Annotated in this window: 57 protein-coding genes (2 of these 57 only partly in view); 21 read left to right on the top strand and 36 right to left on the bottom strand. The window is 63.8% G+C overall.

Going from position 1 to position 56,016, the window contains the following annotated elements; all coding sequences use genetic code 11:
* Nucleotides 1–1,610, top strand: partial view of a gamma-glutamyltransferase gene (gene ggt, locus IFU00_13465; protein MBD8543288.1) — the 3' portion only. It extends 103 nt beyond the left edge of the window; only the last 1,610 of its 1,713 coding nucleotides appear in the window; its start codon lies beyond the left edge, outside the window; the stop codon is at nt 1,608–1,610.
* Between the two features lie 282 nt (nt 1,611–1,892).
* Here ggt and IFU00_13460 read toward each other — a convergent pair whose 3' ends face one another.
* From IFU00_13460 to IFU00_13440, 5 genes are all read right to left on the bottom strand, one after another.
* Nucleotides 1,893–4,739, bottom strand: coding sequence for a PAS domain-containing protein (locus IFU00_13460; protein ID MBD8543287.1), 2,847 nt, complete (start codon nt 4,737–4,739; stop codon nt 1,893–1,895).
* A gap of 94 nt (nt 4,740–4,833) precedes the next feature.
* The gene (locus IFU00_13455; GenBank protein MBD8543286.1) at nt 4,834–6,450 is read right to left on the bottom strand and encodes a Tar ligand binding domain-containing protein; all 1,617 of its coding nucleotides are present in this window, start codon (nt 6,448–6,450) and stop codon (nt 4,834–4,836) included.
* Between the two features lie 208 nt (nt 6,451–6,658).
* Nucleotides 6,659–8,026, bottom strand: a complete 1,368-nt coding sequence (locus IFU00_13450; protein MBD8543285.1) for a hypothetical protein — start codon at nt 8,024–8,026, stop codon at nt 6,659–6,661.
* A 23-nt stretch (nt 8,027–8,049) separates the two neighbouring features.
* Entirely contained in the window at nt 8,050–8,910 is an 861-nt protein-coding gene (locus IFU00_13445) for an ABC transporter ATP-binding protein (protein MBD8543284.1), read from the bottom strand.
* Nucleotides 8,907–9,311 (bottom strand): GntR family transcriptional regulator, encoded by a 405-nt coding sequence (locus IFU00_13440; protein MBD8543283.1) that lies wholly within the window; start codon nt 9,309–9,311, stop codon nt 8,907–8,909. The genes IFU00_13445 and IFU00_13440 overlap by 4 nt, the downstream gene beginning before the upstream one ends.
* A gap of 152 nt (nt 9,312–9,463) precedes the next feature.
* Here IFU00_13440 and IFU00_13435 point away from each other — a divergent pair, with 152 nt between their 5' ends.
* A complete protein-coding gene (locus IFU00_13435; protein MBD8543282.1) occupies nt 9,464–11,632 on the top strand; it encodes a TonB-dependent receptor in 2,169 nt (722 codons plus the stop codon).
* Between the two features lie 16 nt (nt 11,633–11,648).
* On the top strand, nt 11,649–11,939 hold the full coding sequence (locus IFU00_13430; GenBank protein ID MBD8543281.1) for a hypothetical protein: 291 nt from the start codon (nt 11,649–11,651) through the stop codon (nt 11,937–11,939).
* 48 nt (nt 11,940–11,987) lie between these two features.
* Here IFU00_13430 and IFU00_13425 read toward each other — a convergent pair whose 3' ends face one another.
* The 4 genes from IFU00_13425 to IFU00_13410 form a co-directional block, all read right to left on the bottom strand.
* Nucleotides 11,988–12,572: a TerD family protein gene (locus IFU00_13425; protein ID MBD8543280.1), complete on the bottom strand. Its 585-nt coding sequence runs from the start codon at nt 12,570–12,572 to the stop codon at nt 11,988–11,990.
* Between the two features lie 12 nt (nt 12,573–12,584).
* Nucleotides 12,585–13,280: a TIGR00266 family protein gene (locus IFU00_13420; protein MBD8543279.1), complete on the bottom strand. Its 696-nt coding sequence runs from the start codon at nt 13,278–13,280 to the stop codon at nt 12,585–12,587.
* Between the two features lie 63 nt (nt 13,281–13,343).
* Nucleotides 13,344–13,919, bottom strand: coding sequence for a TerD family protein (locus IFU00_13415; GenBank protein MBD8543278.1), 576 nt, complete (start codon nt 13,917–13,919; stop codon nt 13,344–13,346).
* A gap of 118 nt (nt 13,920–14,037) precedes the next feature.
* Complete coding sequence (locus IFU00_13410) at nt 14,038–15,084, bottom strand: DUF475 domain-containing protein (protein ID MBD8543277.1); 1,047 nt, start codon at nt 15,082–15,084, stop codon at nt 14,038–14,040.
* Between the two features lie 115 nt (nt 15,085–15,199).
* On the opposite strand from IFU00_13410, the gene nhaR reads away from it, so the two are divergent.
* The 5 genes from nhaR to IFU00_13385 all read left to right on the top strand — a co-directional run bounded on the left by nhaR (nt 15,200) and on the right by IFU00_13385 (nt 20,343).
* Complete coding sequence (gene nhaR, locus IFU00_13405) at nt 15,200–16,108, top strand: transcriptional activator NhaR (protein ID MBD8543276.1); 909 nt, start codon at nt 15,200–15,202, stop codon at nt 16,106–16,108.
* 59 nt (nt 16,109–16,167) lie between these two features.
* Complete coding sequence (locus tag IFU00_13400; GenBank protein MBD8543275.1) at nt 16,168–17,508, top strand: HlyC/CorC family transporter; 1,341 nt, start codon at nt 16,168–16,170, stop codon at nt 17,506–17,508.
* Nucleotides 17,509–17,594: 86 nt separating this feature from the next.
* Nucleotides 17,595–18,398 (top strand): alpha/beta hydrolase, encoded by an 804-nt coding sequence (locus IFU00_13395; GenBank protein MBD8543274.1) that lies wholly within the window; start codon nt 17,595–17,597, stop codon nt 18,396–18,398.
* A 6-nt stretch (nt 18,399–18,404) separates the two neighbouring features.
* On the top strand, nt 18,405–19,955 hold the full coding sequence (locus tag IFU00_13390; protein MBD8543273.1) for a response regulator: 1,551 nt from the start codon (nt 18,405–18,407) through the stop codon (nt 19,953–19,955).
* A gap of 28 nt (nt 19,956–19,983) precedes the next feature.
* Nucleotides 19,984–20,343 carry a hypothetical protein gene (locus tag IFU00_13385; GenBank protein ID MBD8543272.1) on the top strand — a complete coding sequence of 120 codons (360 nt, stop codon included), beginning with the start codon at nt 19,984–19,986 and terminating at the stop codon, nt 20,341–20,343.
* Between the two features lie 45 nt (nt 20,344–20,388).
* Here IFU00_13385 and IFU00_13380 read toward each other — a convergent pair whose 3' ends face one another.
* Nucleotides 20,389–22,071, bottom strand: a complete 1,683-nt coding sequence (locus IFU00_13380; GenBank protein MBD8543271.1) for an alkaline phosphatase D family protein — start codon at nt 22,069–22,071, stop codon at nt 20,389–20,391.
* A 151-nt stretch (nt 22,072–22,222) separates the two neighbouring features.
* Complete coding sequence (locus tag IFU00_13375) at nt 22,223–23,251, bottom strand: PEP-CTERM sorting domain-containing protein (protein ID MBD8543270.1); 1,029 nt, start codon at nt 23,249–23,251, stop codon at nt 22,223–22,225.
* Between the two features lie 257 nt (nt 23,252–23,508).
* Here IFU00_13375 and IFU00_13370 point away from each other — a divergent pair, with 257 nt between their 5' ends.
* The gene (locus IFU00_13370) at nt 23,509–24,789 is read left to right on the top strand and encodes an Nramp family divalent metal transporter (GenBank protein ID MBD8543269.1); all 1,281 of its coding nucleotides are present in this window, start codon (nt 23,509–23,511) and stop codon (nt 24,787–24,789) included.
* Nucleotides 24,790–24,802: 13 nt separating this feature from the next.
* On the opposite strand, the gene IFU00_13365 is transcribed toward IFU00_13370, so the two are convergent.
* On the bottom strand, nt 24,803–25,369 hold the full coding sequence (locus IFU00_13365; GenBank protein ID MBD8543268.1) for a DUF3617 domain-containing protein: 567 nt from the start codon (nt 25,367–25,369) through the stop codon (nt 24,803–24,805).
* A gap of 286 nt (nt 25,370–25,655) precedes the next feature.
* Between IFU00_13365 and IFU00_13360 the strand changes: the two genes are divergently transcribed.
* Nucleotides 25,656–25,871 (top strand): hypothetical protein, encoded by a 216-nt coding sequence (locus tag IFU00_13360; GenBank protein MBD8543267.1) that lies wholly within the window; start codon nt 25,656–25,658, stop codon nt 25,869–25,871.
* A gap of 37 nt (nt 25,872–25,908) precedes the next feature.
* On the opposite strand, the gene IFU00_13355 is transcribed toward IFU00_13360, so the two are convergent.
* The gene (locus IFU00_13355) at nt 25,909–26,208 is read right to left on the bottom strand and encodes an antibiotic biosynthesis monooxygenase (protein ID MBD8543266.1); all 300 of its coding nucleotides are present in this window, start codon (nt 26,206–26,208) and stop codon (nt 25,909–25,911) included.
* 201 nt (nt 26,209–26,409) lie between these two features.
* On the opposite strand from IFU00_13355, the gene IFU00_13350 reads away from it, so the two are divergent.
* Both IFU00_13350 and IFU00_13345 read left to right on the top strand, forming a co-directional pair.
* Entirely contained in the window at nt 26,410–27,510 is a 1,101-nt protein-coding gene (locus tag IFU00_13350) for an NADH:flavin oxidoreductase/NADH oxidase (GenBank protein MBD8543265.1), read from the top strand.
* Nucleotides 27,511–27,663: 153 nt separating this feature from the next.
* A complete protein-coding gene (locus IFU00_13345; GenBank protein ID MBD8543264.1) occupies nt 27,664–27,840 on the top strand; it encodes a hypothetical protein in 177 nt (58 codons plus the stop codon).
* A 99-nt stretch (nt 27,841–27,939) separates the two neighbouring features.
* Here the strand turns inward: IFU00_13345 and IFU00_13340 are convergent, their stop codons facing one another.
* The 8 genes from IFU00_13340 to IFU00_13305 form a co-directional block, all read right to left on the bottom strand.
* Complete coding sequence (locus IFU00_13340; protein MBD8543263.1) at nt 27,940–28,617, bottom strand: PEP-CTERM sorting domain-containing protein; 678 nt, start codon at nt 28,615–28,617, stop codon at nt 27,940–27,942.
* Between the two features lie 147 nt (nt 28,618–28,764).
* A complete protein-coding gene (locus IFU00_13335; protein ID MBD8543262.1) occupies nt 28,765–29,526 on the bottom strand; it encodes an SDR family oxidoreductase in 762 nt (253 codons plus the stop codon).
* Between the two features lie 153 nt (nt 29,527–29,679).
* Nucleotides 29,680–30,759: an AI-2E family transporter gene (locus IFU00_13330; GenBank protein ID MBD8543261.1), complete on the bottom strand. Its 1,080-nt coding sequence runs from the start codon at nt 30,757–30,759 to the stop codon at nt 29,680–29,682.
* A gap of 29 nt (nt 30,760–30,788) precedes the next feature.
* Entirely contained in the window at nt 30,789–31,379 is a 591-nt protein-coding gene (locus tag IFU00_13325; GenBank protein ID MBD8543260.1) for an SCO family protein, read from the bottom strand.
* A 27-nt stretch (nt 31,380–31,406) separates the two neighbouring features.
* Nucleotides 31,407–32,300 (bottom strand): protoheme IX farnesyltransferase, encoded by an 894-nt coding sequence (locus IFU00_13320; protein MBD8543259.1) that lies wholly within the window; start codon nt 32,298–32,300, stop codon nt 31,407–31,409.
* Nucleotides 32,300–33,457, bottom strand: a complete 1,158-nt coding sequence (locus tag IFU00_13315; protein MBD8543258.1) for a COX15/CtaA family protein — start codon at nt 33,455–33,457, stop codon at nt 32,300–32,302. The genes IFU00_13320 and IFU00_13315 overlap by 1 nt, the downstream gene beginning before the upstream one ends.
* A 24-nt stretch (nt 33,458–33,481) precedes the next feature.
* A complete protein-coding gene (locus IFU00_13310) occupies nt 33,482–34,090 on the bottom strand; it encodes an SCO family protein (GenBank protein ID MBD8543257.1) in 609 nt (202 codons plus the stop codon).
* Nucleotides 34,068–34,793 (bottom strand): SURF1 family protein, encoded by a 726-nt coding sequence (locus tag IFU00_13305; GenBank protein ID MBD8543256.1) that lies wholly within the window; start codon nt 34,791–34,793, stop codon nt 34,068–34,070. Before IFU00_13305 ends, IFU00_13310 begins: the two co-directional genes overlap by 23 nt.
* A gap of 33 nt (nt 34,794–34,826) precedes the next feature.
* On the opposite strand from IFU00_13305, the gene IFU00_13300 reads away from it, so the two are divergent.
* Nucleotides 34,827–35,027 (top strand): twin transmembrane helix small protein, encoded by a 201-nt coding sequence (locus IFU00_13300; protein ID MBD8543255.1) that lies wholly within the window; start codon nt 34,827–34,829, stop codon nt 35,025–35,027.
* Between the two features lie 15 nt (nt 35,028–35,042).
* On the opposite strand, the gene IFU00_13295 is transcribed toward IFU00_13300, so the two are convergent.
* The 6 genes from IFU00_13295 to IFU00_13270 all read right to left on the bottom strand — a co-directional run bounded on the left by IFU00_13295 (nt 35,043) and on the right by IFU00_13270 (nt 40,916).
* A complete protein-coding gene (locus tag IFU00_13295; GenBank protein ID MBD8543254.1) occupies nt 35,043–35,918 on the bottom strand; it encodes a cytochrome c oxidase subunit 3 in 876 nt (291 codons plus the stop codon).
* 48 nt (nt 35,919–35,966) lie between these two features.
* On the bottom strand, nt 35,967–36,176 hold the full coding sequence (locus tag IFU00_13290; protein ID MBD8543253.1) for a DUF2970 domain-containing protein: 210 nt from the start codon (nt 36,174–36,176) through the stop codon (nt 35,967–35,969).
* Complete coding sequence (locus tag IFU00_13285) at nt 36,163–36,744, bottom strand: cytochrome c oxidase assembly protein (protein ID MBD8543252.1); 582 nt, start codon at nt 36,742–36,744, stop codon at nt 36,163–36,165. The genes IFU00_13290 and IFU00_13285 overlap by 14 nt, the downstream gene beginning before the upstream one ends.
* A gap of 119 nt (nt 36,745–36,863) precedes the next feature.
* The gene (gene ctaD, locus IFU00_13280; GenBank protein ID MBD8543251.1) at nt 36,864–38,471 is read right to left on the bottom strand and encodes a cytochrome c oxidase subunit I; all 1,608 of its coding nucleotides are present in this window, start codon (nt 38,469–38,471) and stop codon (nt 36,864–36,866) included.
* Between the two features lie 39 nt (nt 38,472–38,510).
* Nucleotides 38,511–39,704 (bottom strand): cytochrome c oxidase subunit II, encoded by a 1,194-nt coding sequence (gene coxB / locus IFU00_13275; protein ID MBD8543250.1) that lies wholly within the window; start codon nt 39,702–39,704, stop codon nt 38,511–38,513.
* A 297-nt stretch (nt 39,705–40,001) separates the two neighbouring features.
* A complete protein-coding gene (locus IFU00_13270) occupies nt 40,002–40,916 on the bottom strand; it encodes a methyltransferase domain-containing protein (GenBank protein MBD8543249.1) in 915 nt (304 codons plus the stop codon).
* Between the two features lie 60 nt (nt 40,917–40,976).
* On the opposite strand from IFU00_13270, the gene IFU00_13265 reads away from it, so the two are divergent.
* Both IFU00_13265 and trmL read left to right on the top strand, forming a co-directional pair.
* Nucleotides 40,977–41,717, top strand: a complete 741-nt coding sequence (locus tag IFU00_13265) for a ComF family protein (protein ID MBD8543248.1) — start codon at nt 40,977–40,979, stop codon at nt 41,715–41,717.
* A 24-nt stretch (nt 41,718–41,741) separates the two neighbouring features.
* Entirely contained in the window at nt 41,742–42,212 is a 471-nt protein-coding gene (gene trmL, locus IFU00_13260) for a tRNA (uridine(34)/cytosine(34)/5-carboxymethylaminomethyluridine(34)-2'-O)-methyltransferase TrmL (protein MBD8543247.1), read from the top strand.
* Between the two features lie 146 nt (nt 42,213–42,358).
* On the opposite strand, the gene IFU00_13255 is transcribed toward trmL, so the two are convergent.
* The 4 genes from IFU00_13255 to IFU00_13240 are packed head-to-tail and all read right to left on the bottom strand — an operon-like array spanning nt 42,359 to nt 46,396.
* Complete coding sequence (locus tag IFU00_13255) at nt 42,359–43,528, bottom strand: lipase (protein MBD8543246.1); 1,170 nt, start codon at nt 43,526–43,528, stop codon at nt 42,359–42,361.
* An 8-nt stretch (nt 43,529–43,536) separates the two neighbouring features.
* A complete protein-coding gene (locus tag IFU00_13250) occupies nt 43,537–44,715 on the bottom strand; it encodes an aminotransferase class V-fold PLP-dependent enzyme (GenBank protein MBD8543245.1) in 1,179 nt (392 codons plus the stop codon).
* Between the two features lie 5 nt (nt 44,716–44,720).
* Nucleotides 44,721–45,194 (bottom strand): D-glycero-beta-D-manno-heptose 1-phosphate adenylyltransferase, encoded by a 474-nt coding sequence (gene rfaE2, locus IFU00_13245; protein ID MBD8543244.1) that lies wholly within the window; start codon nt 45,192–45,194, stop codon nt 44,721–44,723.
* Between the two features lie 11 nt (nt 45,195–45,205).
* The gene (locus IFU00_13240) at nt 45,206–46,396 is read right to left on the bottom strand and encodes a PilT/PilU family type 4a pilus ATPase (GenBank protein MBD8543243.1); all 1,191 of its coding nucleotides are present in this window, start codon (nt 46,394–46,396) and stop codon (nt 45,206–45,208) included.
* Between the two features lie 146 nt (nt 46,397–46,542).
* Here IFU00_13240 and IFU00_13235 point away from each other — a divergent pair, with 146 nt between their 5' ends.
* Nucleotides 46,543–47,490 (top strand): LysR family transcriptional regulator, encoded by a 948-nt coding sequence (locus IFU00_13235; GenBank protein MBD8543242.1) that lies wholly within the window; start codon nt 46,543–46,545, stop codon nt 47,488–47,490.
* On the opposite strand, the gene IFU00_13230 is transcribed toward IFU00_13235, so the two are convergent.
* Nucleotides 47,468–49,174 (bottom strand): mechanosensitive ion channel family protein, encoded by a 1,707-nt coding sequence (locus IFU00_13230; GenBank protein MBD8543241.1) that lies wholly within the window; start codon nt 49,172–49,174, stop codon nt 47,468–47,470. The genes IFU00_13235 and IFU00_13230 overlap by 23 nt on opposite strands.
* Before the next feature lie 366 nt (nt 49,175–49,540).
* On the opposite strand from IFU00_13230, the gene IFU00_13225 reads away from it, so the two are divergent.
* The gene (locus IFU00_13225) at nt 49,541–50,386 is read left to right on the top strand and encodes a rhomboid family intramembrane serine protease (GenBank protein ID MBD8543240.1); all 846 of its coding nucleotides are present in this window, start codon (nt 49,541–49,543) and stop codon (nt 50,384–50,386) included.
* Nucleotides 50,387–50,439: 53 nt separating this feature from the next.
* Here the strand turns inward: IFU00_13225 and IFU00_13220 are convergent, their stop codons facing one another.
* Nucleotides 50,440–51,012 (bottom strand): PEP-CTERM sorting domain-containing protein, encoded by a 573-nt coding sequence (locus IFU00_13220; protein MBD8543239.1) that lies wholly within the window; start codon nt 51,010–51,012, stop codon nt 50,440–50,442.
* Nucleotides 51,013–51,043: 31 nt separating this feature from the next.
* Entirely contained in the window at nt 51,044–52,546 is a 1,503-nt protein-coding gene (locus tag IFU00_13215; protein MBD8543238.1) for a DUF839 domain-containing protein, read from the bottom strand.
* 304 nt (nt 52,547–52,850) lie between these two features.
* Between IFU00_13215 and ubiA the strand changes: the two genes are divergently transcribed.
* The 4 genes from ubiA to IFU00_13195 all read left to right on the top strand — a co-directional run bounded on the left by ubiA (nt 52,851) and on the right by IFU00_13195 (nt 54,763).
* Nucleotides 52,851–53,705 (top strand): 4-hydroxybenzoate octaprenyltransferase, encoded by an 855-nt coding sequence (ubiA, locus tag IFU00_13210; protein MBD8543237.1) that lies wholly within the window; start codon nt 52,851–52,853, stop codon nt 53,703–53,705.
* 66 nt (nt 53,706–53,771) lie between these two features.
* The gene (locus tag IFU00_13205; protein ID MBD8543236.1) at nt 53,772–54,092 is read left to right on the top strand and encodes a DUF883 domain-containing protein; all 321 of its coding nucleotides are present in this window, start codon (nt 53,772–53,774) and stop codon (nt 54,090–54,092) included.
* A 1-nt stretch (nt 54,093) separates the two neighbouring features.
* Nucleotides 54,094–54,477, top strand: a complete 384-nt coding sequence (locus tag IFU00_13200) for a phage holin family protein (protein ID MBD8543235.1) — start codon at nt 54,094–54,096, stop codon at nt 54,475–54,477.
* On the top strand, nt 54,461–54,763 hold the full coding sequence (locus tag IFU00_13195; GenBank protein ID MBD8543234.1) for a hypothetical protein: 303 nt from the start codon (nt 54,461–54,463) through the stop codon (nt 54,761–54,763). The genes IFU00_13200 and IFU00_13195 overlap by 17 nt, the downstream gene beginning before the upstream one ends.
* A 63-nt stretch (nt 54,764–54,826) precedes the next feature.
* Here the strand turns inward: IFU00_13195 and IFU00_13190 are convergent, their stop codons facing one another.
* Both IFU00_13190 and IFU00_13185 read right to left on the bottom strand, forming a co-directional pair.
* Entirely contained in the window at nt 54,827–55,639 is an 813-nt protein-coding gene (locus IFU00_13190) for a pyrroline-5-carboxylate reductase (protein MBD8543233.1), read from the bottom strand.
* A 10-nt stretch (nt 55,640–55,649) separates the two neighbouring features.
* Nucleotides 55,650–56,016: the 3' portion of a YggS family pyridoxal phosphate-dependent enzyme gene (locus tag IFU00_13185; protein ID MBD8543232.1), read on the bottom strand. The gene runs 335 nt beyond the window's last position; 367 of the gene's 702 nt are visible here — the last part of the coding sequence; its start codon lies beyond the right edge, outside the window; its stop codon occupies nt 55,650–55,652.

Genomic DNA, 56,016 nt, shown 5'->3' with positions numbered 1-56,016 from the left:
ACAACGGCGGCAATGCAGTCGATGCGGCCGTCGCCGCAGCGGCCACGCTGGGCGTGACGGATCCGTTCAGCTGCGGCATCGGCGGCGGCGGCTTCATGGTCATCTACCTGGCCAGGGACAAACGGGTGATCACGATCGACCACCGCGAGACGGCGCCAGCCAAGGCCGGCCCCACGCTGTTCGAGCGCGATGGCAAGCCGGTCGACTTCGACACGGCCGTCGCCAGCGGCGCAGCAGTGGGCGTGCCGGGCACGGTGCGCGGCTGGCACGAGGCGCTCGAACGCTATGGCAGCATGCGCTTCGCGCAGGTGCTGGCGCCGGCCATCGCGGTGGCCGACACGGGCTTCCGGGTCAACGCCACGTTCAATGGCCTGGTCGACCAGAACCTGGCCAAGTTTCGCCAGTTCACGCCGACCAGCGCGCTGTACCTGCACGACGGCAAGGCTATCCCCACCGGCACACTGCTGCGCAATCCCGATATGGCGCGGGCCTACCGCGCCATCGCCTCGGGCGGCGTCAAGGCATTCTATGAAGGCCCGATGGCGCGCGCGATCGTCGACACCGTCAACCGCCCGCCGGTGACCAAGGGTGTGCAGGTCCGCGCCGGCACGATGACGCTGGCCGACCTGGCCAACTACGAAGCCCGCATCCGCCCTGCCCTGCGCAGCACCTACCGGGGCTACGAGCTGTATGGCATGCCGCTGCCCAGCAGTGGCGGCGCGACGGTCGCGCATGCCCTCAACATCCTCGAAGGCTACGACCTGAAAGCCCTGCCGCGCGCGCAGGCCGAGCACCTGTATATCGAAGCGAGCCGCTTCGCGTTCGCCGACCGCAACGCGTATCTGGCCGATCCCGAATACATCGATGCGCCGCTGGCGGGCTTCCTGTCGAAGGACTTCGCCGCCACGCGCCGGGCGCTGATCTCGCTGCAACAGGCTGCGCCAGGCACGGTGGCGGCCGGCAATCCGTATGCATTCCAGAACGATCCCAGCGTGCCGCTGCTGCCACCGGTGCGTGCCAGCATCCGCCCTCCGCCGGAAAGCCTGCACACGACACATCTGACGGTGTCAGACAAAGAAGGCAACGTGGTTGCGTACACGTTCACGATCGAATCGTGGGGCGGCAGCGGCATCGTCGTTCCAGGCTATGGCTTCCTGCTCAATAACGAGATGACCGACTTCGACTTCGCCGGCCCGCACCCCAACGTGCCCGAAGCCGGCAAGCGCCCCCGTTCGAGCATGGCACCAACGATTGCGCTCAAAAATGGCAAGCCGGCGTTTTCAGTAGGCAGCCCGGGCGGCGCGACGATCATCACGACCGTCCTTCAAACGATCGTCAACTACGTCGACTTCGGCATGCCGATGCACCAGGCGGTGGATGCCCCGCGCATCAGCCAGCGCAACGCGCCCGATACATCGGTCGAGCCAGGCTTTGGAGGCAGCGCGCAGGCCACGGCGCTGGCGCGCTTCGGCCAGCGCTGGGAATCACCCCCAGAAGAAATCGGCGCCGCCAACGCGCTGGTATTCAATGCCGATGGCACCGTGACCGCAGTCAGCGAAAGCAAGCGCCATGGCGCAGGCACAGCGCTGGTGCAGCAGCGAGGGCACTAGGGCAAAAGCCGGGGTCAGGTCTGACATTCGGATACGATCACATCAGCAAAAGCCGGGGTCAGGTCTGACATTTGGACACGATCACAGCAGTAACCATGGTGCGGAAGGCACCCGTGACATGCGGCGCGAGGGAAGTGGCGGACTAATGTAGAGGCCGTGTCCGAATGTCAGACCTGACCCCGGCTGTGTTGGCTGTGCGAATGTAGAGGCCGTGTCCGAATGTCAGACCTGACCCCGGCTGTGACCCCGGCTGTTGTTCGGCCCCGGCTGTGGTGAAGACCATCACCCGTGTCTTGCCACCATGTCACGCACCCGCTGCGCCATTGTGTCGATTGAAAACGGTTTGGTCAGGATCGCCATGTCGGGCCCCAGTTGCCCGTTGTCGAGCAGGGCGGTTTCGGCGTAGCCGGTGATGAACAGCACTTTCAGTTCAGGCCGCGCCACGCGCGCGGCGTCGGCCATCTGCCGCCCGTTCATCATGCCGGGCAAGCCGACATCGGTGATCAGGAGATCGATGCGCGCGGCCGATTGCAGCAGGGCCAGGCCACTGGCGCCATCCTCGGCATCCAGCACGTGGTATCCCAGGTCTTCTAGCAGATCGACCACCAGCATGCGCACGCTCGGCTCGTCGTCGACCACCAGGATCGTCTCGCCACGCCCGTCCGGCGACGCCAGCGCCACGGGTGGCGCGGCATCGACGCCCTCGGCCTGGCCACGGTGGCGCGGCAGGTAGATGCCTACCGTGGTGCCCCGCCCTACCGCCGAATCGATGTGCACCTGGCCGCCTGACTGCTTGGCGAAGCCGTAGATCATCGACAGGCCCAACCCCGTGCCCTGCCCGATCGGTTTGGTCGTGAAGAACGGGTCGAACGCCTTGGCCACCACGTCCGGCGCCATGCCGGTGCCGGCGTCGGACACCGACAGCGTCAGGTAGTCGCCAGGCGGCAGTTCGAGCGCGCGGGCGGCAATGGGGTCGATCTGGCGATTCGCTGTTTCGATGGTGATGGTGCCGCCGGCCGGCATGGCGTCGCGCGCGTTGATGCACAGGTTCAGCAACGCATTTTCAAGCTGCGACTGGTCCACCAGCGCCGCCCACAGCGCGCGCTCGGCGCGCGGCTCCACCTGCACGCCGGGGCCGACCGTGCGCCGGATCATGTCGAGCATGCCATCGATCATGGCGTTGACGCAGATGGCCGTGGGCGCGAGCGTCTGGCGGCGCGAGAATGCCAGCAGGCGATGGGTCAGCGCTGCGGCGCGCCGGGTCGCGCCCTGCGCCACGCCGAGGTAGCGGTCGACATCGCCCACGCGGTCTTGCGCGATGCGGATCTTGACCAGGTCCAGGCTGCCCGCGATGCCCGCCAGAAGATTGTTGAAGTCATGCGCCAGGCCGCCGGTGAGCTGGCCGACCGCTTCCATTTTCTGCGAGTGGCGTAACTGCTCCTGAGCGCGCTCGAGCTCGGCCTGGCGCTCGCGTTCGACCGTGATGTCGCGGCCGGTCGCATACGTCACGCTGCCCGCCGGCGCGGCGACCCACGAAATCCAGCGTATCGAGCCATCCTTATGGCGATAGCGGTTGACCAGGCGCGGCTGCCCGCCTTCGGCCGCGGCGATGTTGGCATCGACTGTCGGGGCGTGGTCCTCGGCCACGACGAATTCGGTGGCGTGATGGCCCACGAGCTCGTCGGGCGTGTAACCGAGCAAATGGGTCCACGCCGGATTGACACGCCGGAACACGCCATTGGCATCAATGGTAAGCAACAGGTCGGGCGACGTGTCCCACATGCGGTCGCGCTCGGCCTGGGCTTCTTTTTCAAGGGTCACGTCACGCGCCGAGCAATACACCTTGCCGTCGTCCGGGACCGCCACCCACGATAGCCAGCGCCAGCCACCGGCCTTGTGGCGGTGGCGGTTTTCGAATCGCAGCGCCGGAATGTTGCGCTCGAGTGCATCACGCCACACGGCATGGGTCAGCGCCCGGTCGTCCGGATGGACGAACTCCATGAAGTACGTGCTGGCGATTTCCTCCTCGGTCCAGCCCAGCGTGGTTTGCCAGGCAGGGTTCGACGTCTCGACAACGCCGTCGGCATTGAGCACGCCCAGGATATCGGGGCTGACCTGCCAGGTGCGGCCACGCGCCAGCGCCTGCGCAATGACTTTCTGCTCGAGCTGCTCGTTGAGGGCGCGCAGCTTCAGGATTGCCTGGTCGCGTTCGGCCTCGACCGCGCGCCGGCCCTCGACGTCGATCAGCACACCCGGGAACAGCAGCCCGGTGCCGTCCGGTGCCAGGTCGACCCGGCCGTTGGCCTCGATCCAGTAGTAGCGCCCGTCGGTGCGCTTGACGCGGTACTGGTGGGCGTAGTGGCCGCCGCGCGCGATGACCGTGTTGATCGCCTGCGCCAGGCCGGCCTGGTCGTCGGGGTGGACCGTGGCAACGATCTGGGCCAGGCTCAGGCCGACGCGCCCGAGCGCCGGGTCGAGGCCGAAGGCGCGCGCGAACGCCTCGTCGACCGTGAACCGGTCGGTCGGCAAATCCCAGAACCAGGTACCGATGATGGCGCCGGCGGACAGCGCCAGCTGCACCCGCTCGGCATCGATGCGCGAATTGCTTTCGTGCTCGCGCAGCACGGCCTCATCGGCCACCTGGCGGCGCCGCGTGAGAATGGTGTCGGTGGTTTCGATGCAGGTGCATAACAGGCCGAGAATCTCGCCATCGTCGCCGCGTACCGGGCCGTACGAAAACGTGAACCAGGTGTGCTCGGCATAGCCCTTGCGCTGCATGACGAGCGGCAGGTCGTGCATCTTGTACGACTCGCCACCCACAAGCGTGCGGTCGACCAGCGGCGCGAGCACGTCCCAGATTTCGGGCCAGGCGGCCTGGAAGCTGCCGCCCAGTGCGCGCGGGTGCTTGTCGCACAGGATCTCGGCGTAGGAATCGTTGTACAGAAGGGTTTGCCCGGCGCCCCAGACCAGAAAACTGGGGAACGCCGAACCGAGCACGATGCTCACGCCAGTGCGCAGCGTTGCCGGCCAGCCGGCGATGGGCCCCAGCGGGGTGGCGGCCCAGTCATGCTCGCGAATCGCGGCGCCGAGCGCCCCGCCGTCGATGGGAAAGGCTTTTGGATCACGCATGGGATCGACAGGCTGCGGGGCCGGCTGTCAGCGGGAATGGGGTGCGCACGCTCATGATCCCGGCATTATGGCATGGGCCGTGCGCCCGCTTGCGCTAGGCTGCGATGGCGATGCGCTGCTGCGCCTTGCTCCCGAGCGCGCGCCCGTGCGGTTGCCCGGCTGGCTGCGCGTCGACCTTGAACACGCTCACCATCTGCTGCAGCGCCTGGGCCTGCTCTTGCAACGCACCGGTGGCGGCCGCTGCTTCTTCGACCAGGGCCGCGTTCTGCTGGGTCGCCTGGTCCATCAGGCTGACTGCTTCATTGATCTGGCCGATGCCCGACGTCTGCTCTTCGCCGGCAGCCAGAATCTCGGCCATGATGTCCGAGACCCGCTTCACGCTCGCGACGATCTCGTTCATCGTGGTGCCGGTGCTGTCGACCAGGACCGTACCCGCCTCGACATTGGTCACCGACGTGCCAATCAGTTCCTTGATTTCTTTCGCTGCCGCCGCCGAACGCTGCGCCAGATTGCGCACTTCGCTGGCCACGACCGCAAAGCCGCGGCCCTGCTCGCCGGCGCGCGCTGCTTCGACGGCCGCATTGAGCGCCAGGATATTGGTCTGGAATGCAATGCCGTCAATGACGGAAATGATGTCGACAATGCGCTTCGAAGACGCGTTAATGGCGCTCATGGTCTCGACCACGTCCCCCACCAGCTTGCCGCCACGGATCGCCACTTCGGACGCCGAGCGCGCCACATTATTGGCCTGGCGGACGTTGTCGGCATTGTGCTGCACGGTACTGGTCAGTTCTTCGAGCGAGGATGCGGTTTCTTCCAGGCTGCTGGCCTGCTGCTCGGTGCGGCCTGACAGGTTCATATTGCCTGCTGCGATTTCAGCGCTGGCGGTGGCGATCGACATGCTGCTGTCACGCACGCTGCGCACGGTGCCGGACAACTGCTCCTGCATCGTCGCCAGGCCTCTGAGCAGCGCGCCCATTTCATCCTGGCGATCGATGACGACCGTCGTCGACAAATCCCCGTGGGCCATCGCATCAAAGTGGCTGATCGCCTGTTCGAGCGGGCGCATGATTGCGCGCAGCAGCAGCACCGACGACACGACCGCCAGCACGAGGCCGAAGACCACGCTCAGGCCCGCCGCCCACATCAACGTGGTAAACAGCGCCAGGCTGGCCTCGAAGCCATGACGGGCGGTGGTCAGCTGGTAGTCATCCAGCGCCACCGACGCCTTGTCGAAGACACCGTACAGCGCCGTCATCTCTTTCATCGACAGCGCTTCAATGCGCTCGCTATTACCCTGCTCGAGGGCGGTGGCCAGTGCCAGCATGCCGTCGTTGATGTAGCGTGTGCGTTCGGTTTCCAGCGTCTTGGCCAGTTCCGCCTCTTCACCATTGCGCGGCATGCTCAGATAGGTTTGCCACGATTTGTTGGCGTCGTCAATGAAGCCTTTGGCGCGCGCGATCGTCTTGGCGACGTCGGGCGCATCCGGATGGAACACGCCTCGGTCCAGGCCGAAGCGGGCGCGGTTCAGGAAATTCTTGGAATTGTTGATCGCGATGCTCGAAGCGAGCTGATTGCTGTACACCTGTTCGAGCGCAGCATGATTCGAACGCATGCCGTAGATGCCAAGCACACCAATAGCAGCAATGAGAAGGCCGAGGACCGCCAAGGTGGCGATCAGTCGAAAGCGCAATGTTAATTTGGAAAGCATAGAGACCCTGGGTAAGTTTTCTTGCGCGGAGTAAATTCCGGAACAGAAAGACGATATCCCGGAAGTGACTACTTCTCGTCAAAAAATAGAGTCTGGCGTTCAATATACCAATGAGCAGTTGTCACTGGGCAACAAAGGGTGGTCTGCTGATCAATCTTGTTGGCAAGCTTGGCGAGAAGGCCACGCCGAATCGCTGCATGCCCGATTGTCAGTCGAGGCGACCGACCGGAAATGCCATCGATGCGCCACACATCCGCTCCCAGCGCCGCTGTACGAGCATGGCGGTCAGGACAAGCGCAATGGGCGTTGCGATGGACCAGACTGGCCAACCCAGCCACCTGGCGCCGAATACGGCCACGATCGGGCTGATAAAACTGAGCCCCAACGCTGCCAGTCCGTAGAACACCATCCCCCAGCGCGGCGCACGCGCATGATCGCGCAGCATGAGTGCCAGTGCCGGCAAGGTAACGCAGCACAGGCACGCCTGCCACACCAGTTCGATCCCGCCCGCGCCGCTGGCAAGGGCCAGCAACAGGGAAACCGCCGAGCACCAGGCCCAGATCGCCAGACCCTGACGCAGCATGGCCCGGGCCAGCAGCGCGTTGAAGCGGGCCGGATCGATGGGCGACACCGGCGCCAGCCGTACCAGTGCCTGCTCACCGCGGGTGCGCGCCAGCAAAAATGGCACGGCAGCAGCAGGAAACAGAAAGCACAGCATGGCGCCGCCGATCATCAGCATCGTGGGCACAGTCTCGTGAGCGATTGGCGTGCCGCGCAAATGCCAGGTGATGGCAGCGAAGGCGAATGCCACACCCAGGGTTGTCGACGCCATCAGGTAGAACAGGTTCGGGCCAAGTGCACGCAGCACCAGCGCACCCGGCGTACGCAGCCCTGTCCCATGTTGCTCAAGGAAACGGCGCACCGAGTACCGGCGCGTGCCCTCCCACAAGGCGCTGCTGCCATTGCCGCCTGACAAGAGGGCCAGATGCTCGCGCATGGCCCAATGGCGCTCGCCGCCACGAGGAAACAGGGCCCACACCACCCGGGCGGCGAGCAGGATCATGGCCGCTACCAGCAGTGGCACGACGCCGGGTTGCAAGGCAGCGTCGTGCAGCCATCCCTGCCATTCGTCGCTCAGGAATGAAAAGAAGAATGGCAGCACCAGGACCACACCAGCGCCGATACCGGCAACCAGCATCACCGCGCCCAGTGTGCCGGCCATGGCAAATGGCAGCAGCAGGTACGGCGCCTCCGGGATCAACTGCAGCCCTGCGGCCAGCAGGCCGACTGCGGCCAACCAGACCAGTAGCACCAGTTCGACCAGACGAGCACGCATGGCCGGCACCAGCTGGGCATTGGCGGGCGTGTTCACGCCGAGCGCGCCTGGAACAAAGGCCAAGGTCCAGTCAAACAGCAGCAGACCCGCCGGGGTGCACAAGGCCCAGCCGAGCCCGGCCAGTACGCCATACACCGTCCCCATGAGCGCCGCCACGGCCACGGTCAGGATGACGATGGCTGACCATAAAACCGTTTGCGCACGGGGATGGATGTGCGCATGCGCGGCTTGCCACAGCATGCGGTACTGTCGCAGACGCGCGCTCACCGCGTGACCTCGATGAACAGGTCTTCCAGACCGAGCGGCTCGACGCGCACGCCTGGCGTGTCGGCCAGCGGCGCCCCACCCTGCACGATGACGCAGACGGACCCGTCGCCCGCCTGGCTGCGGCGCAGCTCGCCCGGCAAGGCAGCGCCCAGCATGCTGGCCGGGCCGATCACACGGCGTGCGCCATCGAGCAGGGTGTCGAGTTCGCCCTGCAGCGCGATGCGACCATTCTTGAGAAACGCCACATCGGGCGCCACCCGCTCGAGATCGGTCAGGATATGGGTCGAGAACACTACCGTGGTGCCCTGCTCGATCACGCCATCGACCAGTTCGGACAAGAAGCTGCGCCGGCCCGCCGGGTCGAGCGCCGATGCGGGCTCGTCGAGCACCAGTAGGTCGGGATCATGCGCCAGTGCGCGGATGATCGACAGGCGCTGCTGCTCGCCGCCCGAGAGCCTGCGAATCGGCTTGTTGCGCATGAGGCCATCGAAGCCCCAGCGTTCGAGCAGCGACGCGACCTTCGCGTCGTTCCAGCGCGGGTACATGGCCTTGAAGTAATCCAGCATCTGCAGCGCCGTCATCCACTCGAACAGATCCGATTTCTGCGGCACGTAGCCGATACGGGCGCGCGTCGCGTCCGTCAACGCATGCAGCGGTTCGCCGAACAGCAGGACGCTGCCGCCATCGGTCTCGCGCAGGCCCAGCAGGCATTCCATCAACGTCGACTTGCCGGCGCCATTGCGCCCGAGCAGGCCGACCACCTGGCCGGGCCGTACTTCCCAGTCGAGGTTATCGAGAATGGCCTTGCTGCCGAAATGCTTGGCCACGCCGCACATCTGGATCGGGGATGGTGTCACGGTGATTCCTTGAGGATGAGTGTGAAAAGGGCGAGCACGGTGGCTGGATCGAGTTCGAGTTCGCGCGCTTCACGCGCGGCGCGTTCCAGCGTGGGCCGCAGCAGCGCGGCGCGATCGGCGGCAGCGACAGCAGCGCCAGCGCCGGCACCGGCTGCGCGATCGGCCACGACCATGCCGACACCGCGCCGGCGATCGAGCACGCCTTCGAGTTCGAGCAGGCCATACGCCTTGGAGACCGTCATCGGATTGACCGTCAACTGCTGGGCCACGTCACGCACCGAGGGCAACGCCGCGCCGGGCGCCAGCTGGCCACCGGCAACCAGGCGCCGCACCTGATCGACCAGTTGCCGGTAGATCGGATCGGAAGAGCCGGGGATGATCGAAAACAGTGAAGTGGTCATTGCGTATTAGTGTATTAGTTGGTTGATACAGTAGACGCGTTCATGGACCTTGTCAATGCGGTGCTTCGAGATTTTTGCAATCGTGACATTGTTTGATAATTCGGCGTGACTGGGCTGCTAAGCTTCTTCGGTTGTCACACGAATGTCACCGGATGCGTTTTGCACTCACTTGTTTTGCTGTCTGCCTGACGGCCCTGGCCAGGGCCGAACCACCGGTTACCGCCGCGCCCCAGCAAGTCGTCGTCAACGGCGTCCAGGGCGACGTCGAGGCAAGTCGTGATTTTGTTGCCGGCAAGGTCATCATCGGCAAGGCGCGCATCGCCGGGAGCGGCCTGCAGAATGTCGGCGAGCTGCTCAACCGCGAGCCATCGGTCAGCGTCGGCAAGGATGGACGCATCGGTTTGCTCGGCCTGCCCGGCTACACGCAGGTGCTGGTGGACGGCATGCCGCCCCAGGGCGACACGTTCACGCTCGACCTGGTGCATGTCGAGCGCATCGAGATCATCAAATCGAGTACCGCCGCGACCGGCCCGATCGGCATCGCCGGCACGATCAATATCATCCGCCGCAAGGCGCAGAAGACCCCTCTGGCGCAGGTCAATGCCGGCCTGTCAACGACGGCCGGGCTTCCTGGCGCCGATGTGGCCTGGTCGACTGGCGGCCCAATCGAGGGCAAGCCGCTCGTGTACAGCGTGCGCCTGTCGGCCGTACACAAGCCGGTGTCCAGCCGGATGGACTACATCGCGACCCGCGAGAACGCCTTTGCCGCCCCGGTTCTGGCCTACACCGGACAGGCGCGCAACCGCAATGCCGCGAACATCGTCAGTGCCGCCGGGGAGTTCACCTGGAACGTCGACAGCACGCACGCGCTGACATTCAGTCCGGCGGCCAGTTATTTCGGGGGGCCGCGACGCAGCCGGCAACAGCGCTTCTGGCGCGACGGCAGCACCCTGCTCACGCGCCAGGATGGCGACAGTGCGATGACGTCGCTCGAGATCCCCTTGCGCTGGGACTGGCGCATCGATCCCGAGAGCAGCCTGAACGTGAAGCTGAACGTGAACCGTGCCCACATCGACAGCGACGCGCTGCGCATCGATACCAGCAATGCGGCGCTCATGGACGAGCTGGTATCGCGCCCGAGGTCAGTCACGACAAATACCTTCCTGCACGTGGACTACGCGACCGAGTTCGAGAACGGCCATGCGATCACGGCTGGCGCCAAGTTCGCGCACAACCGGGCCAACAATTCCTACAGCGACTTCTTCAACGGCATGCCCGACTACAGCCTGGCGGTCCTGGGCCAGAGCGACACGGCCCGCCTGACGAGCGGCGAGCTGTTCCTGCAGGATGAATGGCGCATCAATCGCAGCTGGGCCGTGAACATCGGCAGCTCGGTCGAGCGGCGCGCCTACCGGCTGCGCGAAGGCACGGCCAGCAGCAGCCCCGGCTTCACGATGTGGGCACCGTCACTGCACGTGTCGCGCAAGCTCGGCGCTGACCGCAAGCGCCAGCTCCGGCTTTCGGTCGCGCGCAGCTTTCGCGCGCCGTTTTTCGATGAACTGCTGTGGCACCCCGTGATCAACACGTTTGCACCGTGTCGCGGCCAGATGCTGTGCGGTGCCAACACGCTCGATACCGCCGACACTGCCGGCGATCCCGGCCTGCAGCCCGAGCGGGCGCTGGGTGTGAACCTGTCGTACAGCCATGGCATCGGCAAGGACAGCGAGATCACCCTCGAGGCCTACTCTCGCAACATCAGCAACAAGACCGGCTACGAGATCGCGCTGGCCGATGTGCCGTGGGCAAGCACACCACGCTATATCGGCCGCCAGGCCAATCTGGGCAGCGCCCGGATCCGGGGGCTGGACCTGGAGGCACGCATGTCGGGCAAGGATATCGGCAGCCATCTGGCGCGCCTGGACCTGCATGGCAGCGTGGGCCTGGCCGACTCCACATTAAGCGACCTGCCCGGCCCCGACAACCGCTTGTCAGGCCAATCGCCATGGCGCGCCAAGGTGGGCGGCAGCTATACGCTCCAGACAGTGCCGGTCAAGCTGGGCATCGACGCCAGTTATCTGCCGGGCGACTGGGTACGCGACAGCGTGAACCAGCGCGTGTATGAATCGGGCAAGCGGGTGCTGGGCATGAACGCGAGCTGGACGGTCAGCAAGCAGACCAGGCTGGTGCTCAATCTCGACAATCTCGTGCCACGCACACGGTCACGCATCGACGCGTATCTGGGCGCGGCCGAGATCGTGCGGCGCACGACCGATACGTCCAACCATGCGCGCGTGGCGATTCGGCTGGAAACCAGACTATGACTAACAGGGAGAAACCATGAACAAGATCATCACCGCACTGGCACTGGCATGCATCGCTTCGCACGCCACTGCGGCCCCGAGGACGTACGGCAGCTGCATGCGCGCCTGCGCCGAAGTGGGTCCATCCGCGGCGAAGAACGAACAGTTCGCGCACAGGATGGCGACGCTGAACGACGAAAAAAGCAAGGAGACCGATCCGCAAAAGCTGGCACAGCTCAAGGAACGCGAAGCGTCGATCATCGAAAAGCACGAGGACGATACGGAAAAGCTGTGCCGCTATATCTGCGAAGGCACGCCGCAGCAATAAAAAACCGGGGCACGAGGCCCCGGTTCTCTGGTCGAACAATCCCGCCGATTACAGGTGCACTGAAATCTGCGGCATCAGATCGTCGAACGTACGGCCATTGCCGTTCTCGCCGATCGCATGCATCTTCCACTCGCCGCCATGGCGGTACAGCTTGGCCATGATCTGCGCCGAGTGCGAACCCGTCACCGACAGGTTGAAGCGCGCGACTTCCTGCTGGTTGGCTGCATTGATCAGGCGGCAGTAGGCGTTTTCGACCGTGGCAAAGGTCTGCCCGGTGAAGCTGTTGACCGTGAAGACCAGTGCCTTGACCGATGCCGGCACGGCGTTCAGGTCGACGGTGATCTGCTCGTCGTCGCCATCACCGGCGCCGGTGCGATTGTCGCCCGTGTGGACGATGCTGCCGTCCTTGCTCTTGAGCTGGCGGAACCAGATCACGTCCACCGGCTTGTTCGACTCGTCGAACATGACCACCGATGCATCCAGGTCGACGGCGTCCGACTTGCCGCCACCGAAGCCGAAGAAACCCTTCGACTTGATCGCATCCCAACCCAGACCCATGGTCACGCGGGACAGGCCGCCACCGGCTTCCTTGTCCAGAGAGATCTTCTGGCCTTTTTGCAGATTGACTGACATTGTGTTCCTCCGTTATTTCGCTGGCTGCTGCATCCAGGCTTTGAATGCAGTGCGGTTGCGCGAACATACATACACCTTGCCACGACCCGAGAAGCGCAGGACCATGCCCTCGCCGCTCGTCTGGCTGTTGATCAGGTTACCCAGGAAACCACCGCTGGTGCCGGTCGTGATCGAAATCTCGTAGCGCAGCGTGCTGTCCCAGCACACCACGTGCGAGTTGTCGATGATCGCGTCCTTGCCCGGCTCGACATCCAGTACCGACATCGACCCGAAACCCGACACCACCACCTGGCCCTGGCCACCCGTCTCGGTGACGAAGAAGCCGCCACTGTTGGCGAACATGGCATTGCCCAGGCTTTGCGTGCGCACCTTGAGGTCGACGCCCGACGTGGCCGCGACAAACGCGCCATCGCTGATGATGTAGTGGTTCGGGCCGACATCGACCGTCTGCATCGCACCCGGCAGGGTTGGCGACAGCAGGCAGTCGCCATCGCCGCGCGTGGCTTCGATGTGCTGCTGGAAGAACGACTCGCCGTTGGCAAAGGTGCGCATCAGCGCACTACCGAGCCCGCCCTTCATCTTGCCTTTGAGGTCGAGGGTCGATTCCATCATCACCATCGCGTCGGATTCGCAATAGATGGTCTCGCCCTGCCTCATCGACACATGAAGGAAAGGATCGACATCCCCGGTCACGGTAAATACTGGCATTTGGCTTCCTTAGAATGAGGTTCCACGCAGGGCGCCTCCGCAGAAGCGCCCTGGCTTGAATGATTAAACGTTGACGCCGTAGTTGCGGGCGAGTGGGCCCAGGCCGCCGGCAAAGCCCTGGCCGATTGCGCGGAATTTCCAGTCCGCGCCGTTGCGGTAGACCTCACCGAAGATCATTGCTGCTTCGGTCGAACCGTCTTCCGACAGGTCGTAGCGCGCGACTTCGGCATTGGTGGCGTTGTTGACGCAGCGGATGAACGCCTTGCCGACCATGCCGAAGTTCTGGCGACGGGTTTCGGCATCGTGAATGGTCACGCCCAGGACGACCTTGTCGACGTCGGCCGGAACCTTGGTCAGGTCGATGGTGACGAATTCGTCGTCGCCGTCGCCGGCGCCGGTCGTGTTGTCGCCCGAGTGGACGATCGAACCGTCGCTCGACTTCAGGTTGTTATAGAAGATGAAGTCGCCATCCGAACGGACCTTGCCGGACGAATTGAGCAGGAACACAGCGCCGTCGAGGTCAAAGGCTGCGCCATCGGTGGCGCGAATGTCCCAGCCGAGTGCGACTTTCAGTGAAGTCAGGCCTGGTGCTTCTTTCGACAGGTTGACGTTGCCGCCTTTTTGCAGACTGATTGCCATGATGAGAATCTCCTAAATTGTGAACACCGGGTTGCAAGCGCCGCGAGCTGGTGTTCTGCCACTCGCAGCGAATTCTGTACTGCAGGGCCGGCATGCATGCCGCCGGCCCGGTTGCTGCTTACGCGCCGCCGAGTGCGGCGTGCTTCTTCTTGTACTGAATCGAGCTCCACAGCGACGCCAGGATGAAGGCCACGCCCACACCGCCGGTGATCAGCTCGGGCACGTGCCACTTCATGCTGGCCAGCATGATCACGGCCAGGATACCGATCGCGTAGTGCGCGCCGTGCTCCAGGTAGACGTATTCATCGAGCGTGCCCTTGCGCACCAGGAACACGGTCATCGAACGCACGAACATCGCGCCGATTGCCAGGCCCAGCATGATGATCACGACGTCGCTGGTGATCGCGAAGGCGCCGATCACACCGTCGAACGAGAACGACGCATCCAGCACTTCGAGGTACAGGAAACCACCGATACCGCCTTTTTTGACCGCGTCACCGACGGCGCCGCCGCCCGACTCGCTCTTTTCCAGCAGGCTGCTGAGCATATCGACAGCAACATAGACCAGGATGCCCCACATACCGGCGATCGCAACGACCATCTTCTGCGCTTCATCAACATACGTCAGGCTGAACAGCAGCGCAGCGATGGCGATCATGACGGCGATCGACGACACCTTGCCGAGCGAACCCAGTTTTGCTTCGAAGTTGCCCAGCCAATGGGTTTCTTTTTCATCGTCCAGCATGAAGTTCAGGAACACCAGCAGCAGGAACATACCGCCGAATGCCGCCACTTCAGCGTGGTGGTTGGTCAGGTGCATCGAGAAGGCTTTTGGATCCGACAGTGCCAGGTCCCAGACTTCCATCGCGCCCAGGTCAGCAGCAACGGCCACGATGACCAGCGGGAACACCAGGCGCATACCGAACACGGCGATGATGATGCCGACGCCCAGGAACAGCTTGATCCAGAATTCGTCCCAGGTCTTGAGGACCGACGCGTTGACCACCGCGTTATCAAACGACAGCGACACTTCCATGACGGCCAGGATGGTCGCCACGCCCAGCGCAGTGACCAGGCCCGACACGCCACCGTGCTCGAATCCCCACCATGCCGCAAGGGCAAGGCAGACCGCGGTCACGATGAATGACCAGGTAAAGTACTTCATTGGTGTTCCCCTCTTATAAATTTATGAAAAACGGTGCTGACGAACAAGTATAAAGGTTGGCAAGCGATTGAAAAAGCGAAGATAATTGAAGGGTTACTTCCGAAAAACAGAAGCCATGAGCCACGCACTCCCCAATTTTCGTCACCTCTATTACTTCTGGGTGGTTGCCAAGGAAGGCAGCATTACCCGCGCCGCCGAGCGCCTCGGCCTGGCCATCCAGACAGTGAGTACGCAGCTTACCTTACTTGAACAGGCGTTTGGCAAGGCACTGTTCACCCAGCAGGGCCGGCGCCTGACGCTGACCGAAGCGGGCCGCCTGGCGCTCTCGTATGCTGACCAGATCTTTCTGCTGGGCGAGCAAATGCAGGAGGCGCTCGACGCCTCCGACAGCACGCGCATCCGCCTGGCGGTGGGCATTTCCGATTCGCTGCCCAAGTTCACCGCTTACCGCCTGCTCGAGGTCACGACCCGGCTGGCCACACCCGTGCGCCTGGTGTGCCACGAAGACCAGTACGAGGCGCTGCTGGGCGACCTGGCGCTGCACAAGCTCGACGTGGTGCTGACCGACCGCGCCGTGCCCACCGGCACCACGCTGCGCGTGTTCAGCCACCTGCTGTCCGAAAGCGAGATGTTCGTCGTCGGCGCGCCGGCCCTGGCGCACGACTACCGCGATGACTTTCCGGCGTCGCTGCACGGCGCGCCGTTCTTGCTGCCCACCCGCAACAACGCCCTGCGCGGCAAGATCGACGACTGGTTCGAGCGTCATGCGATCCGGCCCGACGTGGTCGGCGAGTTCGAGGACAACGCGTTATTGAATACCTTTGGCCGGCGCGGCCTGGGGCTGTTCTTCACGCCGGCGGCGCCCGCCGCCGACATCGACTACCAGCTCGGCGCCGAGCTGGTCGGCCGGGTGCCGGAGGTGCGCGAACACTTTTATGCGATCTCGAACGAACGCAAGATCAAGCATCCGGCGGTCGAGGCAATCCTGTCGGCCGTGCACAAAGGCGCGTTGGCAGACGGATAAGGGCCGTTTTGGGCTGTACAATGCCCCTTGGCTTTACCTTCTGTTAATACATCTCCAGCATGGAAAATATCCTCTTCCTCGTTCTCGCCCTGTTTCTGGTCGCGCTGAACGGCCTGTTCGTCGCCGCCGAATTCAGTATCGTCACGCTGCGCAAGACCCGCGTGAACGCCATCGCCAAGACCACCGGCCTGCGCGGACGCATCCTGGAGAAAGTCCACGGCAAGCTCGACGCCTACCTGTCGGCCTGCCAGCTCGGCATCACGCTGGCATCGCTGGGCCTGGGCTGGGTCGGCGAGCCGGCCTTTGCCAGCCTGCTCGAACCGGTCTTTGCGTTTGTCGGCGTGACGTCCGAAGAGCTGATCCACAGCATTTCGTTCATCGTCGCGTTCTCGGTCATTTCGTTCCTGCACATCGTGGTCGGTGAACTGGCCCCCAAAACGCTGGCGATCCGGCTGCCGGAATCGGTGGCACTGTGGTGCGCCATCCCGCTGTATGCGTTCTACTGGGCCATGTACCCGGCGATCGCCCTGCTCAATGCCAGCGCCAATACGCTGCTGCGCGTGGCGGGCCTGGCCGGCAAGGGCGGGCACGACCACCACTACTCGCTCGACGAACTCAAACTGATCCTGCGCACCAGCAACCCGGCTGAAAAGATCACGCAGGACGACCGCAATATCCTGGCCCAGTCGCTCGACTTCAGCCAGCTGGCCGTGTCCGAGCTGATGCGCCCGATCAACGAAGTCAGCGCCCTGTACGCCAGCCGCTCGCTCGAGCAGAACCTGGAGACCGTGCGCCGCAACCGCTTTTCGCGCTATCCGTATTTCGACAAGGACGGCGAGGAAGTCATCGGCATCGTCCACCTGAAAGACCTGTATTTCGCCTTGCAGTCGGGCCGGCCCATCGGCGACCTGACCCAGTTCCTGCGGCCGGTCGAATCGATTTCGGCGCGCACGCCGGCGCAGGACATCTTCCGGCGCTTCCGCGGCGGCGCGCCCCACTTCGCGCTGATCGGCGAAAAAGGCAAGCGCCCGGTGGGCTTCGTCACGCTCGACAACCTGCTGGGCGCGATGGTCGGCGAGATCCGCGACGAATTCCGGATGAACGAAAACGATTGGCTCAAGCAGGCCGATGGCACCTGGATCGGCAAGGCCAGCCTGCCGATCTTCTCGCTCGAACGGCTGCTGGGCATCGACATCGACAACGAACAAATGGGGCTGGACGATGTCGAATCGGTCGGTGGCCTCCTGATGGCCAAACTGGGCGACATCCCCAAGCAAGGCCAGCGCATCGGCTTTCCGCAGTTCGATGTCGTGGTCAAGAAAATGAATGGCCCGCGCATCCTGCTGGTCAAGGTGATCCCGCAACTGACACGTGCTGGCGAGAACGACGACCACGACTAACCGCCTTTTACATCGGCATTGCTGACATTACACAGGAATGATGCTATTTTTTGTGTATATCTGCGTGAACCGACGAGAGGCATTCAATGTCCGCCCAGCTTCGCCATAACGTTCACCTTGCCGGCCGGGGCGCCGCCACGATGGTGTTTGTCCATGGTTTCGGTTGCGACCAGACGATGTGGCGTCACCTCGCCCCCGCCTACCAGCACCGGTATCGCGTCCTCACCTACGATCTCGTCGGCTCCGGCGGCTCGGACCTTTCGGCCTATGACCGCGCGCGCCATGCGACGCTGCAGGGTCATGCCGACGACCTGCTCGCCATCATGGATGCCCATGCCAGCGGCCCGGTGGTGTTTGTCGGCCATTCGGTCGGCGCGACGATCGGCCTGCTGGCCACGATCGCTGCACCCGAGCGCTTTGCGGCCCAGATCATGGTCAGTCCGTCGCCCTGCTACATCAACGACGGCGACTATACCGGCGGCTTCACGCGCGACGACATCGACGAGTTGCTCGAGACGATGGAGACGAACTTCATCGCCTGGTCGCACAGCCTTGCACCCACCATCATGGGCGCGCCCAATCAGCCCCACCTGGCTTCCGGGCTGACGGCCAGTTTTTGCCGCAACGATCCCGAGATCGCGCATCACTTTGCCAGCGTTACGTTCCGCTCGGACCACCGTCTTGATGTGCCCAAATCCACGACGCCGGCGCTGATCCTGCAATGCAGCGACGACCTGATCGCGCCGCGCACGGCCGGCCAATGGCTGCACCAGAACCTGCCCGGCAGCACGTTTGCGATGGTACCGAATGTCGGCCATTGTCCGCACATGAGTGCGCCGACCGCCGTCTCGGCCGCCATCGACACCTTCCTCACACAGCAGCTTCGCTGACCGTCCATGAACGCCGCCCTCACCGTGACCGACCTGTTCTTCGACCAGGCTGCTTGCGGCCTGATGGCAACGGATGCACACGGCATGATCCTCACGGCCAACGCCAGCCTGCATGCGTGGCTCGGCATGCCGCAGGGAGCCCTGATCGGCACGCGCCTGCACGACCTGCTGCCGGCCAGCGCCCGGCTGTTCCACTACACGTGCTGCGTGCCGCGCCTGCAGAGCGAAGGCGCGGCGCATGACATCCAGATCGACCTCCTGACACCAGGCGGCGCGCGGCTGCCAGTGCTGCTCCAGCTCGTACGTCAGCGCGACGGCGATCGCGAGATCGACCACTGGGCCCTGTTTCGCGATGGTAGCAGGCATGCCTACGAAAACGCGCTGCTGTGCAGATCGGACGCGGCCGATGCAGCCCGCGAGGTGCAACGCCAGCGCGACCTGCAACTGCAGGCAGTAAACACGCAGTTGTCGGCGGCCGACCTGCGCAAGGATGAATTTCTCGCCACGCTGTCGCACGAGCTGCGCAATCCGCTCGCACCGATGCGCAGCGCGCTCGACGTTCTCAAGATCAAGCACGGCAACGACGAAGACGCGCGCGTGATCGGTGCGTTCGACCGCCAGCTGCGGCACCTGACGCGGCTGGTGGACGACCTGATGGAAGTCTCGCGCATCACACAGAACCGCATGCAGCTGCGGCGCGCGCCGGTCGACATGGCGGCGCTGGTGCGCGGCGCGGTGCACGACATGACGCCGATGATGACGGCGGCGCGCCACACGCTGCGCCTGGCCCTGCCCGATGCGCCGCTGACCGTCGATGGCGACGCCACGCGCCTGGCGCAGGTCGTGATCAACCTGCTGGGCAACGCGGCCAAGTACACACCCGATGGCGGGCTGATCGATGTTGAACTGACCGGCCAGGCCGGCCACGCCGAACTGCGCGTGCGCGACAACGGCATCGGCATCCCGGCGGGCGCCCTGGGCACGATCTTCCAGTTGTTCACCCAGCTGGAACCGGGGCGCGAGCGCGCCTGCGGCGGCCTGGGCATCGGCCTGGCCCTGGCGCGCGGCATCGTCGAGCTGCATGGTGGCGACATCCTGGGCGAGAGCGACGGACCGGGCCGCGGCAGCCAGTTCACGCTGCGTCTGCCGCTGATCGCGGGTTGCGCGGTGGCCGAACCAGCATTGGCGGCACCTGGCCAGCCGGCGGCGCTGCGGGTGCTGGTGGTGGATGACAATGTCGACGCGGCCGAGACGATGGCGGCCATGCTCGAGCTGTTCGGCTGCACGACGCTACTGGCGCACACGGCCGCCGGTGCACTGGCGCTGGCACCGGACTTCTTGCCCGAAGTGGCGCTACTGGATATCGGCCTGCCCGACTTCAATGGTTACGAGCTGGCGCGGCGCCTGCGCGGGCTGGATGCCTGCGCCGGTACCAAACTGATTGCGGCAACGGGTTGGGGCCAGGAGCGCGACCGGCAACTGGCGCGCGATGCGGGGTTCGACCATCACCTGACCAAGCCGATCGATATCGAGCGGCTGCGCTTGCTGCTACAGTAAGCACTTGTTCCTTACCGGCATCGACAACATGACCCGCGCCTTGTCCCTGAACCTTCTTGCAGCAGGCTTGCTGTCACTATCCGCGCTCGTCGTGGCGCCAGCGCCCGCCCATGCTTGCGAGCGCGTCTACCCGCAAGCCAATGGCGACGACCGCACGCGCCACGTGCGCCTGTCGGCCGGCTGGCCCGATGCGCAGATCCTGCAGAACCTCAAGCTCAACCTCGACCGGGCCGATGTGAAGCGCAGCGAGAGTTCGGGCACGGTCAGCATCCAGTACGCGTACTTTCACAAGACGGTCGTGATCACGCGCTCGGCCAGCAAGGGGGTCGAAGTGCAGCTGCTGGAGAAGGATCGTGAGAAACTCGTCTGGCAGCTGGGAATGTGTTGATGGTATGAAGGGGAGCGAGGACTTGCGCCTCGCTCCATGCCCTCGTCAGGCAGCCACGATCTTGCGGTTTGCCACCCCCGGCAACATGCGCAGCGTCTTGCCGACGACCGCCTTGTACGTTTTCGACGTGATCGTATCGACGTAGCGGTACTCGGCCCGTGTTTCGGTCGGGGTGACCGTCAGCACGACGAAGCCGCGCAATGCCGTCTCCGCGTATTGCAGCGGCCCGATCAGCTGCTCCATGCCGCCTGCCACGGTGGCCGGCGCGACAGTCGGGAAGTAGCTTTCGAAACCAGGCGAGGTTACGGCAGGCACGCCGAATTCAACACCCACTGCCCGCCCCTGCTGGTCGGCCAGGTCGCTGGCCCAGGCATTGTGCGTGTCGCCTGCCAGCACCACCATGTTCTTGTTCAGCGTCTGTGCCATGTTCAGCACCGTCTCGCGCGCGGCATGGTAGCCATCCCAGGCATCGAGGTTGTAAGGCACCGGTGTGGCTGCCAGCTGCTGCTGTTCGGCGGCGCTCAGCGCCACGCCGGCCTTGACCTTGGCGGCGATCGCGAAGTACGCCGCATAGCCCGTCGTGCCCAGCACCATCGGCGCCGGCAGCAGCATGCGCGCCATCAGCACCTGCTGGCCCAGGATTTGCCAGGTGGCCGTCGACTTGCTCATCTGGTTGCGCAGCCAGGCAGTCTGCTCCGTGCCCATCAGTTGACGCGCCGGGTTCGTCACGTCGGCAGTAAAGGCGGCGCTGTTGAAGCTGCGGTCAGCGCCGACATAGCTGGCGTAGGCCAGTTGCTTGTCGCGGCCGATCACGCGGGTATCCAGCATGTGCAGCGACAGCAGGTTGCCGAAATCGAACGAGCGGTAGATCTTGTCCGGGCGCGTCGCGTCCGGCACGCGGATCGGCATCCACTCGTGATAGGCCTGGATCGCCATCTGGCGCCGCGCCGACCACAGGCCTTCCGTGGCCGGGTCGTGGTTCTCGGCACCGCCGCTCCAGGTGTCATTGGTCAGTTCATGGTCATCCCAGACGGCGATGAAAGGCATGCGCGCGTGCACCGCCTGCAGGTCCGGGTCGGTGCGGTATTGCTGGAAGCGCACCCGGTAATCCGTCAGCGTGATGATCTCGGTGGCCGGCTTCGACACGCGCCCCAGCGTGCCCGCGTTCTGCGACGCGTAGCCGCCGGCAGCGTATTCGTAGATGTAGTCGCCCAGGTGCAGGCCGACATCGATGTCGTCAAACCTGGCGGCATCGGCATACACGTTGAAGTAGCCGGCCGGGTAGTTCGAGCAGCTGAACACGGCAAAGCGCACGCGCGCCACGCTGCCCGTTGGGAGGGTCTTGGTACGCCCCACCGGCGAGAGCTGGCCGTAGCAGCCGAAGCGGTAGAAATAGCTGCGGTTGGCCGTCAGGCCGGTCGCATCGACCTTCACCGTGAAATCGCTGGCGCTGCCGGTGCGCAGGCTGCCCGAGGCCACCGTACGCGAAAAGTCGCTCGTCTCCGAGATCTCCCAGCCGACATCGATGTCGTCGGCACCGGTGGCCGTGATGCGCGTCCACAGGATGACGCGATCGGCCAGCGGGTCGCCGCTGGCCACGCCATGCGAGAAGCTGACGACGCGCTCGTCGCCGTCGCCGCCGCAGGCCGCGAGCGGGAGCGTGGACACGGCGACAGTGCCGAGGGAAAAGGTGCGAATGAAATTGCGACGCGAATGCGATTGGTTCATGGGATGGCAATTGGCAAAAGTGAAAGACGGCAAATCTTAGCCAGCGCCGATGACGCTCTGATGACGCGGGCGATGCACGGGGCATGAAGTGTCCGCCATAAAAAAACGCCCGGTCGGACAGGCCGGCCGGGCGTGCAAATCACCTGCGTGATCAAGCCTGCTTGCGCTTCTTCAGCCCGACGATGCCGGCCAGGCCCAGGCCCAGCAGTGCCAGCGAATGCGGCTCGGGCACTGGCGTGGCCGGCCCGAATACTTGGTCGCGCACAGTGCCGGCGATGTCCGGGTAATTCGTGAACACGCCGTCCACACCGAGGTTGTAAGCGGCCTCGTAGCTGGCCGGGTTGTTCAGGAACGTATACGGCGTGACCGTCATTCCCGCATCGTGCGCAGCCTTCACGCAGGCTGCGCTGAGCAGGCCTGCCGAAGGACCGATCCCGTCGGCGATGGCCGCAACGGCAGCTGCCCCTGCTGCCGTGTTGGGGCAGACGCCCAGATAGCTGACCGGGATCGACGAGTTGGTGTTCAGGTATTCCACCTGCGCCGCGTTGAAGGACTGCGTCAGGGCGCGGCCTGCCGTCGTGAAGTAGCCGTTGTACTTCGCATTGGTCAGGCCCGCCAGGATGGCTTCCGCAACCTCCAGCCCGGTCTGCTTGGCTTCCGGGAAAACGCCGATCGCGACACCCGTTTCCAGGAAATGGTTGTAGGCCAGGTCGAGGAAGGCGTCGTAAGACGTGAAGCTGTACGAGACGGCCGGGTTGAAATAGGTCTTGTCGGTGCAGTAGCCATTGGCGTTGCGGCACGTCACGGACAACTTCTCGAGCTGCGCCAGCGTGAATTTGCGCACATCGTAGGTCCCATTGCTGGAACGCAGGGCGGCGATCTCGGGATGCGTGGCGGCGAACGCGACGACGTTCGTCGTGGCATTCAAGGTGCCGTCATGCAGCATTACAGCCTTGTTATCGGCGGTCAGGTACACATCGCCTTCGATATAGTCGGCGCCCATGCGGATGGCGAGCTGATAGGACTGCACTGACTCTTCCGGCAGATAGCCGCTGGCGCCGCGATGGGCAATCACCAAAGGACGTTCACCGGTGAGTGTCGACACGGGCATGGCATGGGCGGCGACCGGCGCGAACAGCATGGCCGCGAGCGGCAACAGTCCAAGATGCGACGTTTTCATAAAAGCAACCCCTCTTCAAGTGTGATGAGTTATTTCGCGCCTCGCACCACGGGCGAGCGCATCAGAAGTTGTCAGCGCCATATCGGCGGGGATGACGAGGGGATGCTAATTCGGCATGATGACAGTGGCATGAATGCGTGCGCCGTGTAAGAAATATCCTACAAGGCGAATGAACACGTTAGACTCGTGGGGAAGTGATGAACATCCCCTCCAGTCCGTCCTGGACCATGCATGAGTAAATGGAATAGCCTGCAATTATGGAAGAGTCCCTGCCGGCGTTCGCTGAAAAACCCACCACATTGCTGTCCAAATTAGGACCTGGCCTGATCACCGGCGCGGCAGACGACGATCCGAGCGGTATCGCAACCTACTCGCAGGCCGGTGCGCAATTCGGTTTTGGGTTGCTGTGGACGGTGATCTTTACCTATCCGCTGATGGTGGGCATCCAGATTGTCAGCGCACGTATTGGCGTGGTGACTGGGCATGGATTAGCCACCAATATCCGCCGCCATTATTCGAAGACGTTGCTGTATGCCATCGTCATGCTTTTGCTGCTTGCAAACATCATCAATATCGCCGCCGACATCGCGGCAATGGGCGACGCCCTGCGGCTGGTAATGGGCGGCCCCGCGCATGTGTATGCGATCGGCTTCGGTGCATTGTCTGCCGTGCTGCAGGTGATGATTCCCTACACCCGCTATGTGCGTATCCTGAAATGGATGACGCTGGCGCTGCTGGCGTACGTGGTGACCGTGTTTGTCGTCAGGGTGCCATGGGCCACAGTCGCGGTCGGCTTGATCACGTTCCCGCACCTGCCCTGGAAAGCCGCCTACGTGACGACGATTGTTGCGGTATTCGGTACCACCATCAGCCCGTACCTGTTTTTTTGGCAGTCATCGCAGGAAGTCGAAAACCTGCGTGCGATACCCGAAGCGCGGGCGCTGAAATATGCGCCAGCCGACGCCAAGGCAAGCCTCGACCGGATCAAGGTCGATACCTATATTGGCATGGGTTTTTCAAATGCGGTGGCATTCGCCATCATGCTGACCTTTGCCGTGACGTTGCACCTGCACGGCATCACCGATATTTCATCCTCGGCGCAGGCGGCGGAAGCGCTGCGGCCGATTGCCGGCGAATTCGCGTTCATCCTTTTCAGTCTTGGCATCATCGGCACCGGCCTGCTGGCGATTCCCGTGCTTGCAGGATCGGCTGCCTACGCGATGGCGGGCACATTCGAATGGAAAAACAGCTTGCAAGACAAGCCGGCCGTGGCACCGCGTTTCTACACGATCATCGTTCTGGCGACGCTTCTTGGGGTTGCACTGATCTACGCACCCATCGACCCGATCAAGGCGCTCTACTGGAGCGCCGTCATCAACGGCGTCGTCTCGGTCCCGATCATGGCCGTGATGCTGCTGATGGCAGCGCGGCACGACGTCATGGGCGCATTGACCATCTCCCGGCGCTTGAAAGTCCTTGGATGGCTATGCACGTCGGTGATGGCGCTCGCTGTGGCGTGCATGTTTGCCCTCGCCTGAGCGTGCGTACCCGTTACCGGCCAACTGCTGCTGCGGCGGTCGTTCCACAATCGCTTCCCAGCCATTTTCCGGTGCCGCTCGATTTCTGGCTGATGTCGGCGCCACCCGGCCCAGGTACGGTCGTGACTGATTCAAACCGATACGATGTCTCACTCTCGGCCTTCAGGACGGCGTCGACCTTCATCCGGGGCTGGGCGCAGGTCATGCTCACATTCATCCCGTCGGCAGTTGGTGTCATCTTCTTGGTACAGGAATCCGCGCCTTTTTTACCGAACAAATCGAAGTCGTTGATGTTTTGCCGGGTAATGCACTGTCTCGTGCGCAAACCATCGCCATTCAGTTCAGTGCCGCTGGCGGCCATCATCTTGTCGATCTGCGCGCGCTGCTCGGGCGTCATCAGGGCCATCTGGCTTTTCATCAGCTCGAGGTAGCCTCCCAGCGGATTGCCCGCCGCCTTGTCGGGCAGCGCCATATCGATCTGCCACAACCCGGGTTTGATGGTCGGTTGCTGCGCGAATGCCTGGCCTGCACAAAGGCTGGCAAGGGCAAGGATGATGTGTGCGACGCGTGTTGTTCGCATACTGGCTCCTGATAGGTAGAGTATTTCAGTGTATGCGATTCGGCCAGGGAGTGAATTCTGCGCTCGTGCAATCGGTACGACGCAAGTGACGCGATATCAGGCGACAGTGCCGGGCGAGTCAGGTGCGATGATTTACAGATGTGCGTGCGTTCACGCACGGCGCGGCCGGTACCACACACCTAATCTCGATCTCCCGATGTCACTGCTCGTCGCGTTGCCACAAGCAACCGAGCTATTCAAGAAAGGTTATATTCCAATGGAATCGAAGCAAGCAACACTGCACCGCATGGTCACCCCGGAACATACTTGTCCATTCGGCGTCGCATCACTCGACTTATTGCAACAGGCGGGCTACCAGGTCGAGGATCATCAATTGACGACCCGTAGCGAAGTCGATTCGTTCATGCAGGCCGAGGGTGTCGAGACGACACCGCAGACCTATATTGACGGCAAGCGCATCGGCGGGCATGAAGAACTCGTCGCTTTTTTAGGCGACAAGTAAAAGCCAGCCGCCTGGCCGGCGCCAGGCGCCCTCCGGCTTACGCCGGACCGCCGGCAACCTTCGCCAGCAAGATCACATCGCTCGATTCGATCAACGCCGGTATCTGCTCCGACAGCATCCGCAAATGCGGCGTCGCAAGATGCCGGTCGAGGTCGGCCTTGCTCTGCCACTCCTCGGTAAACACGAAGCGCCGTGGATTGGCAATATCGCGGTTCACTTGGTAGCTGATGCACCCTTCCTCGCGCAGCGTCGGCTCGACAACGGTGCGTAACAGTGTTTCCAGTTTCTCTTCCAAACCGGGCTTGGCAACAAAAATAGCAACGACGGGCAAGGTCATGGTGGTCCCTGAAAGTGAGCGACCGACAAGATTATCACAATGGTGCTGGCGGAACTTTTGCCACGAGCGCTGGGCACACATCGACCGGTCCAACCGCAAAATGCTGGCCTCGCCAGCACGTTTTGCGCCTTCCTTCTATACTGGCCGACCGCCGCGGCGCAGACCGCGGCTTGACCCCTACGTTAAGAAAACGAAAAATTCATGGCAGCCTTGTTTACCCCGTTCACCCTCAAAGACGTCACGTTGCGCAACCGTATCGCGGTGCCGCCGATGTGCCAGTACACCGCCAATGACGGCTTCGTCAACGATTGGCATCAGACGCACTACGCCAGCATCGCCCGTGGCGGCGCCGGCCTGGTGATCGTCGAAGCGACCGCCGTTTCGCCCGAAGGCCGGATCACGCCGGGCTGCACTGGCCTGTGGAACGATGCACAGGTCGAGGGCATGGCCCACATTGCCGCCCGTATCAAGGCCGCCGGTGCGGTCGCCGGCATCCAGATCGGTCACGCCGGCCGCAAGGCCAGCGCCAACCGTCCGTGGGAAGGCGATGACCATATCCCGTCGGAAGATGCCTACGGTTGGGACACCATCGCACCGTCGGCGATTGCCTTCGGCAAGAATCTGCCAAAAGTGCCGAAAGAAATGACGCTGGACGACATCGCGCGCGTCAAGGCCAATTTTGTCGACGCTGCCCGTCGCGCGCTCGCAGCCGGCTTCGAATGGCTCGAACTGCACTTTGCCCACGGTTACCTGGGCCAGAGCTTCTTTTCGCCGCACGCCAACAAGCGTACCGACCAATACGGCGGTGATTTCGCCGGCCGCAGCCGCTTCCTGCTCGAGACGCTTGAGGCCGTGCGCGAAGTCTGGCCGACCAACCTGCCGCTGACTGCGCGCCTTGGTGTCATCGAATACGATGGCAACGATGAACAAACGGTGAATGAGTCGATCGAACTGATCCGCATGATGCGCCAGCGCGGCCTGGACATGCTGAGCGTCAGCGTCAACTTCACGATTCCGGATGTGAATATCCCCTGGGGTCCGGCCTTCCTGGGCCCTGTGGCCAAGCGCGTGCGTGACGAAGCTGGCATTCCGGTCGCATCGGCGTGGGGCTTCGACGGTCCGCACCTGGCAGAACGCGCCGTGGCCGACGAACAGCTGGACCTCGTCATGGTAGGCCGCGCCCACCTGGCCAATCCGCACTACCCGCTGGAAGCGGCCAAAGAGCTGGGCATCGAGCGTCCGACCTGGGTGTTGCCGGCGCCGTATGCGCACTGGCTCGAGCGTTACAGCATGCAGAAGTAAACCGCATTTCGGCAGGCAGGGATCGTTGCCCTGACTGCCGAACCGTTGTCCGGCAAGCGCTTGGGGCGCGCGCGTTTCCTGCAGCGCCTGCCTTGCGCCACCAGCTCGAAAACCTCACTACAATCGGTTGACCGATCAGCAACGAGGACCATCATGAGCATTCATCCCGAACACGACCTCAATCCCGGCGACGATGCCGAGCCCGGCACGCCGGGTACCGGCGAAGACATCTGTGACGCCTGCGCCGGCAAGGGCACACTCCAGGATGGCAAAGCATGCCCGCAATGCGGCGGCAGCGGCCACGTCACTGTGGGTATTGGCGGGGGCTAAGCGCGCTCGCCGAAGAATCTGATTCCTGGCGAACCATGTACATCAGGCGCCTGTCGCTGGTCAGCGACGGCGCTGATGCAGTGCGCTGGTCGAGAGCGTTTAACGACGACGACGGCGGCGCGCCAGTAGCGCAACCGCACCGATCCCGAGCAACGCCATGGAGGCAGGCTCCGGGATATCCCGATTGATCTCGGCCGAACCGGGAATCAGACCCGGGACAATAAAGGCGCTGCCGTCATAGGCATGAATCTGGAGGTTATCAAGCCGGTCAATATCGAACTTGATGTTTGACAGGCTGCCAACACCAGTACCAGGGTGAATATGATAGCCGGCCATTGCACCATAAAAGGCCTTGTTGCATGGCTCTCTACCACTGCAGGACGGATTGCCATTACCGGCAATTCGCGTTGCATCCAGATGACCAGTATCGGTGAAAGAATAGGTAAACTCCCCATCAAGGTCATGCCGGGCGGCGTTGAATGAAACATAGTAATCGTCCGTGCCGAGCAGGGCTGTCAGTTTGGCGACATCGATCGTCAATTGAACGGGACCCGACAGATAAGCACCCAACGTCGTGTGCCTGATCGTGCCGCCCTTGAAAGTCAACCCGTAGTCATTGCCTGAAGCCCGTCCCAGGCTGTCCTTGCCACTATTGTGGTAATCGCCGATGGACACGCCGTGGGCAAACTCTTCAAACGAGATACTGATGGAATTTGCAACAGCCGGCGCGGCCGCGGTAAGCGTGAGGACAGCTGCTGCAATACAACGTCGAAACATGGGTAACCTCTTTAATTGTTCTGGAAATTAGAACATAGCAATTCGCGTGCCTGTTCTGTAACCTCTTGAATCTTAAAGGGGCGTCATTTTTTATTGCTAGTTGTGTAAGAAATTCCGACAAGAACTTGCCGGATTTCTGATCGACATTTACTGCGGCGGCTGACCGTTCGACGCCATCAACCCGGCATCCACCGGCAAGTTCACGCCGGTAATGAGGCGCGCATCGTCGCTCGCCAGGAACGCCATCGCGGCTGCAACGCCATCCGGATCTTCCGGTGCGCCCAGCGGCATGCGCTCGTTGAACTTGGCGACCAGTTCGGGCTTGTTGATCATGTCCTGGGTCAACCCGGTGTCGGTAAAGCTTGGATTGACCGCGTTCACGCGCACCCCGTCCTTGGCTGCATCCATCGCCATTGCCCGCACCATATTGCTGACCGCGCCTTTCGACGTGTTGTAGGCAAACATTTCCCAGTCACCGCCCAGTCCCGAGACCGACGACGTCATGACGATCGAACCGCGGGTCTTGACGAGTTCAAGCATTGCGGCCTTGGCCATGTGATAGTAGCCGGTGACATTGACGGCCATGACACGCGCGAAGTCTTCTTCGCTCGTGGCCATGATGTCGCCGTCCGTCGCGATGCCGGCATTGTTGATCAGGATATGCAGGCCGCCGAAGCGCTCGACGGTGGCCTTGACGGCGGCTGTCGCGGTGGCCTTGTCGGCGGTGTCACCGACCTGCACGAGCACGCGATCCTGGGGAAGACTAGCGGCAGCCTTGCCGAGTTTATCGCCGTCGATATCGAGCATGACGACACGGGCGCCCTCATCCAGAAAACGGCGGGCAGCCGACAGGCCGATGCCGGATGCGGCACCGGTGACGAGGACGGTTTTATCATTGAAACGGTTCATTGAATTCCTTTCGAGCAGGCAGAAACAGCCCGGTTGCGCGCGGCAAGCGGACCATTCATGAGGCCTTGTTGGTTCACGAGAATGTGCTGTCGACGATAGCACAGGGGTTCGTGCACCCCTCTTACGGTTCCAGCAGGAAAACTCCAGTGGAACCTATTCGACGATGCGTTCTTCGTCGTGCTTGACGATCGGATCTTCGGTGCCGGTCCACTCGCTCATCAGGGAGTAACCGACTGCCAACAATACTGGGCCGATGAACATCCCGATGAAGCCGAATGCGATCAGGCCGCCCAGCACGCCGAGCAGCGTGAGCAGAAACGGCAGGCTGCTGCCACGGCTGATCAGCATCGGCCGCACGACGTTATCGACGCCGCTGATCAAGACCGCGCCCCAGACCGTCATGAAGATCGACCAGCCTGTCTCGCCTTGCGCGAACAGCCAGAGCGCCGCCCCGCCCCAGACCAGCGGCGGGCCGAACGGGATCAGCGACGTCAGGAAGATCAGCACCGACAGCAGCGGCACAGCCGGCACACCGGCAATCGCAAAGCCGATGGCAGCGACGATTGCCTGCGCCAGCGCGGTGCCGAGCAGGCCGTACATCACCCCGCGCACCGTCTGGCTGACGGTGGCCTGGATCGATTCGGCGCCCTCGCCCATCACTTTGCGCATCGTCACTTCGATGATCGACAGCAGGCCATTGCCGTCGCGGTACAGGAAGAAGCTCACGAACGCGGCCAGGCTCATTTGCACGACGCCGGTGCCCAGCATCAAGCCGCCTTTGACGAGCCAGTGGCGCGCCGGCTCGAGCATGCGCTGGGCCAGCGCCAGCATCTGCTCACGGCTGGCGATCAGGTCGTTCAGATAGGTCTCGACCGACGGGCCGACCAGCGGGATGTCGCGCAGCCAGGTGGGTGGCGCCAGTTCGCGGTGCTCGATCAAGAGGCGCAGTTCGCCGAAGCCGCGCGCGACGTCGTCGCCCAGGTTATAGGCGACCATCGACAGCGGAATGATGAACAGCAGCGTGAGCGAGAGCGTCATGGTCAGCGCCGCAATCGTGCGCTGGCCGTTCAGGCGCGTGAGCAGCCGCAGGTACAGCGGCCAGCTCGAAATGGCGACGGCGGCGGCGAACAGGATCGCCGGCAGGAAAGGCCGCAGCACATAGAGGCAGCCCAGCGTGAGCAGGATGACCATGGCGATGCGGGTGTAGTTCCTGCCGGGTCGTTGCTGCTCCATGCTGCCTCAGGGAAGTGGTCTTTACGGCATCATAGCAGTTGACGCAGGTCGTGGGCGATCAGGCCCGGCCCCTGGCCATGGCGCACGAACAGGCGCAGCTGGCCCTGCTTGTCGAACACGAAGCTGCCGGCCGTGTGGTCGACCGTGTAGCTGCTCGCATCGGCGCCCGGCGCCTTGGCGTAGAACACCTTGAATTCCTTGGCCACTTTCGCGGTCGCGGCGGCGTCGCCGTACAGGCCGATGAAGCGCTTGTCGAACGCCGGCACGTAGTGCGACAGCAGTTCCTGCGTGTCGCGTTCGGGGTCGACCGTGACGAACAGCACCTGGACTTCGTCGGCCGACGGGCCCATTTCTTTGAGCACGGTCGCCATTTCTGCCATCGTGGTCGGGCACACGTCCGGGCACTGGGTATAGCCGAAGAACATCACCACGATCTTGCCGCGGAAGTCTTCCAGCGTGCGCACCTTGCCGGTATGGTCGGTCAGCGTGAAGCCCTTGGCATAGTCGACGCCCGTCACGTCCGTGTTGTGGAAAGCCGGGGCTTTGTCGCGCAGCTTGTCGCAGCCGGTGGCAAACAGCGCCACGGCCGAGAACGCCGCGATGGTCAGCAGTCGTTTCATCTGGAACCCAATATCAGAACTTACGAATCAAAACTTAAAATAATGGTCGACCAGCAGCGCCGCGAACAGCAACGACAGGTAGACGATCGACCAGGTAAACGTCTTGCGCGCCTGCGCATCGCTGTAGTTGCGGTGCACGCGCCACGAGTGGCGCAGGAAGACCGCATTGAGCGGCACCGCGGCCGCCAGGTAGATCAGGCCGCTCATGCCGACCGCGAACGGCAGCAAGGTGGTGGCGGCCAGGCCGATCGTATACAGCCACACCTGCAGGCCGGTGAACTTCATGCCGTGCGTGATCGGCAGCATCGGCAGGCCCGAGCGTGCATAGTCTTCGCGGCGATACATCGCCAGCACCCAGAAGTGCGGCGGGGTCCACATGAAAATGATCAGGACCAGCAGCCACGCTTCCATCGGCACATCGTTGGCTACCGCTGCCCAGCCCAGCGCCGGCGGCATCGCGCCCGACAAGCCGCCGATGACGATGTTCTGCGACGTGTTCGGCTTGAGCAGCAGCGTGTAGATGAAGGCGTAGCCGACGAACGTGACGAAGGTCAGCCACATGGTCAGCGGATTGACGAGTGTGTACAGCACCAGCATGCCCAGGCCGCCGATGATCGACGAAAAGACCACGGTCTGCGTCGTGCTCAGTTCGCCCGAGGCCGTGGCGCGGCGCGCGGTGCGCGTCATGCGCGCATCGACGCGCGCCTCGACCAGGCAATTGACAGCGAATGCAGCCGCAGCCAGCAGCCAGATACCGGCCGTGCCGGCGATCAGCGTTTGCCAGCCCGGGAAGCCGTCCGTGGCGAGAAACATCCCGATCACGGCGCAGAATACCGCCAGCTTCGTCACGCGCGGCTTGGTCAGGGTCCAATACTGCGAGAAACGGCTTTGGGGCTTGGGGATGGCTGTCTGGGTTGTCATCAATGGGTGCTTGCGGACGCGGCGAGTCCGGGCGCTGGGACAGCGCAGGCCGCGTCGAGTTGGAACTTCACCCGGTAGTTTAACATGGTCACCAGGATCACCAGCAGCGCCGCCCCGGCGTTATGCATGACGGCAATCGCCAGCGGGAAGCTGAAATACACGGTCGCGATGCCGGTGAGCAGCTGCGCCACCATGACCAGTACCAGCAGGCGCGCAGTCTTGCCCAGCGCCGGCAACCGCCAGGCGCGCCACGCCGCCAAACCCAGCACCAGCACGACGGCCAGCGCAAAGGCGCGGTGCACCCAGTGGATTGCGACCAGCGCCGAGAACGGCAAATAATGCCCTTCCATCGTCTTGCCCAGCTCGCGCCACAGGTGGAAGCCGTGCTCGAAGTCCAGTTCCGGCACGATCGCGCCCTGGCACAGCGGGAACGTATCGCAGGCCATGGTTGCGTAGTTAGTGCTTACCCACCCGCCCAGCGCGATTTGCACGGTGAGCACGACGGCGGCGAGCAGCGACAGCCAGCGCAGGCTGCGCAGCCGCGCGATCATTCCAGGCCCCTGCAACGGCGCCGGCCGCTTGAGCAGCGCGTCTTCGCGGCACCCCATCCAGACCAGCATTGCCAGCAGCGTCATGCCCAGCAGCAGGTGGATCGTGACGATCACCGGTTGCAGCTTGAGCGTGACGGTCCACGCGCCGAACGCGCCCTGCACCAGTACCGAGACCAGCAAGGCGATCGGCATGGCCGGCTGGAACACGGCGTCATGCGTGCGGCGCCACTGCTTGACCGACGTGAACAGCAGCGCCAGGATCAGCGCGCCGATGCCCATCGCCAGGTAGCGGTGGATCATCTCGATCCAGGCCTTGGCCACAGTGACCGGGCCGGTCGGCATCGCCGCTTCGGCGGCAGCGATCTGCTCGTGCGCCAGGAACGGGTTGGCTTCGCCATAACAGCCCGGCCAGTCCGGGCAGCCCAGGCCCGAGTCGGTCAGGCGCGTGAAGCCGCCGAACACGATCAGGTCGAACGTCAGGAACACCATTACCCAGACCAGCTTGCGGTATTTGTGGGCGTCGGACGACATCCAGACGATCGCCAGCGGCAGGCTGGCCACGAGCAGGCCCATCAGGCCGAGGTGTATGAGGGAAGACAGGTCCATGTGATTCTTTACCGGTAACGTGATTCAGCCGATGGCCGATGCCTTGAGCAGTTTGGCGATGTCCTTGTAGACGCGGCCCGGTTCGGGCTGGAACGGGAAGCGCATCATGAGGTTACCCAGCGGGTCGATCAGGTAGATATGATCGCTCGGGGCGCGACCCGTTTCGGTCGGCAGCCATTTGGCCACAGTGGCGGCCGGCGCGCGCAGCAATTCCATGCCGTCGTATTCGCGCATCATGACGGTGTCGAGCGGTTCGCTGTCCGTGATCAGCCACACGCGTTCCATGCGTTCCATGTTCTTGCCCTGCATCGTGCGCCACTGGCGCATCGCATACAGCTGGCGCATGCATTCATCGTTGCACTTGCCCCCGCCCACGCGCAGCATGACCCATTTGCCTTTCAGGTCCGCGAGCGTGCGCGGCTGGCCGTCGAGCGTGGTCGTGGCCATCTGCGGGATCGGCAAGGTGCGCGCATCGAGGATCGTGCCGTAGTTGGTGCGGTCGGTCGGCTTGACGATGTAGAAGGTAATGTACGACACGATCAGCGGCGCGGCGCAGATCAGCAGCACCAGCAGCAGCTTGAGGCGGCCGCGGCGGCGCGCGGTGTCAGGGTCAGCGAGTTGTTCTTGAGCCACGTCGAAATCCCGTCATCACATAAAAAAGAAGGGCCAGCGCCGCCAGTGCATACCACTGGAAAGCATAGCCGCGGTGTTTGTCGATCCCTGCCTCGGGCAGCGGCCAGTCGCGCGCCATCAGGTCGGCCGGCGTCGCCGGCAACGTCTGCTGCACCACGAACGGCAGCAGGCGCAGGCCACTTGCCTGTGCGAGCGCTTGCGGCGTCAGGTTCTGCACCGCCGCGCCCGGCGCCAGCGGCGGGCCGTCGCCCAGTTCCATCACCTTGCCGGCAGACAGGACGAGCCGTCCTTCGAGCGTGACCGGCCCGGCTGGCGTCGCAAATGTCGGCAGCTTGTCGAACTCGGCCTGCCGCGGCAACCAGCCACGCAGCACCAGCACGTGCTCGTCGGCACCCGCTATTTTAAACGGCATTGCGAGATAGAACCCGGACTGGCTCCCGCGTGGGCGGTTCGCGAGCAGGACGGGCCAGCCGGCGACGAATTCGCCGTGGACGCGCACGCGGCGAAATTCAAGATCCGGTGAGGCGGCGATGGTGGGGCCGAGGGTGAATGGCGGCTCGGCGGCGCGCGCCAGCTGGCGCGCCTGCAGGTCGGTCTTGTAGGCGGCCCGGTCCTGTTGCCAGTTGCCGAGCAGGATGCCGATGAGGGCCACAATCAGTGCTGCAATCAGGGCGATGGGGCGAAATCGGAAGGCGAAGCGCATTACAATGAATTCTCAACCTTTCGCGGGTCCATCATGAAAATCTTCGTTGCCATCGCCTTCGTTCTGATCCTGGCCAGCCTGGCGTCGGCCCTGTTCTTCATGATGCGCGACAAGGGGCGCACCAACCGCACCGTCAATGCGCTGGCGCTGCGGGTGGGCTTGTCGATCGTGCTGTTTCTGTGCCTGCTGGCGGCGCACCAGATGGGATGGATTGCGCCGACCGGTTTGCGCTAACCGGGCTGTGCTTGCTTACAGCCAGTACACCACGACGTACAGGCCCAGCCACACCACGTCGACGAAGTGCCAGTACCACGCGGCCCCTTCGAAGCCAAAGTGGTGTTCGGCCGTGAAGTGCCCGCGCAGCACGCGGTACAGGATCACCGACAGCATGATCGCGCCCATGGTTACGTGAAAACCGTGGAACCCGGTCAGCATGAAGAAGGTCGAACCGTAGATGCCCGACGTGAGCTTGAGGTTCAGGTCCTGGTAGGCGTGCATGTATTCATACACCTGAAAGCCCATGAACACGGCGCCCAGCAAAATGGTCGCGGCCAGCCAGAACGCCGTCTTGGCGCGATGGCCGGCGCGCAGTGCGTGGTGCGAAATGGTCAGCGTCACGCCCGACGTCAGCAGCAGCGCCGTGTTGATCGTCGGGATCGGGAACGGCCCCATCGTGCGGAAGCCTTCGACGATGCGGGCCGGTCCGGTATTGCCCCAGTGCGCCGAAAAATCGGGCCACAGGATCTGGTGATCGAGGTCGCCCAGCCACGGCATCGAAATTACGCGTGCATAGAACAGCGCGCCAAAAAACGCCCCAAAGAACATCACTTCCGAGAAAATGAACCAGCTCATCGACCAGCGGAACGACAAATCGATGCGCTTGCCGTACAACCCCGATTCGGATTCACCGATCGCTTCGCCGAACCAGAAGTACAGCACGACGAGCATCGCGACGATGCCCGTCAGGCACACGGGCATCGCGAACGGCAGCCCGTTGACCCAGCCGGACGCGCCGGCCATCGTCACCAGCATCGACAGGCCGGCCAGCAGCGGCCAGCGCGAGGGGCCGGGAACGAAGTAATAAGGCGCGGCGGTCGTTGGCGATGCTGGTTGTGACGAACTCATCTTTATCTCCTCGGGCGATGCTGTTGATTGTTGCGTCAAACTGAGAAACTAGGCCACCGCGAAACTTACCGCCAGCATGATCAGGCCGATGAAGATCGCCACCCCGATCAGGCCGGCGACGATCACGTGGACCGGGTTCAGGCTGGCCGCATCGTTCTCGTAATCGGCGCGCTTGCGCACCCCGAAGAACGACCACAGCACGGCCTTCATGCTGGCCAGAAAACTCCCCTTGCGCTGATGGGGCTTATCCGTTTGCATCGCCCTCTTTCGGCGCGGCAGCGGCCTTGAATGCCCCGCCAATTTCAAAGAACGTGTACGACAGCGTGATGTTCTTCACTTCGCGCGGCAACTTGGGATCGATGAAGAACACCACCGGCATCTGGCGCGCTTCGTTCGGGGCCAGCGTCTGCTCGCGGAAGCAGAAGCACTCGACCTTCATGAAGTGCGGCGTGGCCGACTGCGGCGCGTAACTGGGAATCGCCTGCGCTTTCACCGCCCTGCCCTGCGTGTTGACGACCTCGTACATGACGGTGGCCAGTTCGCCCGGATGCACGTCGATGCTGCGCGTGGTGGGCCGGAAGCGCCACGGGCCCTGCGAATTACCGTCAAGCTCGATCGTGATCGTGCGCGACTTGTCGACCTGGCTATTGGTCGGCGCCGCGACAAACCCATCCTGTTGCGTGAGCACGTTGATGCCCAGCACTTCGCAAATCTGCCGGTACACGGGCACCAGCGCATAGCCGAAGCCGAACATCGCCACGGCCACCACCACCAGCTTGCCGAAGGTGCGGCGGTTCAGGCGCAGCAATTTGACGCCGGTGGCCATATCAGCTCAGGAGCGTGAACTTGACGAACACGCTGATGAAGAAGAACAGCGCCAGGCCGGCCAGCCACAGCGCGGTTCTCAGGTTATTGGGTTTGCGTGGCGCGGTCATCGGATTGTCCTTACTTCACCAGCGGCGGCGTCTCGAACGTGTGGAACGGCGCCGGGCTCGGTACGGTCCACTCCAGGCCTTCGGCGCCTTCCCACGGTTTGGCGGGCGCCTTGGCGCCGCCGCGGATCGTCGGCAGCACGACTGCAAACAGGAAGTACACCTGGCTGAAGCCGAAGCCGAACGCGCCGATCGAGACGATCATGTTGAAGTCTGTGAACTGCACCGCGTAATCGGCATAGCGGCGCGGCATGCCGGCCAGGCCCAGGAAGTGCATCGGGAAGAACGTGACGTTGAACGTGATCAGCGAGAGCCAGAAGTGCATCTTGCCGCGCGCCTCCGGGTACATGTGCCCGGTCCACTTTGGCGCCCAGTAATAGAAGCCCGCGAACAGCGCGAACAGCGAGCCGGCTACCAGCACGTAGTGGAAGTGGGCAACGACGTAATAGGTGTCGTGCACCTGGATGTCGATTGGCGTGACGGCCAGGATCAGGCCCGTGAAGCCGCCGATCGTGAACACGAAAATGAAGCCGACTGCGAACAGCATCGGCGTCTCGAACGTCATCGAGCCCTTCCACATCGTGGCGACCCAGTTGAAGATCTTGACGCCGGTGGGCACGGCAATGAGCATCGTTGCGTACATGAAGAACAGCTGCGACGTCACCGGCATGCCGGTCGTGAACATGTGGTGCGCCCAGACGACGAACGACAGGATCGCAATCGAGGCCGTCGCGTAGACCATCGACGCGTAGCCAAACAACGGTTTGCGGGCAAATGCCGGAATGATCTGCGAGACGATGCCGAACGCCGGCAGGATCATGATGTAGACCTCGGGGTGGCCGAAGAACCAGAAGATGTGCTGGTACATCACCGGATCGCCACCGCCGGCGGCATTGAAGAACGAGGTGCCGAAGTGGCGGTCGGTCAGCGTCATCGTGATCGCGCCGGCCAGCACCGGCATCACGGCGATGAGCAGGTAGGCGGTGATCAGCCAGGTCCAGCAGAACATCGGCATCTTCATCAGCGTCATGCCGGGCGCGCGCATGTTGAGGATGGTGACGATGATGTTGATCGAGCCCATGATCGACGAGGCGCCCATGATGTGCATCGCGAAGATCGCCATGTCCATCCCCAGGCCCATCTGCGTCGACAGCGGCGCGTACAGCGTCCAGCCGGCGGCGGTGGCGCCGCCCGGCACCAGGAACGACGTCGCCAGCAGGATCGCGGCCGGGGGCAGCAGCCAGAACGAGAAGTTGTTCATGCGCGCAAACGCCATGTCGGATGCGCCGACCTGCAGCGGCAGCATCCAGTTGGCAAAGCCGACGAAGGCCGGCATGATCGCACCGAACACCATGATCAGCCCGTGCATCGTGGTGAGCTGGTTGAAGAATTCAGGGCGCACGAACTGCAGGCCCGGCTGGAACAGCTCGGCCCGGATCATCAGCGCCAGCACGCCGCCCGAGAGCAGCATGATGAACGAGAACCACAGGTACAGGCTACCGATGTCCTTGTGGTTGGTGGCATACACCCAGCGACGCCAGCCGTGTGGATGGTCGTGGTGTTCGTCGTGTGCGTGCTCATTGCCGTGACCTGGTGCGTGGTCGATCGTCGTGGTGCTCATGGCGTTACCCCTGCTCGTTACGTGCGTTGGTGGCGGACATTATTTGCGGGCGGCCAGGACTTCGGCCGGCTGGACGATATTTTCCGCAGCCTTGTTCGACCAGGAATTGCGGGTATAGGTGATCACGGCGGCGATCTCGGTGTCGGACAATTGCGGCCAGGCAGGCATCGCGGTCGGGAACTTGCCGCTCTTCTGGCCGTGCAGCAGGATGTCGATCTGGTGCGCCTTGCTGCCCAGCACATTCGGCGAGCCGTCCAGCGCCGCGAACGCCGCCGGGATGCCCTTGCCATTGACCTGGTGGCAGGCCACGCAGTTGGCGGTGTAGACGGCTTCGCCACGGGTTTTCAGTTCGTCGATGGTCCAGACCTTGGTCGGGTCGTCGGCCAGTGCGGCCATCTCTTTTTTCTTGCCGGCGACCCAGGCCGTGTAGTCAGCATCGGACACGACGCGCACGACGATTGGCATGAACGCATGGTCCTTGCCGCACAGCTCGACGCAGTTGCCGCGGTATACGCCGATCTGTTCGGCCTTGAACCAGCCATCGCGCACGAAGCCGGGAATCGCATCCTGCTTGATGGCAAAGGCGGGGACCGTCCATGCGTGGATCACGTCGTTGGCCGTGAACACCATGCGGATCTTCTTGTTGACCGGGACCACCATCTCGTTATCGACTTCGAGCAGGTAGTTGGCCGTGCGCGCTTCGGTCGGCGCCACGCCGGGCTCGCCGATCTGCGAACGCGGCGTGGACAGGTTCGACAGGAACGAAATGCCCTCGCCCTCGCCTTTCAGGTAGTCGTAACCCCATTTCCACTGCATGCCGGTGGCCTTGATGGTCAGATCGGCATTGGACGTGTCTTTCAGCGCGACGACGGTCTTGGTGGCCGGCAGCGCCATCCCGATGACGATCAGGAACGGCACGATCGTCCAGGCGATTTCGACGGCGGTGGATTCGTGGAAGGTGGCCGGCTTGTGGCCCAGGGATTTGCGGTGCTTGAACACCGAGTAGAACATGACGCCGAACACGGCGACGAAGATCACCAGGCAGACGATCATCATCCAGGTGTGCAAGCCGTAGATGTCGGCGCCGACGGCGGTGACCGGGGCCTGCATATTGAGCTGGTGCTCCTGAGGCCGGCCCGTCAGTTGCTGCGCCCAAGCCGGCGCAGAACCAGCGGCGGCGCCGAGTACGGCACAGCCGTACAGCACGGCCCGAAGTCGCGTTGCATATGTCATGTATGTCCCCAACCACCCAAAAAATAAGAATTATTTTTAAACGGTCAGCCATTCCACGAACGAACGACGCCGCTCCGTGCTGGCCGCAGAACACCGATGCCGTGCCGGGGCATCTCTGCGGCTGCTGCAATTCTTTTTCTGTTTCTGTTTTGACGCTGTCTCGCGTTTACCGATGCCGCTTTTTCAAGCGATTCTATCGGCTAGACGTGAAAAATAGCAATTGATTATATCTAAAGCACTAATTTTTATTCAAGGAATATCGGGGGCTGGTCAATTTGGCCATGCACGGCGACGACATTATGGTTTGCGCGGCTGGAAGCGGACGATTGATTCGCCGGCTGTCGTCTGGCGCGGCGCCGGGCGAAACGCATGGCCGTAGATCACTTCGAAGGTCAGGCCCAGCTTGCCATCGGGGAGACGCTGCGCCTCGAGCGCAGCGAGCATCCGCTGCCAGGCCGCGCGGCCGATCAGCCCGCGCCGGCGCGATTCGAGCGGATTGCCGCCCAGTGCACGCACATCGCGCAGCAGCGCCTGCGGCGTGTCGTAGGTGACCGTGATGCGCTCCATGTCCATGACCGGTGTCGAAAAACCCGCCTCGACCAGCTGATCGCCGAAATCGTGCATGTCGACAAATGGCAACGTGTGCGGATAAGCATCCAGCGCCGCAAATGCCGTGCGCAGTTCGGTGAACGTGTCGGGACCGAAGCTGGAAAACATCAGCAAGCCCTCGACGCGCAGCACGCGGCGCCATTCGGCAAACACGCGGTCGGGCAACGGATGCCAGTGCAGTGCCAGGTTCGACCACAACAAATCGACCGAGTTCGGGCCGAGCGGCAGGTTGCCGTAGTCACCGCACAGGATGTCGACGCCCGCCTTGGCCGGCATCAGCCGGCTCAATAACTGATTGAGCGAACCCGAGGCACCCGGCTTTTTCGCTGCGCGCGCCATGGCGCCGGCGCCATCCAGGCCGACGATCTGCGCCGAAGGATACGTTTTCTGCAGCAGAGCCAGGTCGCCCCCGGGGCCGCAGCCGGCGTCGAGCACCTGCTTGGGGATGATCTTCACCAGGGCCAGGCGCTCGTGCATGCGCGCAGCGATTTCGCGGCGCAGGAAATCCGACGACGCAATGCGCTCGGGCCGCGCGAACAGGTTGCGCACACGCGACAAGTCAATGGGCGCGCTCAGCTTGGACGGGGATTGAGGAGATGCCATGGGATCGGATGCGTGATGAGATAATGTGGGCAGTTTAACCGTTTGTGGGACGCCGAGCCGATGCCGGACCTTCGCCCGCTGCCGATGCGCCTCGTGCACGCGCTGCTGGACGCGCTCTTGCCCTCGTGCTGCGCACTGTGTGGCGGGCACGCGCGGGCGGCGGTGTGCGCCGATTGCGAGCAGGCGTATGTGGTGCCGACGCCGCGCTGTTCTTGCTGCGCGAACCCGGCCGGCGCGCTGGACAGCACACGGCATTGCGGCGCATGCCTCGCGCAGGCGCCGTCCTTCGACACGACCTGGGCTGCCTGCGATTACGCGGCGCCGCTCGATAGCCTGGTGCTGCAACTGAAGTTTGGCGGGCAACTGGCGCTGGCGCCGTGGATGGCGCGCGTGCTGCATGGGGCGATTTCGTCCATCATGCATCCGGCGCCGGTCTTGCCCGATGTACTGTGTCCGGTGCCGCTGGGCCCGGCCCGCCTGATCGAGCGCGGCTACAACCAGGCGCTCGAAGTCGCGCGCCCGCTGGCCCGTGCGCTGGGCGTGCCGGTCGTCCCGCAACTGCTGCACCGGCTGCGCGAGACAGCGCCACAATCGGGCGCCGGGCCAGGCGAGCGGCGCAGGAACGTGAGGGGCGCGTTTGGCGTGGCCAGCACGTTCGACGTACGTGACCGGCATGTGGGCGTGGTCGATGATGTCATGTCCAGCGGCCACACACTGGCAGAAATTGCCGCCGTATTGAAACAGGCGGGCGCCGCGCGCGTGACGAACATCGTCTTCGCGCGCACCCCGCCGCATGGATAAGCCTCATCATCAAGGAGAAGCACGTTGTTCCACGTCGTCCTGGTCGAACCAGAAATCCCGCCGAATACCGGCAATGTGATCCGCCTGTGCGCCAATACCGGCGTGCAACTGCACCTGATCGAGCCGCTCGGCTTTCCGCTGGACGACGCCAAGATGCGCCGCGCCGGCCTCGATTACCACGACTACGCCACGATGAAAGTGCACAAGGACTGGGCCGCGTTCCTGGCGGACACCCGGCCCGACCCGGCGCGCATGTTCGCACTGACCACGCACGGCTCGGCGCCCTTCGCCGACGCCCACTTCCAGCCGGGCGACGTGTTCGTATTCGGCCCGGAATCGCGCGGCCTGCCCCCCGCCTTGCGCGAAACCTTCCCACCCGCCCAACGCATCCGCCTGCCGATGCGGCCCGATAACCGCAGCCTGAACCTGTCGAACACGGTAGCCGTCGTCGTCTACGAAGCCTGGCGCCAGAACAGCTACGCCGGCGGCGCTTAAAGCCGGCGCCACTCAAAAGCCGGGGTCAGGTCTGACATTCGGACACGGGCTCGACTGCTGAGGGCGATGCATGTGGAACACTGGCCTAAAAACCGAAGCCGCACCGATAACAGAGAGATACTTACAGTAGAGCTTGTGTCCGAATGTCAGACCTGACCCCAGCTTGTGGCCCCAAACACCTGCGCATGAAAGCGCTCGCCGATCAGCCGGTGCGTGGCGGCGTCCGGGTGCAGCGCATCGGGCAGCGGCAGGTGCGCGTTGTCCGCGGCGCCATATAGCGCACTGCCATCGAGGTAATGGATGTGCGCATCGGTTCCCGTCCGCTGCGCCACGATTCTTTGCAACTGCTCGCGGATCACGCCCAGCGTCAGCTTGCCCTGGCGCCGCTCGGCGTCGTTGCCCATCGCCCGGAACAACAGCCTGCCCTGCTCCATGGCCTTGCCATCGAACATGGTCGGCCCCGGTGTCGTTTCGTGGATCGGACACCAGGTCGGCGATATCACCAGGAGCGGCGTGCTCCGGTGCATCCCTTCGCGGATCGTGTCAAGAAACCCGTGCACGGCCGGCCCGAACGCGCGCACGCGCATCAGGTCGGTGTTGACGAGATTGATGCCGAGCTTCAGGCTGATCAGGTTGGCCGGCAGATCACGGATCGTGCGCGCCGTGAACGGATCCAGTAAGGCATTGCCGCCGAAACCCAGATTGAACAGGTCGACGCCTGCCAGACCGGCCGCCACGGCAGGCCAGATGCCGGTCGGATGGGTCGCATTCGAGCCCTGGCTGATCGAACTGCCGTGATGCAACCAGCGGCGCTGGCCGCCTTTCAAAAGGGCCGACACCGGCGCATCCGCGCGCAAGCTCACCAGCTCGGTCGTCTCGTCATGCGGCAGCCAAAGTTCGACGGTCTTGTCGCCCGCCGGCAGGTCGGCAAAGCGCAGCCAGTGCGGCTCGCCAGGATGTACCCGCGTTGCCCCGCTGATCATGTCGATCTCAAGGAGCTTGCCACCCGGCGCGCTCGCCTGGACAAGCAGCTTCCCATCGACCACCAGATCAAAGATACCGTCGGGCCGCGGCGCCATCTTGCCGTAGCGGCGCTTGGTCGGCAGCACCAGCACCTCGACGACACGGGCCGTGGTCCGGAATGCCAGGCGCACGCCGGATGGCTGTGCTGCGGCCAGCGCCAGCTGCACATCCGGGTGCTGCTCGAGCGCCCAGGCCGGCAACCGCTGCGGCAGCAGGCCGGCGTCCGTGCGTTCGAGCTCGACCGCGCCATGGATCAGGTCTGCAGGAATCGGCGACAGCGTGTATATCGACATGCCCGGCATCAGGCACCCGCCGCTTCGCGGGTCAGCACCGTCAAGCCCTCGACCAGGCGATCGAGTTCTTCCACCGTGGTCGTCAGCGCCACCGTGGCACGCACCAGGCTGACGTCGCCAATATGGCGCTCCACCGTGAACACGCCGAAGCGCGCCAGCAGCGCCGCCTGCACGTCAAGCGCACGCATGCCGTCGATCGTGAACGCCGCCAGCGCCGTGTCGCCCACCAGCGGGCTCATCAACTGCATGCCCGGCAGGTCCGCCACGCGCTGCACCCAGTAATTCCTGAGCCACGCGAGCCGCGCGCCTTTCGCGGGTGAGCCACCCAGCTGCGCATGCACGTCGAGCGCCACCGGCGCAGCCATGATCGCGCTCATCGGCGGCATGCCAGCATGCAGGCGTCCGCGGATATCGTCCGCCGGATAATCGCGGTCGCCGAAATGCGGCTCGATCCGGTCCAGGCGCGACGACCGGATATACGCAAAGCCCAGCCCCGGCGGCGCGCCGATCCACTTGTGCAGGTTGAAGCCAGCGAAATCGATGCCCATGGCCTGCACGTCGACGGGCAGCTGGCCCAGCGCATGGGCGCTGTCGACCAGCACATCGACGCCGCGTGCCCGCGCCAGTGCCGCGATCTCGCGTACCGGCACCGATTGGCCATTGGCCGGAAACACCTGCGAGAGCAGAATCAGTTTCAGGCCCGGCGTATCGCGGATCGCCGTCGCATACTGTTCCAGCAGCGCGTCGCCGGACAACGGCAGGCTCAAGTGCAGTTCGGTCGGCACCACGCCGCGCCGCCCTTCCAGCCACGCCATCGCATAGCGCATCGCCGGATAATCGAGGTTGCTCCACAGGACGCCGTCGCCCGGTGCCAGCCGGTGGTATTGCCCGATCAGCACCTGCATCGATTCGCTCGCACTGCGCGTGAGCAGAATCTCATGCGGTTCGGCATTGATCAGTTTGGCAAGCCGCGCGCACAGCACCGCGCCATGCTCGAGAGCTTGCGCACTGCGCAGGAACGGGCTCAGATGACGATTCAGATAGTCGACCGATTCGACCAGCGCCGCCTGCACCGGCTGCGCCATCGCGCCAAAGTAACCGTGCTCGAGATTGACAATGCCGTCGGGCGCTGGCGGATACAGGCCGGCCAGTGCCGGCATCGCAGGTAGTGCAAATGCGTTGGCCATGCCGGTCAGCCCCGGATCCGCGCCACCAGCTTGGTGGTCGAGCGGTCATGCTCGAAGTCGATCGCCACCGCACGCCCGCCATAGGCCAGCACGGCCTGCCCTTCGGGAATCTGGTCCATCACGTAGTCGCCGCCCTTGGCATAGATGTCGGGCCGGCCTTCCTGCACCACTTCGAGCGCCGTCTGTTCGTCGAACTCGACCACCAGGCTGACCGATTCCAGCGAAGCCAGTACCGCCATGCGATCGGCCAGCGTGTTGTGCGGGCGATCGTCGCCCTTGCCCAGCCGCTTGACGGACGCATCCGTGTTGACCGCCACCACGAGCGAGGCGCCCAGCTCGCGCGCCTGCGCCAGATAGGTCACGTGGCCGCGGTGCAGGATGTCGAACACGCCGTTGGTCAGCACCACCGGCTTTGGCAGTGCGGCGATCCGCGCAGCCAGGTCGGCGCGCGTGCAGAGCTTGTTTTCAAATGAAGGCATGGGTATTCAGTTCAGTGTTTGGGCGGTTCGTCGTCAGGCTCTTCGTCGAGTGCCATCGACAACTCGGATGGCCGCGCGGCGCCGGCAGGCAGCCCCGGCTCCTTGCGCTCGCCCGACAGCTTGACCTGCAGCCGCAGGCCGTTGGCCGAGTCAGCATTGCGGATCGCTTCGTCGTAGCTGATGAAGCCCTTGTTATACAGCTCGAACAAGGCCTGGTCGAACGTGCACATGCCGAGCTCGCGCGACTTGTGCATGATCTCCTTGATGCTCTGGAAGTTCCCTTTCAGGATCATCTCGGCAATCGTCGGCGTGTTGAGCAGGATTTCGATGGCGGCCTTGCGGCCCTTGCCGTCCTCGGTACGCACCAGGCGCTGCGAGACAATCGCGCGCAGGTTCGACGACAGGTCCATCAAGAGCTGGTTGCGCCGCTCTTCGGGGAAGAAGTTGATGATCCGGTCCATCGTCTGGTTGGCATTGTTCGCGTGCAGCGTGCCCAGGCACAGGTGGCCCGTTTCGGCGAACGCGATCGCGTGCTCCATCGTTTCGGTGTCGCGGATCTCGCCGATCAGGATCACGTCCGGCGCCTGGCGCAGCGTGTTCTTCAGCGCGTTGTGCCACGACAGCGTATCGACGCCCACTTCGCGGTGCGTGATCAGGCAGTTCTTGTTCTTGTGGACGTATTCGACCGGGTCTTCCACCGTGATGATGTGGCCGGCCGAATTGTTGTTGCGGTAGTCGATCATCGCCGCCAGCGTCGTCGACTTGCCCGAGCCCGTACCGCCCACGACCAGCACCAGGCCGCGCTTGGTCATCACGACATCCTTGAGCACTTCGGGCAGGTCGAGCTTTTCAAAGTTGGGGATCTCGGATGAGATGGTGCGCACCACCATGCCGACGCTTTGCTGCTGCACGTAGACATTCACGCGGAAGCGGCAGACGTTGGGCAGTGAAATCGCGAAATTGCACTCCATTTCGGTCTCGAACTCGGCGCGCTGGCGCTCGTTCATCAGCGAGATCGCGAGCGCGCGCGTGACTTCGCCGCTCAGGCGCTGCTGGCTGAGGGCTTTCATGGCGCCCTGGTATTTCATGCTCGGCGGGAAATCAGCCGAAATGAAAAGGTCGGAACCGCCCTGGTGATGCATCACCGTGAGCAGTTTATGGATATAGACCTGGGCTTCCGCCGGGCCAAACGTGGTGGACATGCGGGCCTTTCAGAAAAGATGCATAGGCGGAGCCTATCAAGAGATTATATCGACTATCATTCTCGCTACACCATTATTTCATGACGCACGCCGTGCTGCCCCGCTCTCGCGAGGCGCCGGCAGTGCGCCTAGTCGAGACGCCTACCATGACCCTGACCGAGTTGAAATACATTGTCGCCGTCGCCCGCGCCAAGCACTTCGGCCACGCGGCCGAAGCCTGTTTCGTGGCCCAGCCCACGCTGTCGGTCGCCATCAAGAAGCTGGAAGACGAGCTGGGCGTGCTGCTGTTCGAGCGCGGCGGTTCCGAAGTCTCCGTCACGCCCCTGGGCGCCCAGATCGTGGCGCAGGCCGAGCGCGTGCTGGAACAGACCGCTGCCATCAAGGAACTGGCCAAGCAGAACAAGGACCCGCTGGCTGGCCCGCTGCGCCTGGGCGTGATCTACACGATCGGCCCGTACCTGCTGCCGCCACTCGTGAAAAACCTGATCGACACGGTCCCGCAGATGCCGCTGATCCTGCAAGAGAATTTCACGCACAAGCTGCTGGAATTGCTGCGCCAGGGCGAGCTCGACGCCGCGATCATGGCGCTGCCGCTGCCCGACCATGGCATGGCGGTGCAGCCGCTGTACGACGAGCCATTCATCGTGGCCATGCCGAAACACCACCCGTGGGCCAAGCGCAAGGAAATTTCGGCCGAGGACCTGAAAAGCGAAACGATGCTGCTGCTCGGTGCCGGCCACTGCTTCCGCGATCAGGTGCTGGAAGTGTGTCCGGAAATGGCGCGCTTCTCGGCGCCGGGCGGTGGCACCGGCATGCAGCGCACGTTCGAAGGTTCGTCGCTGGAAACGATCCGCCACATGGTTGCCAGCGGCATCGGTCTGACGGTGCTGCCGCGTGCGTCGGTGACCGACCTGAGCGAGTCGAACGGCTTGCTGGCCTATGTGCCGTTCACCAGGCCGGCGCCGTCGCGCCGCGTCGTGATCGCCTGGCGCAAGAGCTTCACCCGCCGCGCTGCCATCGATGCGGTGATGCAGGCGGTGAGTGAATGTCAGCTCGCTGGCGTGGAGATGATCACGTACGAGGCGGCTGCGTAGCGCCAGTCCACACGGCTGGCGGCGCGATAGCGACGGCGTCGGCCTTCTCGTTCGTATCGTCCGCATCGGTCGCATCGCCGTTGGCCGCAGGCCCGCCCCTGACCGCCTCGAGCTGTGACGGCGAGAACACGATGGTCTGGGTCGGGAACGCCAGGCTGATGTCAGCCGCTTCCAGCCGCTCGAAGATCGTCAGCAGCAGCTTTTCGCGAATGATCACCTGCGTGTCGAACTCGTGCACGTCGATGTGGGAAAACACCTCGATGTTGAAGGCGCGCTCGCTGATGCTGCCCAGACGCGCGCGGTGCCCTTCCGCCATGTTCTTTTCTTCAGCGAGAACTTGCTGGACGATGGAAATCGCTTCCTTCAGCTTGGCCGACGAGTTGCCATAAGCGATCGCGATCACGGGATTGAACAGGAACCGGTCGCGCGCGGCGTAGTTTTCGATCTGGCGCGCCGACAGGTCGCCGTTCGGAATCGTCACCACCGTGCGCTCGTTGGTGCGGATGCGGGTCGAGCGGATGCCGACGTCTTCCACGGTGCCCACCACGTCGCCGACCTTGATGAAGTCGCCCACCTGCATCGGGCGGTCGGCAATCACGGTCACGCTGCCGACCAGGTTTTCCACCGTCTTCTGGGCGCCCAGCGCCAGCGCGATACCACCGATACCGAGGGCCGCAATCCCCGTCGTGACGTCGATGCCGAAGGTGCTCAGGATCGCAATGCACGAAAACGCCAGCAGGATGACCTTGGCGGCGCGGCGCGCCAGCGTGATGACCGAAATGACCTGACGCCGCTGGCTGCGCTGCATGCGGGCGATCGCCAGTTCCGAGATCGCGTCGACCAGCCGCAGGCCGAACCACACCAGCGCGATGACGGAGACGATGCCGGTATAGCGCAGCAAGGTCTGACGCGCCACGATCGACACCGGCAGCTGCTCGGCCCAGTTGTAGAACACGCCGACGGCGATCAACAGGCTCACCGGCGGCAGAGCCGCCTCAAAGAAGCGGTACAGGCCATTGGCTTCCGGGTCGGGCACGAGCTTGCGCATGCAGAACACGATCAGCGCCGACAGCATCCACAGACCGCCGAACACCAGCACGCCAAGGCCCAGCAACAACGCCCAATCCTTCAGCGGCGCACCGGCGACGACGACCTGGTCGGCCGCAGGCTCAGTGACCACGGGCGCACGCTTGGTGGCCGCGGTGATCTGGGTCAGCGTCTCGCGCGAGACGCGCCATACCTGATGCTCGCCGTCCTGCCCTTTCGTGAGCAGCACCGGGATTTTCTTGTCCTGGATGGCGATCTCGCCCACGCGCTCCTGATCGACCGGCAAGTCGTCGCTCACCTTGCCGTTGGGGTCATTGGAGAGCGTGATGAAGGTATCGAGCGTGCCGCCATCGTCCAGCACCGCATGGAACGCGCGCGCCTGTTCCACCGCGTTGGTGCGCTGGCGTGAGCTGGTTGCTGGTGGCAAGTCGAAGTACAGCGCGGTGCGATCGTAGTCGGATTGGCCAAGCGCGCCGAGCAGGCCGGAGACCATGGAGCGCGGGGTCTCGCGCTTGAGCGGATCGGGGACGGCAGGTTCGGCGGCGGCGGGCGCCTCGGCATCCTGGCCGGCGGCAAACGCCGGCGGTTGGGTAAGCCCCAGCAATAATGCCAGGGACAGCGAGACCAGTAATCTCATGGAACATATTCTATTCAAAACGACTCCTTGCACGTGTTTGATCGCATGGCGCATGGCGCATATTGAATGGCGTCAGCCGGGCAGGAGCAACGGTGCTGTCGCCGCGACATGACGTGTCTGCGGATGCGCAGTGACGGACACGCGGTGTCCGGGCCAACTTGCTGGCCCGAACGTGCGATGCGATCGGTTCGATGGCCGGACAGTGGTGTCCGGGACCCAAAGTCTAGCATCCTGCCGATGTCATGCCCGCACTATTGCTGGCAGCGCAAGGGTGTCGCAGGCGATTGGCAATGAACGAGCCATATCGAATCGACGGCTTCGTTGAAAGGTGCTATTTTCACCGATAATTTATTTTCGGTAACAATCATGCAGACAACACCGGGCACGCGCCCGAGCCTTTTCACCACCCCCACCTTCTGGTTCATCCTGCTCAATATCGGCGCCTGGGTGTATCTGGGCATGAACGGCGTCGACTGGATGTCGCCCCGCCCGGCCGACCTGACTGCCTGGGGCGGCAACCTCGGCCCCTACACCCTCACCGGCGACTGGACGCGGCTTGTCACGTCGATGTTCCTGCACGGTGGCGCGCTGCACCTTGGCCTGAACATGTTCATGCTGTCGCAGATCGGTCCATTGTCCGAAGCGGTCTGGGGCCGTACCCGCTTTACCTTGATCTATCTGTTGTCCGGCCTGTTCGGCGGGCTGGCCAGCGCCTGGTGGTATGCAAGCGTGGCCGTACGCAATATGGGCTACGACCTGGTGCCATCGGCCATGGGCTTCACGCCGCATTTCGCGACCACGGTCAGCATCGGCGCATCCGGCGCGCTGCTCGGCGCATCCGGCGCCCTGCTGGTACATGCACTGTGCGCCGGCACGGCGGCCAAAATCGAATTGAAGGTCATCTTCCAGGTGGTGGCGCTGAATATCGGCATGGGCTTTCTGATGACCGGCACCGACAATGCGGCCCACATCGGTGGTGCCCTCGCCGGGATTGCCATCGGCGCCCTGCTGATGCTGCCGGGGCGCGTGTTGCGGATCAGTACTGCAGTGCAGTCGGCGGTTGTGTTCGCCGTCGGCCTGGGCGTGCTGGTGACGCTGGTGAAGCAGCCGCCGTCCGACCAGGTCAGCCGGATCGCGCAGATCCTGCGCGCATCGGAGGTGCTTGCTGCGCAACGCGAGGCGATGCGGGCCGTGAATCCTCAACGCCCGTAATACCGGCAGCGTGGGCGGATATTCCGCCCACGCTATGCCAGTAACCAGCCCGATCAGCCCTGACGGCGACGGGCCACCATCAAGCCACCCAGCAGCAACGGCAGCATCAGCGCGATCGTCGACGGTTCCGGCACTTCGGCCACGATCGAGAACGTGTCGCCGGCGCGCATGCCGCTGGTGTCGAGCAGCCAGTCGCTGCGGCCATCGAGCAGCGTCGGGTTCCCGAACTGGAACTCGGCCGGTTCGCCATTGGCGAACGTGATCGCCGCGTTGTAGAACGAGTGGTTGACGCTGAGCGCTTGCGAGAATGCGGACACCGTGCCCGGCGCAGCGAAACGGATGCCCTGCAAGCCAAAGTTAAACTGCGGGAACGACATGCCGCTCAGGTTGATTACCATCGCGCTCAGGCTCAGCGGTCCAGCCAGGTCGGCTTCCTCCAGCACGAAGTTGAGCGTGGTGCCAGTGAAATTGGCCAGCGCCAAGTCGAACGACACGGCGCCGGCGACGCTGTAATCGGTCACGACATTGCCTGCCGCGCTGTTCGAGTTGACCAGCAGCGCCGCGTGGCTCGATGTGGAGAACGCCAGTGCAGCCAGGCCGGCGATGATGAATTTGTTGATGGTCATGGTGAATATCCTTGAATGAATGCGGTGAGAATTACAGCGGACCCTTGGCCCACGGACCCGAGATCGCGAAGGTGATGCCTGGCGTCTGGATATTGACGAACAGGTAGCGGCCGGTCGGATCGAAGCAGGCGCCGGCAAATTCATTACCGCGGCCATCGCCGGCCAGCGTCGTCAATTTGCCGGCGGCGGTCAGCTGGGCCGCCGTCAGGTTCACGTTGTTCTTGGCAAAGATGTACGCATCACCGGCGCCCGTCAGACCCATCAGGCGCTGGCCGAAGCCGAAGGTGTCGGTGATCGGGCTGGACGAGTCTTCGCAGATCAGCAGGCCATCGCGCGGGCTGACGGCCAGGTTGTCGCCCATATTGCCGATCAGCGGGCTCGGGCTCGAATAGATGCACTTGAGCGTCTGGCTGGCCAGGTCCAGTTCCCAGATCGCGCCGCGGTTGACCGGGCCGCCCGACGTGTCCATCACGTACAGCTTGCCCTTGGTGTAGAAGATGCCTTCGCCGCGGTTCATGCGCAGCGCACCCTTGGCCCAGCCCTGGTTGAACGGACCGGCGGCATTGCTGATCGCCTGGCCATTCAAGCCGACGCTGTTGCCGCGGTTGGCGTCCGGGTTCGGGATCGACACCCATTCCAGTTCGTACGTCAGGTCGACCGACGCAGTGGCCAGGTTGACGTTGTTGACGCCCTTGACCTTCGCCATCTCGAGCACGCCGCCGCGCGCCAGTGAACCGGCCGCGCCGGTCTTGATGTCGGGTACGTAGCGGTAGAAGCCCGACTTGCCGGACGAGTCTTCGGTCAGGTAGACATTGCAGTTGGTCGGATCGACGGCGGCGGCTTCGTGCGCGAAGCGGCCCATGTTCACGATCGGCTGGCCAGTCGTCTGGCGCGGATCGGCGGTCACTTCGAACACGTAGCCGTGCTTCTTGCCGCCGGCGGTGATGGCGTCGGAACCGACTTCTTCGCAGGTGAGCCAGGTGCCCCATGGCGTGACGCCGCCGGCGCAGTTCTGCTGCGTGCCGCCCAGACTTGGCGTCATGCTGACCCAGTCGCCATCGCGGAATACCAGGTTGGTGGTGCCGCCGCACGAGCGGTTGGTCGTGGTCGTGTTGATCGTGCCGCCGTCGTAGAAGCTGTAGGCGTTGATGAAATTGCCAGCTGCACTGCTGGTGATTTCATGATTGCGCACCAACACCTGCTCGGTGCTGCGGCCGACCTTGCGCGTGGCGATCACGCCCATGCCGTCGTGGCCCGCCGGGCATGGCCGGCCGTCGGTCATGATGTCGCCGCGCCAGCCATAGCTCTTGTACGTGAAGCCGGGCGGCAGTTGCAGCAGCGGCAGGCCGGTGCTCAGGTCATTGGTCGGCGCGATCGGGCCGTACGGGCTGTCGACCAGCGCGGTGACGCCATTGGCGGCGGCCGCTTCACGGGCGTGCAACGCGGCGAAGGCGCCGACGAATGGCAGCGCGCTGGCGCCGGCGATGCCCTTGAGCAGGTTGCGGCGCGACGGCGACGTGTCGTGGTTGTTCATGTGTACTTCTCCATTGATTGGACGTGCGAGCCGGTGGACCGGCATCTCGAATGTTGGCAGCGCCTGAGCGGCGGCCCGCCTGTCCTTACCACCCCGGCTCGGACCGATGCATTAAAGCAAACGATCATGTCAAGTTAATGACAACAAAAAGACAATTTTTTTCCCTACGCCGTTGGTCGTGACATCTGCCTGTCATGCACATCGCATGGGGCCTGCTGCGGCAAGGGTGCGCCGCGCAGCGTCCCCAAACCGGCTAGAATTGCTGTCTTCCGATCAATATTTTTTGCGACAAAAAAGCGAACACATGAACAAGCTGGCGCTCTACTTTCGCCTGATCCGGGCCGACAAGCCGATCGGCATCCTGTTGCTGCTGTGGCCCACCCTGTGGGCGCTGTGGATGGCCTCCGGCGGCGTGCCGGCCCTGGACGTGCTGGCGATCTTCGTGATCGGCACGGCGCTGATGCGCTCAGCCGGCTGCGCCATCAACGACTACGCCGACCGCGACTTCGACCGCCACGTCAAGCGCACGGTCGACCGCCCGCTCACGAGCGGCAAGATCCGGGGCTGGGAAGCGGTGATGGTCGCGGCCGTGCTGGCGATCGCGTCGTTCCTGTTGATCCTGCCTCTGAACGCGCTGACCAAGCAGTTGTCGGTGGTGGCCGTGGTGGTTGCCGGCACCTACCCGTACTTCAAGCGCTTCTTCGCCATTCCGCAGGCTTACCTGGGCATCGCGTTCGGCTTCGGCATCCCGATGGCGTTTGCCGCCGTGCAGGGCGCGGTGCCGGGCGTGGCCTGGTGGCTGCTGGTGGCGAACGTGTTCTGGGCGGTGGCCTACGACACCGCGTATGCGATGGTCGACCGCGATGACGACATCAAGCTGGGCATGCGCACGTCGGCCATCACGTTCGGGCGCTTCGACGTGGCGGCCATCATGCTGTGCTACGGCGCGTCGCTGGCCATCTTTTTGCTGTGCGGCTGGTCGCTTGGGCTGCGCTGGTGGTTCGTGGCCGGGGTGGCGGTGGCGGGCGCGATCGCGCTGTATCACTACACGCTGATCCGCCATCGCGACCGGATGAACTGCTTCAAGGCCTTCCGCCATAACAACTGGCTGGGGGCCGCACTGTTCATTGGTGTCGCACTAGATTATGCATTAGGTTAATATTGTCCGAAATACATTCATCGCTGCTCCGGCAGCGTGATCGACCACCACACCAAGAGGCCCAATATGATCGAAAAAATCCCGACCCAGACCAATACCCGTGACCAGCTGGTCAATGACCTGAAAAGCGTCATCGGCGACGCGGAATCGTGGCTGCGCAACGGCAGCCAGCTGACCGGCGAAGAACTCAAGTCGGCCAAGGCCAAGTTCGAGCAGACGCTGGCCTCGGCCAAGGTCGGTCTGATCAACGCTGAAGAAACCGTGGTCGAGCGCACCAAGGTCGCCGCCAAGGCCACCGACGAATACGTCAAGGACAACCCATGGAAATCGGTTGGCCTGGGCGCCGCCATCGGTGTCGTCATCGGCATGCTGATCGTCCGTAAATAAGATGACGATCCCCGCGACCATTTCGCGCATCGGGGCCACGCTGCTTGCCATGCTGCGCACGCGGCTGGAGCTGGCGACGCTCGAACTGCAGGAAGAAACGCACCGCCTGTTCGGCTACGTCGCCTGGGGCGTTGCTGCCGCCTTCTTCGGCGTGGTCGCGGTGCTGCTGCTCATCCTGTTCGTGCTGGTCCTGTTCTGGGATACGCACCGCCTGCTCGCCGTTGGCGGCATGACGCTGCTGTTCGCGCTGGGCAGCGTGCTGGCGTTCTTCAAGGTCCGTGGTGACCTGACGAACCGCGGGCCGATCATGGCGGCCACGCTGGCCGAACTGCGCAAGGATGCGCAAGCTGTCAAAGGAGAGCCGATCGATGACGTCAAAATCTGAACCACTGGCGGTGCGCCGCCGTCTGCTGGCTGCACAATGCGCCGAACAGCGCGCCCAGATGTCGGCCGACGTGACGCTGCTGCGCACGCCGTCGGCGATGGGCGGCACCACGGGCTATGTGGTGCAGCACAAGAAAGCCATCCTGACCGCCGCCGGCGTCGGGGTCGGCATCCTGCTGACCAGGCCGACCTGGGTGGTCGGCGCGATCACCGCAGCATTGTCGGCCTACAAGCTGGCGCAGAAGGTGCTGCCGGTGCTGGGGTGGAGGAAGTTCGAGGTGCATTGAACCCCGCACTCCCGCATGACACAAAGGGGCGTCCGCATTCGCGGCGCCCCTTTTTTCATGCGCTCAGTCCTGGCCCAGTTCGTCCCCGAGCGCCTTGCCACGTGCTGCTGCGGCCTGCATCGCTGCGACGATCGCGCCTTTCACGCCTGCCGCTTCCATGCTCTCGATTGCCGCATGCGTCGTGCCGCCCTTTGACGTCACGCGCGCGCGCAGCACGTCGACCGGTTCAGCAGACTGCGCCGCCAGTTGCGCGGCGCCCGTGAACGTGGCCAGCGCCAGCTCCCTGCCCTGCTCCGGGCTCAAGCCCATCGCGCGCGCCGCTTCCTGCATCGCTTCGAGGAAGTAAAACACGTAGGCCGGCCCGCTGCCCGACACCGCCGTCACCGCATCGATCTGCGCTTCGTCGTCCAGCCACACGGTCTTGCCGACCGCGCGCATGACGGCGTCGGCCTGTTCGCGCTGCGCTGCGCTCACGGCCGGCTGCGCCGCCAGGCCCGTCACGCCCATGCCAATCAGCGCCGGCGTGTTCGGCATCGTGCGCACGATGGCGTCGTAGCCACCGAGCCAGCGTGCCAGGTCGCTGCTGCGGATGCCCGCTGCGATCGACAGCACCAGCTGGCGCGTCAGGTGCGGCGCCAGTGCCGTGGCCACTTCGCGCATCTGCTGCGGCTTCACGGCCAGCACCACGACTTCAGCGTGCCGGACACCCTCGTCGATGTCCGTCGCGGTGCGCACGCCATACTCGCGCGCCAGGCGCTCCAGTGCTTCGGGATTGCGGTCCACCACGTGGATCTGCGCGCCGGAGCCCGCGACCTTCACGAGCCCCGAAATCAGGGCTGCGGCCATATTGCCGCCGCCGATAAAGACGATGTTCATGGTGATCCTGTCAGGTGTAATCGCGTTTGCCAAAGATGGCGCTGCCAACGCGCACGATCGTCGCGCCTTCAGCGATTGCGGGCGCCAGGTCGCCCGACATGCCCATCGACAGCGTATCCAGTTCCAGGCCGTCGGCACGCAGCGCGTCGAACAGGGCGCGCACGCGGGCAAAGGCGGCGCGCTGTTGTGCGACATCGGTGGTCGGTTCAGGGATCGCCATCAGGCCGCGCAGGCGCAGGTTCGGCAGTTGCGCGACCTCGCGCGCGAGCGCCGGCAAGTCCTCTGGCGTTGCGCCGCTCTTGCTGGCCTCACCGCTGATGTTCACTTGCAGGCAGATATTCAACGGACCCAGTTCGGGCGGCCGCTGTTCCGACAGG

Origin of the sequence: Oxalobacteraceae sp. CFBP 8761 (assembly GCA_014841595.1) — a bacterium.
GTDB lineage: Bacteria > Pseudomonadota > Gammaproteobacteria > Burkholderiales > Burkholderiaceae_D > Telluria.
The sequence above is the reverse complement of the archived record's forward strand: the minus strand, read 5'-3'. Positions and strand labels throughout refer to the sequence as shown.

Bases quoted from the DNA above. Each gene is read 5' to 3' on its own strand.
- IFU00_13460 (MBD8543287.1), bottom strand. From the start codon at position 4,739: ATGCGTGATCCAAAAGCCTTTCCCATCGACGGCGGGGCGCTCGGCGCC.
- IFU00_13455 (MBD8543286.1), bottom strand. From the start codon at position 6,450: ATGCTTTCCAAATTAACATTGCGCTTTCGACTGATCGCCACCTTGGCG.
- IFU00_13450 (MBD8543285.1), bottom strand. From the start codon at position 8,026: ATGCTGTGGCAAGCCGCGCATGCGCACATCCATCCCCGTGCGCAAACG.
- IFU00_13440 (MBD8543283.1), bottom strand. From the start codon at position 9,311: ATGACCACTTCACTGTTTTCGATCATCCCCGGCTCTTCCGATCCGATC.
- IFU00_13435 (MBD8543282.1), top strand. From the start codon at position 9,464: ATGCGTTTTGCACTCACTTGTTTTGCTGTCTGCCTGACGGCCCTGGCC.
- IFU00_13430 (MBD8543281.1), top strand. From the start codon at position 11,649: ATGAACAAGATCATCACCGCACTGGCACTGGCATGCATCGCTTCGCAC.
- IFU00_13425 (MBD8543280.1), bottom strand. From the start codon at position 12,572: ATGTCAGTCAATCTGCAAAAAGGCCAGAAGATCTCTCTGGACAAGGAA.
- IFU00_13420 (MBD8543279.1), bottom strand. From the start codon at position 13,280: ATGCCAGTATTTACCGTGACCGGGGATGTCGATCCTTTCCTTCATGTG.
- IFU00_13415 (MBD8543278.1), bottom strand. From the start codon at position 13,919: ATGGCAATCAGTCTGCAAAAAGGCGGCAACGTCAACCTGTCGAAAGAA.
- IFU00_13410 (MBD8543277.1), bottom strand. From the start codon at position 15,084: ATGAAGTACTTTACCTGGTCATTCATCGTGACCGCGGTCTGCCTTGCC.
- nhaR (MBD8543276.1), top strand. From the start codon at position 15,200: ATGAGCCACGCACTCCCCAATTTTCGTCACCTCTATTACTTCTGGGTG.
- IFU00_13400 (MBD8543275.1), top strand. From the start codon at position 16,168: ATGGAAAATATCCTCTTCCTCGTTCTCGCCCTGTTTCTGGTCGCGCTG.
- IFU00_13395 (MBD8543274.1), top strand. From the start codon at position 17,595: ATGTCCGCCCAGCTTCGCCATAACGTTCACCTTGCCGGCCGGGGCGCC.
- IFU00_13390 (MBD8543273.1), top strand. From the start codon at position 18,405: ATGAACGCCGCCCTCACCGTGACCGACCTGTTCTTCGACCAGGCTGCT.
- IFU00_13385 (MBD8543272.1), top strand. From the start codon at position 19,984: ATGACCCGCGCCTTGTCCCTGAACCTTCTTGCAGCAGGCTTGCTGTCA.
- IFU00_13380 (MBD8543271.1), bottom strand. From the start codon at position 22,071: ATGAACCAATCGCATTCGCGTCGCAATTTCATTCGCACCTTTTCCCTC.
- IFU00_13375 (MBD8543270.1), bottom strand. From the start codon at position 23,251: ATGAAAACGTCGCATCTTGGACTGTTGCCGCTCGCGGCCATGCTGTTC.
- IFU00_13370 (MBD8543269.1), top strand. From the start codon at position 23,509: ATGGAAGAGTCCCTGCCGGCGTTCGCTGAAAAACCCACCACATTGCTG.
- IFU00_13365 (MBD8543268.1), bottom strand. From the start codon at position 25,369: ATGCGAACAACACGCGTCGCACACATCATCCTTGCCCTTGCCAGCCTT.
- IFU00_13360 (MBD8543267.1), top strand. From the start codon at position 25,656: ATGGTCACCCCGGAACATACTTGTCCATTCGGCGTCGCATCACTCGAC.
- IFU00_13355 (MBD8543266.1), bottom strand. From the start codon at position 26,208: ATGACCTTGCCCGTCGTTGCTATTTTTGTTGCCAAGCCCGGTTTGGAA.
- IFU00_13350 (MBD8543265.1), top strand. From the start codon at position 26,410: ATGGCAGCCTTGTTTACCCCGTTCACCCTCAAAGACGTCACGTTGCGC.
- IFU00_13345 (MBD8543264.1), top strand. From the start codon at position 27,664: ATGAGCATTCATCCCGAACACGACCTCAATCCCGGCGACGATGCCGAG.
- IFU00_13340 (MBD8543263.1), bottom strand. From the start codon at position 28,617: ATGTTTCGACGTTGTATTGCAGCAGCTGTCCTCACGCTTACCGCGGCC.
- IFU00_13335 (MBD8543262.1), bottom strand. From the start codon at position 29,526: ATGAACCGTTTCAATGATAAAACCGTCCTCGTCACCGGTGCCGCATCC.
- IFU00_13330 (MBD8543261.1), bottom strand. From the start codon at position 30,759: ATGGAGCAGCAACGACCCGGCAGGAACTACACCCGCATCGCCATGGTC.
- IFU00_13325 (MBD8543260.1), bottom strand. From the start codon at position 31,379: ATGAAACGACTGCTGACCATCGCGGCGTTCTCGGCCGTGGCGCTGTTT.
- IFU00_13320 (MBD8543259.1), bottom strand. From the start codon at position 32,300: ATGACAACCCAGACAGCCATCCCCAAGCCCCAAAGCCGTTTCTCGCAG.
- IFU00_13315 (MBD8543258.1), bottom strand. From the start codon at position 33,457: ATGGACCTGTCTTCCCTCATACACCTCGGCCTGATGGGCCTGCTCGTG.
- IFU00_13305 (MBD8543256.1), bottom strand. From the start codon at position 34,793: ATGCGCTTCGCCTTCCGATTTCGCCCCATCGCCCTGATTGCAGCACTG.
- IFU00_13300 (MBD8543255.1), top strand. From the start codon at position 34,827: ATGAAAATCTTCGTTGCCATCGCCTTCGTTCTGATCCTGGCCAGCCTG.
- IFU00_13295 (MBD8543254.1), bottom strand. From the start codon at position 35,918: ATGAGTTCGTCACAACCAGCATCGCCAACGACCGCCGCGCCTTATTAC.
- IFU00_13290 (MBD8543253.1), bottom strand. From the start codon at position 36,176: ATGCAAACGGATAAGCCCCATCAGCGCAAGGGGAGTTTTCTGGCCAGC.
- IFU00_13285 (MBD8543252.1), bottom strand. From the start codon at position 36,744: ATGGCCACCGGCGTCAAATTGCTGCGCCTGAACCGCCGCACCTTCGGC.
- ctaD (MBD8543251.1), bottom strand. From the start codon at position 38,471: ATGAGCACCACGACGATCGACCACGCACCAGGTCACGGCAATGAGCAC.
- coxB (MBD8543250.1), bottom strand. From the start codon at position 39,704: ATGACATATGCAACGCGACTTCGGGCCGTGCTGTACGGCTGTGCCGTA.
- IFU00_13270 (MBD8543249.1), bottom strand. From the start codon at position 40,916: ATGGCATCTCCTCAATCCCCGTCCAAGCTGAGCGCGCCCATTGACTTG.
- IFU00_13265 (MBD8543248.1), top strand. From the start codon at position 40,977: ATGCCGGACCTTCGCCCGCTGCCGATGCGCCTCGTGCACGCGCTGCTG.
- IFU00_13255 (MBD8543246.1), bottom strand. From the start codon at position 43,528: ATGTCGATATACACGCTGTCGCCGATTCCTGCAGACCTGATCCATGGC.
- IFU00_13250 (MBD8543245.1), bottom strand. From the start codon at position 44,715: ATGGCCAACGCATTTGCACTACCTGCGATGCCGGCACTGGCCGGCCTG.
- rfaE2 (MBD8543244.1), bottom strand. From the start codon at position 45,194: ATGCCTTCATTTGAAAACAAGCTCTGCACGCGCGCCGACCTGGCTGCG.
- IFU00_13240 (MBD8543243.1), bottom strand. From the start codon at position 46,396: ATGTCCACCACGTTTGGCCCGGCGGAAGCCCAGGTCTATATCCATAAA.
- IFU00_13235 (MBD8543242.1), top strand. From the start codon at position 46,543: ATGACCCTGACCGAGTTGAAATACATTGTCGCCGTCGCCCGCGCCAAG.
- IFU00_13230 (MBD8543241.1), bottom strand. From the start codon at position 49,174: ATGAGATTACTGGTCTCGCTGTCCCTGGCATTATTGCTGGGGCTTACC.
- IFU00_13225 (MBD8543240.1), top strand. From the start codon at position 49,541: ATGCAGACAACACCGGGCACGCGCCCGAGCCTTTTCACCACCCCCACC.
- IFU00_13220 (MBD8543239.1), bottom strand. From the start codon at position 51,012: ATGACCATCAACAAATTCATCATCGCCGGCCTGGCTGCACTGGCGTTC.
- IFU00_13215 (MBD8543238.1), bottom strand. From the start codon at position 52,546: ATGAACAACCACGACACGTCGCCGTCGCGCCGCAACCTGCTCAAGGGC.
- ubiA (MBD8543237.1), top strand. From the start codon at position 52,851: ATGAACAAGCTGGCGCTCTACTTTCGCCTGATCCGGGCCGACAAGCCG.
- IFU00_13205 (MBD8543236.1), top strand. From the start codon at position 53,772: ATGATCGAAAAAATCCCGACCCAGACCAATACCCGTGACCAGCTGGTC.
- IFU00_13200 (MBD8543235.1), top strand. From the start codon at position 54,094: ATGACGATCCCCGCGACCATTTCGCGCATCGGGGCCACGCTGCTTGCC.
- IFU00_13195 (MBD8543234.1), top strand. From the start codon at position 54,461: ATGACGTCAAAATCTGAACCACTGGCGGTGCGCCGCCGTCTGCTGGCT.
- IFU00_13190 (MBD8543233.1), bottom strand. From the start codon at position 55,639: ATGAACATCGTCTTTATCGGCGGCGGCAATATGGCCGCAGCCCTGATT.